At 61.1% G+C, this 57,671-nt stretch carries 50 protein-coding genes and 2 tRNA genes; 35 read left to right on the top strand and 17 right to left on the bottom strand.

What is annotated here, in order from left to right; genetic code table 11:
- Positions 1-102 precede the first annotated feature (102 nt).
- The 3 genes from nadC to V8Z78_RS16285 all read right to left on the bottom strand — a co-directional run bounded on the left by nadC (position 103) and on the right by V8Z78_RS16285 (position 3,496).
- Positions 103-972: a carboxylating nicotinate-nucleotide diphosphorylase gene (gene nadC, locus V8Z78_RS16295; protein ID WP_034378190.1), complete on the bottom strand. Its 870-nt coding sequence runs from the start codon at positions 970-972 to the stop codon at positions 103-105.
- Positions 973-1,122: 150 nt separating this feature from the next.
- The gene (locus V8Z78_RS16290) at positions 1,123-2,061 is read right to left on the bottom strand and encodes an NUDIX hydrolase (protein ID WP_349731727.1); all 939 of its coding nucleotides are present in this window, start codon (positions 2,059-2,061) and stop codon (positions 1,123-1,125) included.
- Between the two features lie 46 nt (positions 2,062-2,107).
- Positions 2,108-3,496, bottom strand: a complete 1,389-nt coding sequence (locus tag V8Z78_RS16285; protein WP_349731726.1) for a sensor domain-containing diguanylate cyclase — start codon at positions 3,494-3,496, stop codon at positions 2,108-2,110.
- Between the two features lie 654 nt (positions 3,497-4,150).
- Here V8Z78_RS16285 and V8Z78_RS16280 point away from each other — a divergent pair.
- The gene (locus V8Z78_RS16280; protein WP_034363595.1) at positions 4,151-4,744 is read left to right on the top strand and encodes an HD domain-containing protein; all 594 of its coding nucleotides are present in this window, start codon (positions 4,151-4,153) and stop codon (positions 4,742-4,744) included.
- Positions 4,745-5,246: 502 nt separating this feature from the next.
- On the opposite strand, the gene V8Z78_RS16275 is transcribed toward V8Z78_RS16280, so the two are convergent.
- The 3 genes from V8Z78_RS16275 to V8Z78_RS16265 form a co-directional block, all read right to left on the bottom strand.
- Positions 5,247-6,164, bottom strand: a complete 918-nt coding sequence (locus tag V8Z78_RS16275; protein ID WP_349731725.1) for a nitroreductase family protein — start codon at positions 6,162-6,164, stop codon at positions 5,247-5,249.
- A gap of 197 nt (positions 6,165-6,361) precedes the next feature.
- Positions 6,362-6,646, bottom strand: coding sequence for a hypothetical protein (locus V8Z78_RS16270; RefSeq protein ID WP_003071094.1), 285 nt, complete (start codon positions 6,644-6,646; stop codon positions 6,362-6,364).
- A 398-nt stretch (positions 6,647-7,044) separates the two neighbouring features.
- Positions 7,045-7,362 carry a winged helix-turn-helix domain-containing protein gene (locus V8Z78_RS16265; protein WP_280040505.1) on the bottom strand — a complete coding sequence of 106 codons (318 nt, stop codon included), beginning with the start codon at positions 7,360-7,362 and terminating at the stop codon, positions 7,045-7,047.
- 713 nt (positions 7,363-8,075) lie between these two features.
- Here V8Z78_RS16265 and V8Z78_RS16260 point away from each other — a divergent pair.
- Both V8Z78_RS16260 and V8Z78_RS16255 read left to right on the top strand, forming a co-directional pair.
- A complete protein-coding gene (locus tag V8Z78_RS16260; protein ID WP_039049792.1) occupies positions 8,076-8,537 on the top strand; it encodes a cupin domain-containing protein in 462 nt (153 codons plus the stop codon).
- Between the two features lie 186 nt (positions 8,538-8,723).
- A complete protein-coding gene (locus tag V8Z78_RS16255; RefSeq protein ID WP_349731724.1) occupies positions 8,724-8,966 on the top strand; it encodes a heavy-metal-associated domain-containing protein in 243 nt (80 codons plus the stop codon).
- Positions 8,967-9,309: 343 nt separating this feature from the next.
- Here the strand turns inward: V8Z78_RS16255 and V8Z78_RS16250 are convergent, their stop codons facing one another.
- Positions 9,310-10,542 (bottom strand): DUF4382 domain-containing protein, encoded by a 1,233-nt coding sequence (locus V8Z78_RS16250; RefSeq protein WP_349731723.1) that lies wholly within the window; start codon positions 10,540-10,542, stop codon positions 9,310-9,312.
- Positions 10,543-10,822: 280 nt separating this feature from the next.
- Between V8Z78_RS16250 and V8Z78_RS16245 the strand changes: the two genes are divergently transcribed.
- The gene (locus V8Z78_RS16245; RefSeq protein ID WP_349731722.1) at positions 10,823-10,996 is read left to right on the top strand and encodes a hypothetical protein; all 174 of its coding nucleotides are present in this window, start codon (positions 10,823-10,825) and stop codon (positions 10,994-10,996) included.
- Positions 10,997-11,678: 682 nt separating this feature from the next.
- On the opposite strand, the gene V8Z78_RS16240 is transcribed toward V8Z78_RS16245, so the two are convergent.
- The 3 genes from V8Z78_RS16240 to V8Z78_RS16230 form a co-directional block, all read right to left on the bottom strand.
- Entirely contained in the window at positions 11,679-12,188 is a 510-nt protein-coding gene (locus V8Z78_RS16240) for a universal stress protein (RefSeq protein ID WP_349731721.1), read from the bottom strand.
- Positions 12,185-13,159: a TerC family protein gene (locus tag V8Z78_RS16235; protein ID WP_349731720.1), complete on the bottom strand. Its 975-nt coding sequence runs from the start codon at positions 13,157-13,159 to the stop codon at positions 12,185-12,187. Before V8Z78_RS16235 ends, V8Z78_RS16240 begins: the two co-directional genes overlap by 4 nt.
- Before the next feature lie 147 nt (positions 13,160-13,306).
- Positions 13,307-13,819 carry a universal stress protein gene (locus V8Z78_RS16230; RefSeq protein WP_003071068.1) on the bottom strand — a complete coding sequence of 171 codons (513 nt, stop codon included), beginning with the start codon at positions 13,817-13,819 and terminating at the stop codon, positions 13,307-13,309.
- Between the two features lie 197 nt (positions 13,820-14,016).
- Here V8Z78_RS16230 and V8Z78_RS16225 point away from each other — a divergent pair, with 197 nt between their 5' ends.
- The 3 genes from V8Z78_RS16225 to V8Z78_RS16215 all read left to right on the top strand — a co-directional run bounded on the left by V8Z78_RS16225 (position 14,017) and on the right by V8Z78_RS16215 (position 17,482).
- A complete protein-coding gene (locus tag V8Z78_RS16225) occupies positions 14,017-14,901 on the top strand; it encodes a LysR family transcriptional regulator (protein ID WP_003071066.1) in 885 nt (294 codons plus the stop codon).
- A gap of 202 nt (positions 14,902-15,103) precedes the next feature.
- Positions 15,104-16,669 (top strand): sensor domain-containing diguanylate cyclase, encoded by a 1,566-nt coding sequence (locus tag V8Z78_RS16220; protein WP_349731719.1) that lies wholly within the window; start codon positions 15,104-15,106, stop codon positions 16,667-16,669.
- Positions 16,670-17,113: 444 nt separating this feature from the next.
- Entirely contained in the window at positions 17,114-17,482 is a 369-nt protein-coding gene (locus V8Z78_RS16215) for a DUF1428 domain-containing protein (RefSeq protein WP_003071059.1), read from the top strand.
- 629 nt (positions 17,483-18,111) lie between these two features.
- Here V8Z78_RS16215 and ychF read toward each other — a convergent pair.
- From ychF to V8Z78_RS16200, 3 genes are all read right to left on the bottom strand, one after another.
- The gene (ychF, locus tag V8Z78_RS16210; protein WP_003071057.1) at positions 18,112-19,209 is read right to left on the bottom strand and encodes a redox-regulated ATPase YchF; all 1,098 of its coding nucleotides are present in this window, start codon (positions 19,207-19,209) and stop codon (positions 18,112-18,114) included.
- Between the two features lie 274 nt (positions 19,210-19,483).
- Positions 19,484-19,807, bottom strand: a complete 324-nt coding sequence (locus V8Z78_RS16205) for a hypothetical protein (RefSeq protein ID WP_003071054.1) — start codon at positions 19,805-19,807, stop codon at positions 19,484-19,486.
- 106 nt (positions 19,808-19,913) lie between these two features.
- Positions 19,914-20,801, bottom strand: a complete 888-nt coding sequence (locus V8Z78_RS16200; RefSeq protein WP_349731718.1) for an MOSC domain-containing protein — start codon at positions 20,799-20,801, stop codon at positions 19,914-19,916.
- Between the two features lie 164 nt (positions 20,802-20,965).
- Between V8Z78_RS16200 and V8Z78_RS16195 the strand changes: the two genes are divergently transcribed.
- From V8Z78_RS16195 to V8Z78_RS16165, 7 genes are all read left to right on the top strand, one after another.
- The gene (locus tag V8Z78_RS16195) at positions 20,966-22,093 is read left to right on the top strand and encodes an FAD-dependent monooxygenase (protein ID WP_280007145.1); all 1,128 of its coding nucleotides are present in this window, start codon (positions 20,966-20,968) and stop codon (positions 22,091-22,093) included.
- 128 nt (positions 22,094-22,221) lie between these two features.
- The gene (locus V8Z78_RS16190; protein ID WP_003071046.1) at positions 22,222-22,929 is read left to right on the top strand and encodes a DsbC family protein; all 708 of its coding nucleotides are present in this window, start codon (positions 22,222-22,224) and stop codon (positions 22,927-22,929) included.
- 94 nt (positions 22,930-23,023) lie between these two features.
- Positions 23,024-24,841 carry a M61 family metallopeptidase gene (locus V8Z78_RS16185; RefSeq protein ID WP_349731717.1) on the top strand — a complete coding sequence of 606 codons (1,818 nt, stop codon included), beginning with the start codon at positions 23,024-23,026 and terminating at the stop codon, positions 24,839-24,841.
- 96 nt (positions 24,842-24,937) lie between these two features.
- Entirely contained in the window at positions 24,938-25,717 is a 780-nt protein-coding gene (locus tag V8Z78_RS16180; protein WP_179626843.1) for an enoyl-CoA hydratase, read from the top strand.
- Positions 25,718-25,790: 73 nt separating this feature from the next.
- Positions 25,791-25,867 (top strand) — tRNA-Met (locus tag V8Z78_RS16175).
- 129 nt (positions 25,868-25,996) lie between these two features.
- Positions 25,997-26,073, top strand: a tRNA-Met gene (locus tag V8Z78_RS16170).
- 374 nt (positions 26,074-26,447) lie between these two features.
- Positions 26,448-27,617: an MFS transporter gene (locus V8Z78_RS16165; protein ID WP_280030935.1), complete on the top strand. Its 1,170-nt coding sequence runs from the start codon at positions 26,448-26,450 to the stop codon at positions 27,615-27,617.
- Between the two features lie 156 nt (positions 27,618-27,773).
- Here the strand turns inward: V8Z78_RS16165 and V8Z78_RS16160 are convergent, their stop codons facing one another.
- A complete protein-coding gene (locus V8Z78_RS16160) occupies positions 27,774-28,679 on the bottom strand; it encodes a LysR family transcriptional regulator (protein ID WP_057093506.1) in 906 nt (301 codons plus the stop codon).
- A gap of 111 nt (positions 28,680-28,790) precedes the next feature.
- Here V8Z78_RS16160 and mdlC point away from each other — a divergent pair, with 111 nt between their 5' ends.
- The 4 genes from mdlC to V8Z78_RS16140 all read left to right on the top strand — a co-directional run bounded on the left by mdlC (position 28,791) and on the right by V8Z78_RS16140 (position 33,511).
- On the top strand, positions 28,791-30,407 hold the full coding sequence (mdlC, locus tag V8Z78_RS16155; RefSeq protein ID WP_349731716.1) for a benzoylformate decarboxylase: 1,617 nt from the start codon (positions 28,791-28,793) through the stop codon (positions 30,405-30,407).
- A 28-nt stretch (positions 30,408-30,435) separates the two neighbouring features.
- Positions 30,436-31,377 carry a ketopantoate reductase family protein gene (locus V8Z78_RS16150; protein ID WP_349731715.1) on the top strand — a complete coding sequence of 314 codons (942 nt, stop codon included), beginning with the start codon at positions 30,436-30,438 and terminating at the stop codon, positions 31,375-31,377.
- A gap of 103 nt (positions 31,378-31,480) precedes the next feature.
- Positions 31,481-32,452 (top strand): Bug family tripartite tricarboxylate transporter substrate binding protein, encoded by a 972-nt coding sequence (locus V8Z78_RS16145; protein ID WP_349731714.1) that lies wholly within the window; start codon positions 31,481-31,483, stop codon positions 32,450-32,452.
- 30 nt (positions 32,453-32,482) lie between these two features.
- Positions 32,483-33,511 carry a Bug family tripartite tricarboxylate transporter substrate binding protein gene (locus V8Z78_RS16140; RefSeq protein ID WP_349731713.1) on the top strand — a complete coding sequence of 343 codons (1,029 nt, stop codon included), beginning with the start codon at positions 32,483-32,485 and terminating at the stop codon, positions 33,509-33,511.
- Between the two features lie 164 nt (positions 33,512-33,675).
- Here the strand turns inward: V8Z78_RS16140 and V8Z78_RS16135 are convergent, their stop codons facing one another.
- Positions 33,676-34,548, bottom strand: coding sequence for a molybdenum-dependent transcriptional regulator (locus V8Z78_RS16135; RefSeq protein ID WP_223305699.1), 873 nt, complete (start codon positions 34,546-34,548; stop codon positions 33,676-33,678).
- A 97-nt stretch (positions 34,549-34,645) separates the two neighbouring features.
- Between V8Z78_RS16135 and modA the strand changes: the two genes are divergently transcribed.
- The 9 genes from modA (at position 34,646) to V8Z78_RS16090 (ending at position 44,681) form a co-directional block, all read left to right on the top strand.
- Entirely contained in the window at positions 34,646-35,440 is a 795-nt protein-coding gene (gene modA / locus V8Z78_RS16130; protein ID WP_003075262.1) for a molybdate ABC transporter substrate-binding protein, read from the top strand.
- 181 nt (positions 35,441-35,621) lie between these two features.
- A complete protein-coding gene (gene modB, locus V8Z78_RS16125; protein ID WP_349731712.1) occupies positions 35,622-36,302 on the top strand; it encodes a molybdate ABC transporter permease subunit in 681 nt (226 codons plus the stop codon).
- Positions 36,299-37,384 (top strand): molybdenum ABC transporter ATP-binding protein, encoded by a 1,086-nt coding sequence (gene modC / locus V8Z78_RS16120; RefSeq protein ID WP_349731711.1) that lies wholly within the window; start codon positions 36,299-36,301, stop codon positions 37,382-37,384. Before modB ends, modC begins: the two co-directional genes overlap by 4 nt.
- A gap of 57 nt (positions 37,385-37,441) precedes the next feature.
- Complete coding sequence (gene fdhD / locus V8Z78_RS16115; protein ID WP_349731710.1) at positions 37,442-38,305, top strand: formate dehydrogenase accessory sulfurtransferase FdhD; 864 nt, start codon at positions 37,442-37,444, stop codon at positions 38,303-38,305.
- 96 nt (positions 38,306-38,401) lie between these two features.
- Positions 38,402-38,806, top strand: coding sequence for a hypothetical protein (locus tag V8Z78_RS16110; protein WP_279088375.1), 405 nt, complete (start codon positions 38,402-38,404; stop codon positions 38,804-38,806).
- Positions 38,807-38,963: 157 nt separating this feature from the next.
- A complete protein-coding gene (miaB, locus tag V8Z78_RS16105) occupies positions 38,964-40,292 on the top strand; it encodes a tRNA (N6-isopentenyl adenosine(37)-C2)-methylthiotransferase MiaB (protein WP_003071003.1) in 1,329 nt (442 codons plus the stop codon).
- A gap of 188 nt (positions 40,293-40,480) precedes the next feature.
- Complete coding sequence (locus V8Z78_RS16100) at positions 40,481-42,793, top strand: hypothetical protein (RefSeq protein ID WP_349731709.1); 2,313 nt, start codon at positions 40,481-40,483, stop codon at positions 42,791-42,793.
- Positions 42,775-43,977 carry a hypothetical protein gene (locus V8Z78_RS16095; RefSeq protein WP_039049812.1) on the top strand — a complete coding sequence of 401 codons (1,203 nt, stop codon included), beginning with the start codon at positions 42,775-42,777 and terminating at the stop codon, positions 43,975-43,977. The genes V8Z78_RS16100 and V8Z78_RS16095 overlap by 19 nt, the downstream gene beginning before the upstream one ends.
- The gene (locus V8Z78_RS16090; RefSeq protein ID WP_003070995.1) at positions 43,974-44,681 is read left to right on the top strand and encodes a DUF1266 domain-containing protein; all 708 of its coding nucleotides are present in this window, start codon (positions 43,974-43,976) and stop codon (positions 44,679-44,681) included. Before V8Z78_RS16095 ends, V8Z78_RS16090 begins: the two co-directional genes overlap by 4 nt.
- A gap of 67 nt (positions 44,682-44,748) precedes the next feature.
- Here the strand turns inward: V8Z78_RS16090 and V8Z78_RS16085 are convergent, their stop codons facing one another.
- Together V8Z78_RS16085 and ffh are read right to left on the bottom strand one after the other, a co-directional pair.
- Complete coding sequence (locus tag V8Z78_RS16085; RefSeq protein WP_349731708.1) at positions 44,749-45,327, bottom strand: C40 family peptidase; 579 nt, start codon at positions 45,325-45,327, stop codon at positions 44,749-44,751.
- 296 nt (positions 45,328-45,623) lie between these two features.
- Positions 45,624-47,015 carry a signal recognition particle protein gene (ffh, locus tag V8Z78_RS16080; RefSeq protein ID WP_003070990.1) on the bottom strand — a complete coding sequence of 464 codons (1,392 nt, stop codon included), beginning with the start codon at positions 47,013-47,015 and terminating at the stop codon, positions 45,624-45,626.
- A gap of 488 nt (positions 47,016-47,503) precedes the next feature.
- Here ffh and V8Z78_RS16075 point away from each other — a divergent pair, with 488 nt between their 5' ends.
- From V8Z78_RS16075 to V8Z78_RS16040, 8 genes are all read left to right on the top strand, one after another.
- Complete coding sequence (locus V8Z78_RS16075; protein ID WP_034357803.1) at positions 47,504-48,310, top strand: cytochrome C assembly family protein; 807 nt, start codon at positions 47,504-47,506, stop codon at positions 48,308-48,310.
- Positions 48,307-48,552: a PP0621 family protein gene (locus V8Z78_RS16070; RefSeq protein WP_057093520.1), complete on the top strand. Its 246-nt coding sequence runs from the start codon at positions 48,307-48,309 to the stop codon at positions 48,550-48,552. Before V8Z78_RS16075 ends, V8Z78_RS16070 begins: the two co-directional genes overlap by 4 nt.
- Positions 48,553-48,556: 4 nt before the next feature.
- Positions 48,557-50,362, top strand: coding sequence for a sensor histidine kinase (locus tag V8Z78_RS16065; protein WP_003070978.1), 1,806 nt, complete (start codon positions 48,557-48,559; stop codon positions 50,360-50,362).
- Between the two features lie 47 nt (positions 50,363-50,409).
- The gene (locus V8Z78_RS16060) at positions 50,410-51,876 is read left to right on the top strand and encodes a sigma-54-dependent transcriptional regulator (RefSeq protein WP_280040508.1); all 1,467 of its coding nucleotides are present in this window, start codon (positions 50,410-50,412) and stop codon (positions 51,874-51,876) included.
- Positions 51,869-52,498 (top strand): 1,6-anhydro-N-acetylmuramyl-L-alanine amidase AmpD, encoded by a 630-nt coding sequence (gene ampD, locus V8Z78_RS16055; protein WP_003070972.1) that lies wholly within the window; start codon positions 51,869-51,871, stop codon positions 52,496-52,498. Before V8Z78_RS16060 ends, ampD begins: the two co-directional genes overlap by 8 nt.
- A gap of 504 nt (positions 52,499-53,002) precedes the next feature.
- On the top strand, positions 53,003-55,912 hold the full coding sequence (locus V8Z78_RS16050; RefSeq protein WP_034381329.1) for a ribonucleoside-diphosphate reductase subunit alpha: 2,910 nt from the start codon (positions 53,003-53,005) through the stop codon (positions 55,910-55,912).
- A 227-nt stretch (positions 55,913-56,139) separates the two neighbouring features.
- A complete protein-coding gene (locus V8Z78_RS16045) occupies positions 56,140-57,231 on the top strand; it encodes a ribonucleotide-diphosphate reductase subunit beta (RefSeq protein WP_003070968.1) in 1,092 nt (363 codons plus the stop codon).
- Between the two features lie 179 nt (positions 57,232-57,410).
- Positions 57,411-57,671 (top strand): hypothetical protein (locus V8Z78_RS16040; protein ID WP_349731707.1); only part of this gene is annotated, 261 nt, incomplete at its 3' end.

The raw sequence follows: 57,671 nt of genomic DNA, 5'->3' as shown, positions 1-57,671 counted from the left end.
CGCAACCCGGGCCAGGGGTTCCAAGCAAGGGCCGCCCCGCAGCAATGGCGCCGTCCCCCTTCCAGGGGGAAGCCGCGCAGCGGCTCAGGGGGGTATCTCATTTCAAGCGTCCAAGCCTATATCGAGCACGCGCGCGCTGTGCGTGAGCCAGCCCACGGCAATCTGGTCCACGCCCGTGGCAGCCACGGCAGCTGCGGTTTCGGGGGTAATACGCCCCGAGGCTTCGGTGATGGCCCGGCCCTTGCACATGCCGACCGCAGTGCGCAAATCATCCAGACCCATATTGTCCAGCAGCACTACATCCACGCCCAGTTGCAGCGCCACATCCAGCTGGGCCAGCGTATCCACTTCCAGCTCGATCTTGACCATATGTCCCACGCCGGCACGAGCACGCCCCACAGCCGTGGCGACATCGCCGGCCAGCGCAATGTGGTTGTCCTTGATGAGTACGGCGTCGTCCAGGCCAAAACGGTGGTTGCTGCCGCCACCGACACGCACGGCGTACTTCTGCAAGGCTCGCAGGCCCGGCATGGTCTTGCGCGTACAGGTCACTCGGGTGCCGAAGGGCTTGATGGCCTCTGCAATCGAATGCGTGGCGCTGGCCACGCCGCTGAGATGGCAAAGGTAGTTGAGCGCCGTACGCTCGGCCGTGAGAATGGCTCGGCTTTTGCCACGAATGCGGGCGATCTCCATGCCTGGCTGCAGCAGCGTGCCGTCTGCGCAGCGGACGTCAAACTCCATGCGAGCATCCATCAGCACAAAGGCCAGACGAGCCAGATCAAGTCCGGCCAAGATGCCATCCTGCCTGGCCACCAGACGCAACTCGCCCATCGCATCGGCAGGAACAATGGTGTCGGTGGTCAAGTCTGCGGCGCGTCCCAGATCTTCCAGCAAGGCCATGCGTACCAGCGGCTCCAGCATTACATCGGGCAGGGATGGGACGGGCAAGGCTGCAATTTTATTAATGCTCATTTTGAGTATTTTTAGTTCAATAAAAAACGCAAAGACTTCCAGATCGCTTTCAGGCCTTACGCAAACGGACTTATGCTAAGTCTGAGCATTATTTAAGTCAAGCCGCTTCCGCAGTTAAAACAGTCCTCCATCCCAAGAGTGGTTCAGGGGCTAATGACTTCTTGCCAGCGGCAGCTTGTTGCCAGCAATGGCGCGCTCCAGCATTACATTGCGTCGGAAGCGGAACAGCTTGGCCGGGCGGCCCGCACCTACGGCCGTCATCTGGCCTGTTTCCTCAACCAGCGCCTGCTGCTCGATCAGGCGCCGGAAGTTCTGCTTGTGCAAGCCGCGCCCCGCCAATGCCTCCACCGTCTGTTGCAACTGCAGCAGCGAGAATTCCTCGGGCATCAGCTCAAACACCACGGGCCGGTATTTGATCTTGGCGCGCAAACGGGCCATGCCGGTAGCCAGAATGCGGCGGTGATCATTACTCATGGCGGCACCGGGCAGCAATTCGGCCGCGCGTGCTTCATCGCCCTCGCCCCCGGCTTCGGGCACCACACCTGCCTCAAACAGCAGCTCGTAGCGCTGCAGAACCAGCTCCTCGTTCCATTCGTGCTCATCAAGGCCAAAAGTCATTGAAGCTCTTTGCCAGCGTGCGCTTCTAGCTACACTATCTGAAGCAGCTTCGCTCCAGGCATGCAGCGCTGGCGCAATGCGCTCGGCAATCACGCCGGGCATCCCGTCGCGCCAGTCCTCCCAGGGAAAGTAGCGGTACCAGTCCTGCCAGCCCGGCTGTGCGGCACCGACCTCATCCAGTTCCTGAGTCAGCGCCAGATAGCTGATGGAGATGACATGCATGCCCAGCTGCTGCGAGCGCTCCCGGTCTGCGAAGGTGTAGAGCTGCTCCACAAAGCCCAGAGGATGGTGGGTCTGTTTCTCCACCCAGGCACGCAAGCTGGCCTGCAGCGAGCGGTGGTTGCTGGTAAAAGGCCCGGCAGGCAAGGCTCGCCCGGACCCGGTGGTCAGGATACGGGGCTGGCCACCCGTGACGGCAACCAGCACTGCCACCAGATCGGCCTGCACGGAATGCAGTTCGGAATTGTTCAAACCACTCAAAAGCTATGAAGACGAGGACAGGGAGGAATAGCAAATTCTACGGTGAGGCAGCCCCTGTCCACGGCTTATCCAGACTCTTCCCCGAAAAGGTCAAGGAATCGCCCTGCGCCAGCAACTCGGGCGCTTGCACCAAAGGCATGTTCATCGACCCCGTGGCGATGGCCACCTGATTGCGCCCCCTATGCTTGGCCCTGTAGAGCGCCGCATCTGCGCGCTTGAGCAGATCGTCCTCGGTTTCGCCTGGCTCCCAGAGCCCAACCCCTAAAGAAATGGTGAAACGCCCCACCTCGGGATCTGCGCATTCCGCCACGGCACAGCGAATGCGCTCTGCCAGTCCTGCGGCCACACCGAGGCTGGCATCCGAGAGGACGATCAGGAACTCCTCCCCGCCCCAGCGCACGGCATGGTCATAGCGACGAACCTTGCCGGAAAGCACATGTGCCACCATCTTGAGCACGCGATCTCCGGCGACATGGCCAAAGCGGTCGTTGACCTGCTTGAAAAGATCGATATCGCCCAATATCACGCCATAAGGCCGCAGCTGATTCTGAGCCTGGAGCTGGTTGCGCTTGAGTTCGGTCTCGCCTGCATGGCGGTTGAGCAAGCCCGTCAGCTTGTCGCGGTTTGCGCGCTCGCGCAACTCCATCTCTCGCTGCACCATGCGGCTGATGTCCTTGGATGCCCCTACATAGTGGCTGATCTGCCCTGACTCGTCGCGCAGAGCTGCAATGCTTTGCTCGGCGTAGTACACGCCGCCGCTTTTGTGACGGTTGATGAAGGTGGCGCGAAAATTGTGGCCAAGACTCAATGCTTCCTGCAACTGGGCATAGAACTCCGGCTCATGCAGGCCCGAGCGCAGCATCTCGGTGGGCTGGCCCAGCAGTTCCGCCGCGCTATAGCCCGTGAGAGCTTCAAAAGCCTGGTTGACAAAGACGATGGTGGAGTCGCGATCCGTGATCAAGATGCCGTCATTGGTCGCATTCAATGCCCTGGCGAGCAGCGCGCGCTCCTGCTCGGCCTGCACACGCTCCGAAATATCGCGCTGCACCGCCACAAAGTGCCGAATGACGCCCTTCTCATCACGCACGGGGGAAATATTCCACTCCACGTGGTAGGTGCTGCCGTCCTTGCGGTAGTTCACCACACTGCCCTGAAATGGCAGGCCTTGCTCCAGAGACTCATGCAAACGCTGCAACACCAGTTGATCCGTCAGCGGCCCCTGCAACATGCGCGGCGAGCGGCCCAGAAGCTCTGCTTCGGTGTATCCGGTCATCTCGCACATGGCTGCATTGCAGTACTCGATGACAGCCCCCTCTCCATCCAACCTGGCATCGGTAATCATCACTGCGCAAAAGGACTGAGCCATGGCGATCTCCAGCAACTGGCCGGTGATCGTTCGCTTTGCGATGGCATTGGCACGAATCATGTTTGAACCTCGAGCGCGCTTGCAGTCGTGAAGGCTCATTATTCGTTACTTTGCGTCACTTGCGTATACCAAAAACATCAGCATCTCAGCTTGCCCACGCCAAGCTGCCCTCGGCTGTGCAGCCACTAGGCCATAAACCGGAAATTTCCGGGCTTTTCCCGTTGGCTGAGCTGCCCGCTTCCCTTCCCGCGCTCATTACCCATGGTCAGGGACATCGATAGCTCAAACCACGCATATCCGATACCTGCATGGCACGAATACTGAACACCGCCTCGGGATGCAATCGGATGGATGGCAGCTGCCAGCTTCTGGCCGACCGTAATGGGAACACAGGGCAGCCCCCTAACACCTGGTTTTGCATTGCCGAAGCCACCGAGCGGCAAACCGGGGGGAAGGCTGCAACTCCAGTGGCGTGCCACAGTCATTTCCATGATTCCTGGAAGCAATCATCAATGGAAAGAAAGCATGGTTGCCGGCTTCAAGGGCAAGACCGTTCTGGTGACCGGCAGTGGCTCCGGCATAGGCCGGGGCACGCATCGTGACTGCCGAAATCCAGCTCTAGCGCGAATGATCATCTCCCGGCCTCCCAGGCTTTTCAGCGGGAGTTTTCGACATGTGACGACCGAGAACATACGGGTCTTTATAGAATCGGGCATGGATATCGACAAGATCAAGGGCCGTCTGGCCTTTCTGCAAGAAGCGGAAAAGCTCAAGAGCGTGCTCCGAAGCGCACACACGTCGACAGGCAGGACGGAGAGTACCGCCGAACATACTTGGCGCCTGTGCCTGATGGCGATGACATTCGAGGACGAGCTGGCCGGCATGGACATGCTCAAGCTGCTGAAAATGTGCCTTGTGCATGATTTGGGCGAAGCGATTCACGGAGACATTCCTGCCATCGAAAAAGACCAGCACCCTGACAAAAGCGAGCAGGAAAAGGCCGACCTGCTGCATCTCACACGCTCTCTCGATAAGTCGCACCAAGCCGAGATCCTCTCGCTTTGGCAGGAGTATGAGGATGCCGCATCGCCCGAAGCCAAAGCCGTAAAGGCACTGGACAAGCTGGAGACCATTCTTCAGCACAACCAGGGAGCCAACCCGGCCGACTTCGACTACGGATTCAATCTGACCTACGGTCAGAAGCACACCAGCGCCGAACCTCTGTTTTCATTGATGCGCAGGATCCTCGACGAAGGCACACGCCAGAGAATGGCCGAAGCCTCCCGCAATCCTGGCCAGTCGCTCTAGGCCACCGTCAAGCGACTGCCGGCAAGGCATTTCTTGTCTGAGAGTGAGTGTTGCAAAGCAGCCCTTGGTCGTCGCAATCGAGCTGCTGCATCGTGCTCGGGTGAGCAGCAGCGTACGGGAATCGACAATCACAGCAGTTGGAATGGTTCGACTGCTCCCCAAAACCTGACTCTTCGATTTTTCATACGGCCTCAGTCGAGCACAGTCGCGGCTTTGGGCCAGAAGCTTGCGGCCGCAAACCTCAGCCTCTGGACAGATATGCAGCGGCAGCATCGAATCGAAACATCAAGCAGCACTCCTACCTGGCAAACGCATGATCTTTGGGGGCTTCGAGCCTTCAGTCGAAGTGAAGACCTGAGGCTAGCCTTCGGGCCGACCGCTGCCCGTGACCCGCTCAAGCATGCCGGTCATCTCCTTGCGCAAACTTGGCCAGTCAAGCGCAGCACTCGCAGCTTGCCTGCCGAAAGCATGCCGCCTGCGTCTGGCGAAGATGTCGCATAGCTTAGCGGGGAGCCTGTGATTCGGAGATTGCATTGCTGGCCGCCGAATCAAGGCAGACCTGGCTTTTCGCAGGTGTCTCAACACTCGGTTCACCGGAATGCCAGAAGGCTCTCACAGAATCGAGCATGGCGGGCTTTCGCTGCGGCGGCGCTGCCCTGATGCTGCCGAGGCTGATGAATCCGGCCAGATACTCGGTGGACTCGACCCCCAGCTCAGAGCAAAGCAAAACGTCGAAGCAGCGCTCTCCGCTGAGCATGATGGCACCAAAGCCGAGTTGATGCGCGGCATTCAGCAGGTTGCCCAGCGCTGAGCCGGCTGCCAGCCATTGTTCACGCTCCGGCACCCGCATGCGCAGCTTGGGCGAAATGATGAAAGCGAGCAAAGTCGGGCTGCGTGTAGCGTGCTCACGCGCACGCCTGAGGTCCTCACTGGAGGCGAGAGGGTCGCGGCGCAATTTCTCCTGTTCGAATAAATCTGCCAGGCGCGCTCGAGAATCCGCGGGAAACACCAGTACACGCCAAGGATGCAGACCACCATGATCTGGTGCTCTCAACGCCGCCTCGATCATCAGGTCAATCTCCTGGCTATCCGCTCCAGGTGCCTCAAGTCGCTTCGGTGAGACGGAGCGTCGATCCAGAAGAGGGGCAATTGCCTTTCTGCTGTTCGAAACCGCAAATACATGCTTGAGGGTGGAAATGGCCTCCGACAAGCCTTGAGCCCAGACAACGACCTTCTCGCCTTCAGTCGTGAACCCTTGAAAGACTGTCCCGGTTTTCACAAGGGAACAGCCGTACTCGCGTTCGGCTTCTGCCACAGCTTTCTTCAACTGCGCTTGAGAGATTTGGCATGCAATTGCTGCTGCCGCCCAGTCCTGCTCCCGATGGAGGGCCAGAAGGTAGGAAATGTGATCTTGCTTCACTAAAGCCCTCTACTAAACATGATCGTCGCGAAGTACGAACACGGCATTGGTTATTCGAACCAGCTTATGAACGGTGATCTGGGCAAGCCATGTTCGTCATGTCTTTGCACATAAAGCGCACATCTTCGTGAATCAATGTCTTCCCTTGCAAAGCTGCGCGCCTGCTTGCGCAAATCTTTGAGGGGAAGATGTAGCGTTCAGTCTGCAGCCCCTGAATATCGAACCAAAGGACGCAGCATGGGTTTGAGCGGATCAGGCGTGTTGTCCAGCTCGGACAGGGCATCCGCCTGTTCATACAAAGCCGCAGTCACGCCTGGCGAGTACGCCTGGTGCAGGTTGGCCACTTCAAGGCGGGTATACAGAGCAGACGCGATAGCCTTGCGGTGCTCTGGCCGCTCGAGATGGAGCCCCCAGATTGACTCCTCCAACAGTATCTCCAGCACTTGCAGCCGCTCTTCAACGCTGAGCTTTTCGCTTCCCATATAGGTCTCAATTCACATAGGCACAAGAGTTCGGGAGGCCGTGGCAGGTGCAAGCAGGAGGAGCCACTGCGCGCCAACTAGACGAAGCCTGCCTTCGTTATATTCAAGTATATATTACGCAGAAATGAGCCACACGCTGAATATGGTGGGCGAAGATCTGCAGCACTGCTTGCTCATGCTTTGCGAGGAGCAGGCCAGCGTTTCTAGCGGAATTGATGCGACGCACTCAGCGCCCTGCTCCCGTGGTGATGGGGAGTCAATGAGCGATGAGCGTTAAGCGATGAAATTCGTACTTGAGCCTCAGCACGCAGTTCAATGCCATGAGAGATTCTTTGCACTACGCCACTGCGGGCCAGGCAGGATGCCGCAGCGTGCAGGGGCTTGTGCCGCCAGCCTGCCTAGCTGCTGTGGACCAAGGCGACCAGCTTGTCCAGATCTGCTTGACATGCCCTAAGAGCATGTTGCTCGATACGCCTATACAGAGCAATCACCAGATGCCCCGTTTCAGTGAGCTCCGTACCACCTCCATGAGAGCCTCCCGTCGATGTGATCACCGCCGGCTTATTCAGCGCATGATTGATTCCATCGACCAGCAACCAGGCCCGGCGGTAGGACATGCCCAGGGCTTTGGCGGCCGCAGCAATGGATTTGGTTTCGTTAATGGTCTCCAGGAGTTCGATTTTCCCAGGGCCGATGGCAATGATGTCACCGGCCATAACACGCATGCGCAGCTTCACTTGCGGTGAAGCGAGATTAGAGCGTGAAGGTGTATTGGACATGTGGTTTGAAAGCGCAGGATGTGAAGTTACTGAAGGCTCAGCGTAACCACGTCGCCTGGGCGGAACTATTCGGGCACAGCACGAATTATGACGATGGCTGAGGCCTCAAGTCCGAAGCATCAGCGTAGTCAACAGGCTCGGTTCATATGGTCTCAGTGCCAAGAACCGCTGAACATCGAGGCCGATTGCGCGGCAATAGGCCCTCGGCTCTTTTGCGTGAGCCCCGACTGCGTGCTTTGCCGCAAATCATTTGCTGTATGCGGCGACCGCTCGTGACTGCGCAGCCCCCCGGAGTCGTGGCTCGGCTGAGCGCTGTGAAACGATGGCCGAGATGACCGACAGGCCGCAATGTGACCATGAGCAGTTGCAATCGCGGCAAAGCAGTCTCCTTGCACATGACTGCATGGTGTCGATGTGCGACAACCGCAAAACCTGCCGTTGTTGTCAATCGACTGCTGCGCACACAGACATTAGCTTTAGCATTGGCATGGCTTGTAAACCCAATCCGCCTGCAATAGGCTTTGATACCTCCTGTCAACATCTGTGAAGTGCGCATGGCGGATCATCACAGCCCAATTCAGGAGGCTCGTCCCTGATGACGCGTGCGATGTCAGCGGCGGTGTGTATGGGTCGCGCGCAAGGAGACTCTGATGTCTCATTTCTCGTTCGCTCGCTCGGCCAGCCTCGTCGCGCTGGCAGTGATTCCTATGGCATCCTGGGCCATTCACGGCACCGAAGGTGTCGAGTGGGGAGCACCGCCTCCGGTTCTCGCCAAAGGAGCCAAATTCGCGGTACTCCTCGGTGATCCCAATCAACCCGGCCCCTATGTGGTGCGTCTGTCCGTGCCCGCCGGCTATCGCGTCTTGCCGCATTGGCACAGCCAAGCCGAGAACGTGACCGTCATCTCGGGCACGGTCATGATCGGAATGGGCGACAAGTGGGACTCGAAGGCACTCAAAGTCCAAAAAGCAGGCAGCTTCGGTTCGATTCCGGCTAAGACCAATCACTTCGCCATGTTCAAGGTTCCAACAGTGATCCAGATCCACGGGGAAGGCCCATTCGACCTGAACTACGTCGATCCGGCAGATGATCCGCAGAAGGCGCACAAGTAAACCCAGGTTGCACTCCCAGCGTGCTCTCGGCGGGGCCGCTGGCGTGTTCCCTCGTGCAGACCAAGCACATCAACAACAGCCATGGCAAATGGCATCGTTCCCGGTCAGCACCGTTGATACAAGGCATTTGACATTCTCATGATGTCAGGGTTGAGACTTGACTCACAACCTTGAAAGGAACATGTAATGACTGCTTTTCGTGTGACCGATATGACATGCGGTGGCTGCGCGGGGCGCATCAAACGATCAATTGTGGCCATGGATGACAAGGCCTGTATCGAGTTTGAGCTTAAGGAGCGAACCGTGCTTATCTCGGGAACCGCATCTGACGCCGAGTTTGCGGAAGCCATCCAGGATGCGGGGTATACGCCTGAGCTGATTGAACCGACCTCCGCCCTGGCAGGCAATGCAGGCCCAAATACTGCTTGATGCAAATACCGGGCAGCACATCCTGTGCGTTCATGCTGCGGTGGCGATGATGCACCCTCATGGGCTTCGACGACGGCTCGGGTAATGAGGAGACCGATTGAGCCAGGGGTCTCGCCAGAGCGATCGGTTCACCCTCCTGAAGTGCTGGTGCATCCAGCGTGCTCGTCACTTGCCGGAACTCCCGGCACTTCATACTGCGATTGCAACCCCGGTGATCCTCCATGGATGAAATGAAAGCGGCCTGAAAGGCCAGGCTTTCATTTTGGGAAGCAGGCGACAGCATGATCTGGGCATGGATACGGAATGCCACGAGCAGTATTCCGACCCATTGCCCAGTTTTTTCTCAAGGTGCCAGAACCAGATCCTTGGTCGTCACACTGTTGACGGTTGTCAGCGTCACGGCTGGCGCAGTGGTCTGAGTGGTGTAGCCGGCAGCGCCACCCAAGATGTTGTACTTGCCAGCGGCAGCGGTGTCTGCAGTGAAAACCAAAGGCCCGCTTGCGACGTATGGCGCTTTATTGGGAGCCCCCAGTGGAAGAGTCAAGCTGTAGTTTGCATTGGCGGGGTCAACCAAAGTCCATGCAACATCAAGCCTCTGACCTGCACTCAGCACCTGTTGGGCATTGATCTCGGCATCTGTCAAAGGCGTATTGGATGTGTTTGCCACCTTGCCCGCAACAGTCGCCGAAGCAGATGTCGGCAGCGGAATGGGGGCTGTCGATGCGTTGAGCGTGGTGGTACCAGCAGCGATCGAGACAGGAACGCCAGTCACTGCGGCGGTAGTCAGGTTCTGGCCTGCAACGACGACGGTGTAGTTGGTGTTCTCCGGAAGATATGCCAGTACGAACTTGCCTGTGGTGGCATTGGGCACGGTGGCGCGCAAATTGTTGTCCGTGTCACGCGTGGACACCACGATGCTGGAGGCCTGAGCAGGATCCACATAGCCCACAATTGCTGTAGTCAACCGCTTGATGACGGCCACCACGGGTTTGAGGTTGTAGTTGCCTGAGTTACCTGCCTTGACAATGGACTTGCAGGCATCGAAGTCCAGAACCATATCGGCGACCTGGCCGCCGGTGACATTGAAGTTGGCCTTCAGCTTGAAGCCGCTTTGTTGGCCGCTGGGAGTGGTCAGCGCGATCTCGTTGGTCGAGCCCGACAGCACCAGTGCATTGGCCAACGGATTGGCGGATGTCGGGTTGGAAGGATTGTCAGCCAGCACCAAGCGGACTTGCTGGTAGTTGCCAGCCGGTAGCGGTAGCGAACCCAATTCCTGCAGCACGCCATTAGTCAAACCGAGCAGGTCAATGCGCTGGGCAGGAATCGCCAGCTCGCTCCAGCCGGCATCCGTGGCACCTGCAGTAGCGCTCTGATGCACGCGGATTTTAGTGACCGTGACATAGACATGGTCGTAGCCACATGCCGGAGCGTCGGTCATGGCCAGCTTGAGCGTGCCTTGCTGTGGGTTGCTATCGCCACCGCCACCGCCGCCACATGCTGCCAGGCCGGCAGCAATCAAACCCAGACCCGTCCAGCACAAGGCCTTGGCAGACCGGAATCCATGCAAGTTGCTCATACCTTACCTTTTTGAAAACAAAGACAGCTCAATGCTAGGAGTGCCCTTGGATACAGTGTTACGACTCGTAGACCCCGCATTCGAGCCGGTCTATGTGCGGATCCAATCATGCTCTACCTTCGGTAACAAAGCCATTGAAACCAGCCTCCATATGCCACGGTCATCGCCGAAAATAGGGCATGGTCGAGGTGATTCAGGTATGGGAGCTAAGAAGGCTCGGATGCCAAGCCTGCATTGCCGCCATTGAGCAATCATTGATAGAGAAGTACAGACAAAAGCCATGCTGCGCAGCAAATTGGGAACACTGCTGGTGGTCAGTGCGGCACTTTCTTGTGCAGCAGGATTTGCCCTGGATGCCCAGGGCAGCATCGCGAACTTTGAGCTCTGGATAGCTTTGGCAATCCTGCTGCTCCTCAGCGGTGCAATCCTGATCGTCTTGGGACAGAACGACTAGCCCTTTGAGGCCGAACGACGCTGTTGCCAGCATCAATCGCGACCGCCAGTTCCAGGCCCTGAGCAAAAGAAATAGTGACGTCACCGAGATCTCGCCGATCATTCTCAAGGCACCCTGCAGCTCTCTGTGACATGCGGCAGATCCAAAGGATTCATATGAAGAAAGTGCTAACGCTGGTCGCGACAGCTTTGCTGCTCAGCGGCTGTGTCGTGTATCCGAACGGCTACTACGACGACGGATACAGAAAGCCTCACCCTCATGGGTGCCCACCCGGGCAAGCCAAAAAAGGCAACTGCTAGCACTGAGCCTCGCTGTGTTCAGCCCATATATTGCATGGAACAGTCGAATCTGCCAGCACCTGCAGACATGAATCCATCTACTTGAGCAAGTGACTTTGACGCCTTGATGCAGGCTGCTCACCATGCAGTTGCTTGCGCAGTGACGACTCAGACGTCAACGTGAGCACCCGAACTGGTCTTTCCGCCCAAACCCATCAGATCCGGCCACGGAAAGACTGCACAGGCCAAGCACTCACTGCAGCAACCACTCCGCAAGAATTCGATTCCCGATGCCGGCTTGGTATCCACTCTCACCAGTCAAGCATCGCCGGTCCGCTGAATGCGTCAGCTCGGCGCGAATGCAGACAGTCTGTTGCGTCGGCCAACTCCATGTAGATATTGACTCAACGCACGATCAAAACCGGCATCCGTGCCAAGCGCAAGACTTTGCAAGTCACAGACCCGAGCAGCACGGCTTCTGTTGCCGTTAGCCCGTGGGAGCCGATGCAAATACCGAAGCAGCCAAGAGATTCAGCCAAACCCACGATCGCGATTGCATCATCACCCATGACGACGTGAAGATGCCAGGGGATAAGGGTAGCTGATTCTGCGAGCGCTCGGCGCGCCCTGGCCGTGGCTGCCCAGCCGTATCGACCCAACTCTGTCTCCGCCGCCTCTTTGCTCAACCAGGGTTGCACATTCACGAGCTCAAGCATGCTGCCTTGCCCCATTGCCACCAAACGCGCACCAACGGCAACAGCACGCGAAGAGCATGCAGAGCCGTCCACTGCCACCAGCCAACGTTCGCCGCTGGTGTTTGCACCACTGCATTCGCCTTTCCACGTCAATGAAATCAGCCTGCCAAGGCTATCGCGCCGCTCGAGATCAGGCGCAGGCATCGCTGCATCGCTCATAGAACACTCCTTGAAGATTTTCGGCCTGAGAGCTTCACGCTAAGCAGCACGGAAATCAGGACAATCGAGCCAACAATGAGTAGCGACCAATGCACGGGCATATGAAACCAGGGCATCATCAGCATCTTGCCTCCGATATAGATCAGTACCAGAGCAAGGCCGTACTTGAGCAGGTGAAAGCGTTCGGCCATGTCGGCCAGCAGGAAGTACAGCGCCCTCAAACCCAGTATCGCGAAGATATTGGATGTGAAGACGATAAATGGGTCGGTGGTGACAGCGAAGATGGCCGGAATACTATCCACGGCAAAGACCAGGTCACTCGCTTCAATCATCAGAAGCACCAAGAACATTGGTGTTGCATAAAGCAATCCATCGATGCGTACGAAAAACGACTGGCCGTGAAAGCCTGACGCTATACGCATGTGGCAGCGCAACCAGCGTAGCAGTGGATTCTTTTCCAGATCGGGCTTTTGCTCGGCCATGATCAACATCTTGCCGCCCGTGACCACGAGCAGCAGCCCAAAAACGTAGAGCACCCACTCAAACTCGGAAACGAGCCAGATTCCGCCGAGAATCATTGCTGCCCGCATCACGATCGCTCCAAGAACCCCATACAGCAGCACGCGTCGCTGCAACTCTGCCGGCACAGCGAAGTAGGTAAAGATCATCACGAAGACGAACATGTTGTCTACCGACAATGCCTGCTCGATGAGGTAGCCGGTAAAGAATTCAAGTGCCTTGCGATTGGCAATTTCACGACCTGCGGTAGCGTCCAAATACCACCATAACAACGCGCCGAATGTGATGGCAAGAGCCATCCAGGTGGCAGTCCAGCTTGCGGCCTCCTTGGCCGATACGCGGTGAGCCTTGTTTCCTCCGAGGACAAATAGATCCAGGCCCAGCATGATGAGCACAAAGACAATGAAGCCTATCCACATCGGGCCGGTTGCCAAAGTTTCGATGTTGTGCATGAAATGGCCCCAAGCGTTTGCTTCTTTTGCCTTGAGATACTGCTTGCACCATGGACCGCTGACATGCCCCGGCCAACCGCAGAGACAAGGCGAAGCAACGGTGTAGCAAGGGCAGTGCGAGCGGCTCTCAACGTCGCTGTCGAGCTCTTAACTGGAAGCCATCCATAGAGCCACAATGCCCGCTCCGGCACCGACTCCCGCTGGAATACCAATGCGCTCCAGTTTCGAGGCAGGCCCACCCGGGATCACCTCTACAGGCACGCTGGTTCGCTCCAGCACCTGATTCGTCACTGAATTCTCGATAAGACGCACCAAGGAGCTCTTGCGTGCCGTACTCATGACAATCAGGTCGCAATGGAGCCTGCGCGCGACATCCACAATGCAGTCGACCTTGTTCCCGACTTCCGAGTGGACAGCATATGGAATCCCGGCGGCATCCAGCATTCGTCGAGTGGTCAAGAGCGCCGACTCCGTCTGCTCGTGGTGAAACTCCATCCTGTCACTCCTGCTTGAGTAATCGGTGATGAGTTTCGAGAATGGCGGCTGCACGTTCAGGAGATGAATCTCCAGATCTTCGCTCTTCCTGAACTCGTCGATCACGTGACGTATTGCAAACAACGAATTGGCTGATCCGTCTGACGGGACAAGAACTCTCAGCATGGTGCTTCTCCTTTGAGGTGAGCTGCTTGGTGCAGTGACTCACCTGAGTGAATCCTCGTTCAAAGACCGCTTGCGCCTTCTGATTCGAAGGTTCTCTGCCGAGCACTTCTCCTGGCCCTGGACAACACCAACGATAGCGATGCAGCAATTTAATAAAAGCAGATAATTCGGAAGCAATAGCTCCGAAAAGCCGAACAATGAGCCCTGGCTTCAGTTACAGGCACCTTTATTATTTTTGGGTTGTCGCCAAAGAAGGAGGCATGGCCCGTGCTGCCGAGCGCCTGGGCATGGCTGTACAAACTGTTAGCACCCAGGTTCGTGAGCTGGAGCGGTCACTGGGCTATGCACTGCTCAAACCTGCAGGGCGAGGCGTTGTCCTGACAGACGCAGGACTTGCCGCCATGCGACAGGCAGAGCAAATCTTCCAGCTAGGGGAACAGCTGCCTGCGGTAGTGCGTGACGCAGTGGGCATGCCGACCATGCGTTTGATCGTCGGTATCGCCGACGAGTTGCCCGAACTGGCGGTGCGAAGCCTGATGCAACCTGTGATGCAGGAACCCCATCTTCGACTTTTGTGCTTGGTTGACGAATTCGAGGATTTGCTGGCCGACCTGGCCTTGCATCGACTTGATGTCGTTCTTGCCGACCGGGCAGCTCCTCCAAACCCCAACCTCAAGGTCTATAGCCACTCTCTGGGCTCATCCCCATTGGCCTGGTACGCACCTGCCTCCTTGTTTGCAGCAGCTCGGCAAGACTTTCCGCAGTCTCTGGCCAAAGTTCCCGTACTTCTGCCAACGGCCCATGCGGCAGTGCGCGCAAGGCTTGATCAATGGTTTGAACGAGAATCCATCAAACCGCATGTCATAGGCGAGTTCGAGGACAGTGCACTGCTCAAGACGTTTGGAGCAGCTGGCATGGGTGTCTTTCCAATGGCCAGCTTGGTTCACGAAGACTTGACGACCCGATATGAGGTGAAGCGTTTGGGCGATTGCGAGGGCGTGGAGGAGCACTTCTTCGCGATTGGTGCAAGCAGGAAGGTACTGCATCCGCTGGTGCAAAAGCTTTTTTCGACCAGAGGCTAGATTTCCTCGAAAAGCAAGCGCTCGGCACTATCGGCGAACGAGGTGTGATGAAACTCGCCCCTGCGATCACAAACCGTCTATGGCCGAAATCCCCAAGAGCCATCAAAGCAGACTGTTGTGAAATGTGAAAAAAGCGCTGTGCTGACTTATTCAAGCACAATCTTTACAAGCTCGATATCACCAGTGCAGGTGCTTAGACAATATGAAATCAACTCATTGGTTTGCTATTGATCGTAGTCACTTCTCCAGCATCTCCTATGCAATGCTCTTCGTGGCTGGAGCAATTGCGCTCTCGATGGCGGCGATCTGCGCGGCTGCTCTTTATCAAAGTCGACTGGACACCATGAAGCACGCGGTGGAAACATCGCGTAATGTGGCTCTTCTCGCCGAAAATGATGTGGTTAGAAATCTCGAGCTCTATTCGCTGTCATTGCAGGCCGTGATTGATGGATTGAACGATCCCGAAGTGATGGCGGCATCGCCACATCTGCGCGAAGTTGCCTTGTTCGACAAAGCTGCGACTGCATCCTATTTGGGATCAATTCTGATCTTGGATACCGAGGGAAACATTGCCATCGATGCACAAAAAGTCAACCCGGGCAATGTCAACTTATCTGGCCATGATTTCTTCACCGTACATCGAGAAAATTCAGCCAAGGGACTCTATGTGGGAGATCCATACGCATCGCCGCTACATGGCGGCGCCTTGAGCATTCCCCTGAGCCGTCGGATTTCTCATGCAGACGGCTCTTTCGCAGGCGTAGTGCTGATCGATGTCCAGCTTGAATATTTCAGAAAACTATTTTCCGGGCTATCGCTGGGTGAGAATGGATCGCTCGCATTGATAAGAAAAGATGGTGCGATGATGATGCGCCAACCCTTTGATGCCAAGGTCATAGGGCGCAATATACGAAACGCAAGCACATTCAAGCGGTTCATTGCTGAACCTGAGGGCAGCTTTTCAGATACCTCCTACCTCGATGGCACTCATCGCCTGTACTACTTCAAGAATCTTCCGAGCTTGCCGTTCATTATCATGGTCGCGAAAGCGCACTCCGATATTTTCACGGCTTGGCGAAAACGTGCACTGATCATTGCCTGTCTGATGGGGGTGCTCACAGCGGCCTTTATCGGCTTGTCCTTTGCTTTCGTGACACAGCTCAAGCGACGAATACATGCCGAGTCGGAGCTAGCTCTGCTAGCTCGTACCGATGGGCTGACGGGCTTGAACAACCGCCGCAGACTCGACGAAATGCTGGATCAGGAATGGCACAGGGCAAGACGAAACCATAGTATTTTTTCATTGCTATTCGTCGACATTGACAGGTTCAAGGCCTACAACGACACATACGGACACCAAGCTGGGGATGACGTCATCGCAACCATAGCCAAATGCATTGGTGACAATATTCGCAGGCCGGGAGATATCGCAGCTCGTTACGGAGGCGAGGAGTTCATCGTTGTTTTGCCGGATACGTCTCTAGAGGGCGCTTCATGCCTTGCAGAAAGCATCCGCGCCGCCGTTTCGCAACTCTCTGTCGAGCACTCCGGAAGCGAATTCGGCTACATCACCGTCAGCATTGGTTGTGCGGCATGGGAGCCAGAACACGATGCAGACGTAGCCTCGGTGATCCGTTCGGCCGATGAGGCGCTGTACAAGGCCAAGACGACAGGTCGCAACAAAGTTGTTGTATTCACCAAAAGTCCGACACAGCGAGCAGCAGACTTTCGGGACACAACGCAAAGCCATAGCCAGTCCCTGATCTGAATCCGTCCTGGAAGTAGGACCAGTGCTGGTGCTCGATGAACCTAAGAAAGAATGACGAAAGGTTGCAATGCCGCTCAACAATGTCTGCTTGTCTTGGCTGCAGCAAAGGCCGCAACGGCTCTTGCCGACGGCCAGAAGCTGTCTGTCACAAACTTCAGCTTCTGCGCTGGTGAGCTGCCTTACGATCAACGCGAAAACTGCCACTACGTTCCCAGCGAACCACTCGACCGACATCGAGTTGAGGAGCAGGCTGCATGTGCATTGGCTGCTCAGGTTCCCGGTCGCCACAGGCAATGTTGAAAGGCCATGCTCAGCCTGATTGCTGGAGCGTGATCTGCGAGCTCAAGGGGTCCAGGCTGAGAGCACTGCTGCCACCGGCCCTGCGGGCATTGTGAGTGCGGCGCCAGCTCCGCATCTAACGGTCAATTCAGCAGGAGTGAAGAGATGTCATATATCGATGGTTTCGTGATCGCTGTCCCCACTGCCAACAAGCAGAAGTTCATAGAGCACGCGCGCAAGCTCGACCCGATATTCATCGAGCTGGGCGCAATCAGGGTGATCGAGGCTTGGGGAGATGACGTCCCCGATGGCAAAGTTACCGACTTCCGCCGCTCGGTTCAGGCCACGGCCGAGGAGACGGTGGCTTTTTCATGGGTCGAATGGCCGGACAAGGCCACGCGCGACGCAGCCATGAAGAAGATGATGGAAGACCCACGCATGGACCCATCCGCCCCCGGCAACCCGCCCATGCCCTTCGACGGCAAGCGCATGATCTTTGGGGGTTTCGAGCAGGTCGTCGAAGTGAAGCCCTGAGGTCTGATATTCAGCTCATTGAGCTGTCAGGTTCAAGCCCAGGCGACATCACCCTCTCACCAGTTGCTTGATGCAATGCAGCTTGGTCTCCACCTAGCTGCGCCGGTGATCCCCGCGCCAGCCATGGCATGCCTTGCGTCCAAAGCGCCTGCATGCTGCAGTCGCTCTCATCGCGATGCACAAAGACATCGCCTTTGCGCATCCGGGCATTCTCTCTCGGGCGAGTGATGGGTGTGGTGGGGCGACATGCAGGGGGCTGTGCGTCATGAGCTCCACAAGCCGTGATGGGCAACCGCTACTTATCGCCGTGGGTTGTGCCTGCAATTGCGGCGGTACCGCCGCCCCGGGAATTTGAGTCCGGTGGACTCAGCAAGCAGAAGCAGCCCGCCCTCGCTGGATTGATGCACCGCCTGCCGATACCGGCTATCGCCGCCTCCGGCACAAAGCCGGAGCTGAGCGCTGCCTTGTACTGCGTTCGTTGGTGCTCGATAGCGGGGCTGGACTGCGGCCGCGACACTGATTGATTCAACAATGCCGCCGCAAGCATCTGCCGGTTACGCCCTTCGATGACGATGGCACCTGGGCACACATGGACACCCATATGTGGCCAGGGTGCATGTCAATCGTGCTTATTTGGGGGAGAACAGGAAGTTCATCACATCGCCGTCCCTGACGATGTACTCCTTGCCTTCGGCGCGCATCTTGCCGGCATCCTTGGCACCCTGTTCGCCCTTGAAAGCGACGAAGTCTTCAAAGGCAATGGTCTGGGCACGAATGAAACCGCGCTCGAAGTCACCGTGAATCACGCCCGCAGCCTGGGGAGCCGTAGCGCCGACACGCACAGTCCAGGCACGCACTTCCTTTTCACCGGCGGTGAAATAGGTCTGCAGGCCCAGCAGCTTGAAGCCAGCACGAATCAGGCGATTCAGGCCAGGCTCTTCCAGACCCAGCTCCTGCAGGAACATATCGCGGTCTTCGTCTTCCATCTCGGCCATCTCGGCCTCGATCTTGGCGCAGATGGCGACCACCGGTGCGCCCTGAGCTTCTGCATATTCCTTGAGACGATCCAGAAAAGGATTGTTTTCAAAGCCGTCTTCGGACACGTTGCCCACAAACATGGCGGGCTTGGCAGTGATCAGGCAGAAAGGCTTGAGCAGGGGTGCATCTTCCTTGGACACCGACACCACACGGGCGGGCTTGCCTTCATTCAGGGCTGCCTGAATGGGAGTCAGCAGTGCCACCAGCTTGGCGGCTTCCTTGTCGTTACCGGACTTGGCGGCCTTGCTGTAGCGATTCAAAGCCTTTTCCACCGTGGCCAGGTCGGCCAGGCACAACTCGGTCTGGATGACTTCGATGTCGGAAATCGGGTCCACCTTGCCCGCCACGTGAATCACGTTGGGATCTTCAAAGCAGCGCACCACGTTGACGATGGCATCGGTTTCACGGATATGGGCCAGGAACTGGTTGCCCAGTCCTTCGCCCTTGGAAGCACCAGCCACCAGGCCGGCGATGTCCACGAATTCCACGATAGCGGGAACGATGCGCTCGGGCTTGACGACCTCGGAGAGCTGATCCAGACGCGGATCGGGCACTTCCACCACGCCGGTGTTGGGCTCGATCGTGCAGAAGGGATAGTTCTCGGCGGCGATGCCGGCCTTGGTCAGCGCGTTGAAAAGAGTGGACTTGCCCACGTTGGGCAGGCCCACGATGCCGCATTTGAGGCTCATGGAAATTCCTTATGTATCAATGCACTACCCGGCACCACACCCATGTGGCGGAAGTGCCCGATCCGCATCGTCGCGAATCCGGTTCTTTTGAAGCGTGACCCATAGGCACTCTGTTCACCCAGAGTTTCGTCCCGGTTTGGCCACGGAAAGCCCCCGATTGTAATGACCCGGCAATCTCTGCTCATCTGCGGTAGATTGCGCCGCTGTTCCGGCCAGAAAGCAAAAAAGCCTGCGCAAAGACAGGCTTGGGAGAAAAAGTCCGGGAAATGTCGGATCAATCAGCGGTCAACGCCGGCGAACTCTGTCGCATGGGGCCAAACAGTTGCTCCAGCCCGGCGGTCTCCTCCAGCCGTCGGAACTGGGATTGCGGACTGCACAGATATTTGGTCATGCAGGGAGTCCGACAGCTGCGCATCAAGGCGGGCACCTTCTGGGCAAACTCCAGCACCCAGTCTCCGGCCTCACAGCCAATATGGCCATGACCGTCCGGCAGACAGAAATCTCTGTCAGGGGCACGAAAAGTCAGGCGAGCGATCTTTCCGGCAAAAGCACTGCTGCCGGTGAGAACCACGAAATCGCCAGATTTGAATTCAGCCATGCCACCCTCCCCTCGTTGCTGCTGCCAATGGCTTATTGGACACTGGTTCTGCTGCATCACTATTACAGGGATGCCCCAAGTCGTTGAGGGTCAAAGGCCTACACACTCAATCAAAGCGCAGATTGCCCGCCAGTTGCTGGCCCACAGCCAGCTCTGCTGCAGCATCCGCAACGTCCGGCAGACCCAGCACTATGGCATTCATACCAAAAGTAATAGCACCATCCACACGCGGATCTTGGCGATAGATGGAAATTGAATCTCCCACTGCCGTGCCGGGTACGGCGGTTTCGGGGTCTATATCGGGAATCGGGCAGCGCGTACAGGGCTTGCAGGGCAGCAGGCTCAGACCGGGCAACTGGGGCAGATCCAGCTGTTCCACACGATCTTCATCATGGGCCTCGATATCGGCAATCACGATATTCGGACGAAAGCGCCGCGCATCGACAGCTGCCTCACCAGTCTGCGTCAGTCGCTGATTGAGCTCGTCCACGGCCGACTGGCTGAGCAGCAGCAAAGGGTAGCCGTCGGCAAAATGCACCGGAGCATCGCCATCGCCCACCCAGCGTTCGCTGGCCCGGCGCGGTTGCGAACCATCAAAGCGCACCAGATGGCAGTCCTGCGCCAGAGCCCGATTCAGCCAGCTGCGTGCAGGCGCGGCCCATTCGCCGAGGTCCCAGGCATCGACCGTGTCCTTCCAGACCCGCGCACGGCATTTGTTGCCCTGTACCAGCAAAGGAATCTGCAAGCTGTCCATACCCGGAAAATGCAGCAGCAAGTATTCGTCCGTAATCTCGGGCCTGATCAGCGCCATACGCGGATGACTGCGCTGGGTCAAGAAATCGCCATTGGCATCGACCACCATCCAGTGCCTGTCCCATTGCAGGCCATGGCGCGAGAGCGCGGCCTTCGGCACGGCAATACCGGCGCAGGATTTGACAGGGTAGATCCACAGTTCGGCAATCCGGCCCTGCACGTCATAGGCGGTGTCGGTCATCACATCTCCTTCGATTACGGATTCATCTCTCATTTTGCCCTCTAGTCCCTGCCTGACCTGCACAGCCCGCTATCAACAACATAGTTGGCTGCGGTCGACGACCGCATGGCATGAGGTTTCCTCTATGGGCGCAGGCCCTGTCCGCGCCTCCTACAATGCCGGACATGGCGCAAACCTTTGATGTATGTATTCGTGGAGCCGGCATTGTGGGCCGGACCTTGGCTCTTTTGCTGGCGCGTGAGCGTCTGCGTGTGGCGCTGGTGGCGCCGCCACAGCCTCGATCCCCGCAACAAAAGGATGTGCGCGCCTATGCGCTCAATGCCAGTTCCAGGACTGTGCTGCAGTCGTTGCGCTGCTGGCCTGACGACGAGGATGCCACACCCGTGGTCGGCATGCAGGTGTTTGGCGATCTGGACGGCCAGGTCCAGTTCGATGCAGCTTCTCAGGAAGTGCCGGCACTGGCCTGGATCGTCGATGTCCCCGCCCTGGAGCAGCGCCTGGCCGAGGCCGTGCGCTATCAACCCCAGGTGGAAATCGTCAAGGAACCGGTGGAAGCCGCACTCACCGCTGTCTGCGAAGGCCGCTCGAGCAGCACGCGTACCGAATTCGGCGTAGAGTTCTCCGTCACGCCCTACTCCCAGCACGCCATTGCCACCCGGTTGAGCTGTGAGCTGCCGCATGGCGGCATTGCACGCCAGTGGTTCACGCCGGAAGGGATCCTGGCCTTTCTGCCCATGGGCGGTCCCGACGGTCACGAAGTGGCCGTTGTCTGGTCGCTGGAGCAATCGCTGGTGCCTGACTGGCTGGAAAGCGACGAAGAAAGTTTTACCACTCGCCTGCAGTCCATCAGCCAGGAGGCGCTGGGCCAGTTGGAGCTGGTGGCCGAGCGCGCCACCTGGCCTCTGCAGCAGGCCGTGGCCGACCGCTGGTGCGGACCGCTGGACAGGAACAGTCAACAAAGCTGGGTGCTGGCGGGTGACGCCGCCCACAACGTCCACCCGCTGGCCGGCCAGGGTCTGAACCTGGGCCTGGGCGATGTGCAGACTCTGGCACGCATCCTTCAGGAGCGCGACTACTGGCGCAGCCCCGCCGATCTGAAGCTGCTGCGCCAGTACGAGCGTGAGCGCAAGGCATCTCTGGCCCCCATGGGCCTGGCCATGGACGGTCTGCAGCAGCTGTTTGCCCGTCCCGAAGTGCCTGTGCAGATGCTGCGCAACTGGGGCATGAAAGGCTTTGAGCGCAGCGGCCTGCTCAAGTCCTGGATGGCCAAGCAGGCCATGGGTCTGCTCTGAGAAGACGGCTCAGGGAACCCTTGGCTCAGTCCGTACTCCAAGCAACAGCCCTGCCGTCCATGCATAGTGGATGGCAGCCGACCTCATTCTTTCCACGCTGCAGCGCGCTGCAGCCCACGACATCTTCCATGAAACTTGTTGCCTGCCTGCTGGCCACCGCCAGCCTGACCTTCGGCCTGAGCGTGCATGCCCAGGATGCCAACCTCAAGAAGACGCTGACCGAGCGCATTCCCCAGCTCGAGAAAATCGACGAGGTGCGCTCCACCCCCATGAGCGGCCTGTACGAAGTACGCGTGGGCACGGACATCTTCTACACCGATGCCAAGGGCAACTATCTGATTCAAGGCGAGCTGATCGACACCAAGGCGCGCCGCAATCTGACCGAAGACCGCATGACTCAGCTCACGGCCGTGGACTTCAAACAGTTGCCCATCAAGGACGCCATCACCATCGTGCATGGCAAGGGCGAGCGCAAGATGGCCGTGTTTGAGGACCCGAACTGCGGCTACTGCAAGCGCTTTGAAAAAGACCTGCAAAGCGTGGACAACGTCACCATCTACCTCTTCCTCTACCCCATCCTGAGCCCGGACTCGGCCGAGAAGTCGCGCAATATCTGGTGCGCCAAGGATCAGGCCAAGGCCTGGCATGAGCAGATGCTGAACAGCAAGAACGCACCAGCCGCCCAGTGCGACCCCGCCGCCATCCAGCGCAATCTGGCTTTCGGCCGCAAGTACAAGATCACCGGCACGCCCACCGTGATTTTCTCCAACAATGTGCGTGTGCCCGGCGCCATCTCGGCTGCCGAGGTCGAAAAGCACCTGGCCGCCGCCAAGTAATCCCTGTCTCATTGCCGGAGCAGCGTGCATCTGATGAAATTTCAGGCACGCTGCGATAGGTTCGCATGCTCCGGCCCGCATTTCTGGAGCTGCCATGACCTCTGCCCCCAATGCCTCCGGCATTCGCCCCGACATCCACTTTGCCGTGCAGGCCAGCGCGGTGGACGCCCATCTTTTCGATGTGGAGCTGCATATCGCCCAGCCTGCGGCACAGCAGTTGCTGTCGCTGCCGGTGTGGATTCCGGGCAGCTATCTGGTGCGCGAGTTTTCCAAGAATCTGCAGGGCTTGAAGGCCACGCAGAACGGTCAGCCCGTGGCCGTGCAACAGCTCAGCAAGAATCAATGGAAAATCGCCTGTAACGCTGATTCAGCATGCGTTATCAGCTATCAGGTTTGCGCCTATGACACCTCGGTGCGCACCGCCTGGCTGGATCGCCGGCGTGGCTTCTTCAACGGCACCAGCCTGTGCCTGCGCGTGCATGGTCAGGAAGACCGCCCCCATGCGCTGGAACTGCTCGGCAGCCCCGCCACCGAGGACTGGCAGGTGGCCACCGGCCTGACGCCTGCGCAAGTCGATGCCAGCGGCTTCGGCCTCTACACGGCGGCCCACTACGACGATCTGGTGGACTGCCCCGTGGAGATGGGCCGGTTCTGGCGTGGCAGCTTTGTAGCCGGAGGCGTGCCCCACGAGTTCGTGGTGGCCGGTGCCGCGCCCAGCTTTGATGGCGAGCGCCTGCTCGCTGATACGCAAAAGATCTGCGAGGCCGAGATCGCCTTCTGGCACGCCGACGGCAGCCAGCCGCCCATGGATCGCTATGTCTTCATGCTCAATGTGGTGGATGACAACTATGGTGGCCTCGAGCACCGCAACAGCACGGCACTGATCTGCGGCCGCCGCGATCTGCCGCGCAAGGGTGAGGCCAAGGCCGGCGAGGGCTATAACACCTTGCTGGGCCTGATCAGCCACGAGTACTTCCACACCTGGAACGTCAAGCGCCTGCGCCCGGCCGAACTGGCCCGCTACGACTACGAGCAGGAGAACTACACCGAGCTGCTGTGGTTCTTTGAAGGCTTCACCAGCTACTACGACGATCTGTTCCTGCGCCGTGCCGGACTGCTGGACAACAGCCAGTACCTCAAACTCGTCACGCGCACCATCAACCAGGTGCTGCAGACGCCGGGCCGCCTGGTGCAGTCCGTGGCCGAGGCCAGCTTCGACGCCTGGGTCAAGTACTACCGCCAGGATGAGAACACCGCCAATCACACGGTCAGCTACTACACCAAGGGCTCGCTGGTCGCTCTGTGCCTCGATCTGGCCCTGCGCGCCAACGGCAAGAGCAACCTGGACGATGTGATGCGCGGCCTGTGGCGCAGCAGTGAAGGTGGCCCCATCAGCGAAGCCGATGTACTGGCCGTGGTCAGCGAAGCGGGTAACCCTGAGATTGCCGGACAGCTGCAAGCCTGGGTTCATTCCACCGAGGACCTGCCGCTGCGCGAGCTGCTGGCCCGGCATGGCATCAAGAGCAAGGCCGAGCCCGCACAGCTGGCGCAGAAACTGGGTCTGCGCGTCCAGGAAAACCATAGCGTGCAGATCAAGACCGTGCTGCGCGGCGGCGCTGCCGAGCAGGCCGGCATGATGGCTGGAGACGAGTGGCTGGCCGTCGAGGCCGATGGTCAGCGCTGGCGCATCAGCAAACTGGACGATGTGCAGCTGTACGCGGCCGGCTCCAATCAGCTCACGGCCTGGGTAGCACGCGACCAGCAGATTCTGCAGCTGACGCTGAACCCGGGCAAGCTGCTCGCCAAAGCCGCCAGCGAGGATGCAGATAGCGCCAGCCCCATCAGCAATCTGGGGCTCGAAATCAGCGACAAGGCCGCCGCAGAGCGCTGGCTGACGGGCATTGCGGCCTGAGCCCGACCCCAAAGTGGCGCTGCTGTGCGACAGCCGGCAGCCAGACTCAGCGGTTATTCTTGGCAGCAGCCATTCATTCTTTAGCAGGAGACAAACTTGGCCTACGAAACCATCGAAGTCCGCGTGGAAGCGGAAAAAGTCGGCGTCATCACGCTGAACCGTCCCAAGCAGCTCAATGCCCTGAACGACCAGCTCATGGACGAACTGGGTGATGCGCTCAGGAAGTTCGATGCCGACAAAAGCATTGGCTGCATGATCATCACCGGCAGCGAACGCGCCTTTGCCGCCGGTGCCGACATCGGTGCCATGGCCAAGTACAGCTTTGCCGACGCCTATGGCGGCGACTACATCACGCGCAACTGGGAAACCATTCGCAGCATCCGCAAGCCCGTGATTGCCGCCGTCAGCGGCTTTGCCCTCGGCGGCGGCTGCGAGCTGGCGATGATGTGCGACTTCATCATCGCGGCCGATAACGCCAAATTCGGCCAGCCCGAGATCAAGCTGGGCGTGATTCCCGGTGCCGGCGGCACGCAGCGCCTGCCGCGCGCCGTGGGCAAATCCAAGGCCATGGACATGGCTCTGACAGCCCGCATGATGGATGCCAGCGAGGCCGAGCGCGCCGGTCTGGTCAGCCGCGTCGTGCCTTTTGACAAGCTGATGGAAGAAGCTCTGGGTGCGGCCATCATCATCAGCGGCTTCTCCCAGCTGGCCGTGATGGCTGCCAAGGAATCCGTGAACCGTGCATTCGAGAGCGGCCTGTCCGATGGCGTGATGTTCGAGCGCCGCCTGTTCCATGCCCTGTTTGCCACCCAGGACCAGAAGGAAGGCATGGACGCGTTTGTGAACAAGCGCCCCGCCAACTTCACCCATCAGTAAGCACCAGATTTTTCGCAAGAAATTTCAGCAAACCACTTGAAGCAGCCATTTTTTGCATATAATCGCTGTCTTCGGTCGTATAGCTCAGTTGGTTAGAGCGCAGCATTCATAATGCTGATGTCGTAGGTTCAAGTCCCACTACGACCACCAAACAGAAAACCGCAGTGCTTGCAAGAGCACTGCGGTTTTTTCTTTCTCCCTGCGACCGCTGCAGGCTGCACACAAAAAATCCCAACTTGGCTGCCAAGGCAATTTCTTCCTATACAATTGCGGGCTGTCGGTCGTATAGCTCAGTTGGTTAGAGCGCAGCATTCATAATGCTGATGTCGCAGGTTCGAGTCCCGCTACGACCACCAAATCCAGGCCCCAGTTGCTCACGCAGCTGGGGCTTTTCGCTTTTTACAGAGGCGACATTGCGCCGCACTGCTCTTTCTGCCCTGCAGAAATCAACGCAGTCCGCGCCGCCATGCTCCAGCCGCTCAAACCTCCCCTTCAAGGACTTTTTCGTGCCCGTTGCACCTCAAGGATGCTGCACGCACGCTGCGTGCCCGCGCGCTGGTCTTGCGCCCAGCGAGGGCCTGCTTTTTTCTGCAAAAGCCGGCCTGCAGGCACCCCAAGTCCGTCTTCGCTCAAGGACTCTCCCGTGACCACACAAACCACAGGCGCCGTGGCAGGCATAGCCGCGCCCGCCGCTCCAACAGAAGTCAACGGATACAGCTGGAAAGCACTCATGGGCTCGGCCGTCGGCTACGCCATGGACGGCTTTGACCTGCTGATTCTGGGCTTCATGCTCTCGGCCATCTCCAAGGACCTGAACCTCACGCCCGGCCAGGCAGGCTCTCTCGTGACCTGGACCTTGATCGGCGCCGTCTTCGGCGGCATCGTCTTCGGCATGCTCAGCGACAGATATGGCCGCATCCGCGTGCTGACCTGGACGATCGTGCTGTTTGCCGTCTTTACCGGCCTGTGTGCTTTTGCACAAGGCTACTGGGACTTGCTGATCTACCGCACCATTGCCGGCATCGGCCTGGGCGGAGAGTTCGGCATCGGCATGGCCCTGGCCGCCGAAGCCTGGCCCGCACGCCATCGCGCACGCGTCTCGTCCTATGTGGCTCTGGGCTGGCAGCTGGGCGTGCTGGGCGCAGCCATGCTGACCCCGCTGCTGCTGCCCTCGATAGGCTGGCGCGGCATGTTTCTGGTCGGAGTCATTCCCGCTGTCGTGGCCTGGGTCATCCGCAACAAGCTGCATGAGCCCGAAGTGTTCGTGGCGCGCAGCAAGAAGGAGCAGCCCTCGGCCATGCAATGCCTGAAGCTGCTGATGAAGGACAAGGCCACGCGCAAGATCAGCCTGGGCGTGATCGTGCTGACCTCGGTACAGAACTTCGGCTACTACGGCATCATGATCTGGATGCCCAGCTTTCTGTCCAAGCAGATGGGCTTCAGCCTGACCAAGTCGTCGGTGTGGACGGCCGTCACCATCATCGGCATGTCGCTGGGTATCTGGGTCTTCGGCCAGCTGGCCGACCGCATCGGCCGCAAGCCCACTTTCCTGATCTTCCAGCTCGGCTCCGTGATCTCGGTGCTGGCCTATTCCCAGCTCACCGATGCCACGGCCATGCTGTGGGTGGGAGCCATCATGGGTCTGTGCGTCAACGGCATGATGGGCGGCTATGGCGCCGTCATCAGCGAAGCCTACCCCACCGAGGCCCGCGCCACGGCTCAGAACGTGCTGTTCAACATCGGCCGCGCCGTCGGCGGCCTGGGCCCGGTCGTCATCGGTGCGCTGGCCATGGCCTACTCCTTCCAGGTGGCCATTGCGCTGCTGGCCGCCATCTATGTGCTGGACATGCTGGCAACGGTCTTTCTGATTCCCGAGCTCAAGGGCAAGGAACTTCATTAAAGATAGCTGCCATCGCAGACCCATCAAGCGCCAGAGCCTTATAGCCTGGCGCTTTTTTATTGCCGCTGAGTCAGCCCAAGGCAACAAGCCTCCGCTTGGGCGCCCGACGCAGGGGCAGCGGCCACACGAAGCGGGCATGTGTGGGGGCCGAGCACCTTATCTGCGCTGCCCGAACACTTCGCTGACCAATGCCCGCAGCCACTGGTTCGCGGGCTCCTGCGCAAAGCGCCAGCTCCAGTGCAAAGAGACATCGAAAGCACTCTCTGGCAGATCGGCCTGCAGCACCACATATCCGCCCTGTGCTTCAAAGGTCTCGGCAATCTCGGCGGGCATGATGACGGCCAGATCCGTCTGATGCACGATGGAAGGCACGGCCATGAAGTGGGCCGCCGACAGCCGCACCTGATCCTGCAACTCGAGCTTGCGCAGAATGCGCAGCGTCTCGGAATGCGAGCGCACGGCCACATAGTCGAGCCCGCGCAAATGTTCAGCGCTCAGCCTCTCGGCCTTCAAACCCTTGAGCGCAGGATGCCCCTGACGCAGCAACAGGGCGTAGTGGTCGGACAGCAGAACCTTCTGCTGCGTGCCCGTCACACCAGGCAGAAAGCCGATGGCGATATCCAGCGAGCCGCGATCCAGCGCATCGGCAATCTCGCCCATGGGCATGGGCAGGGTTTCGAGCTGCACATTCGGGGCCTTCTCACGCAAGGCCTGCATCAGCGGTGGCAGGAAGCGCGCCTCGCCGATATCGCTGAGGTGAATGCGAAAGCACTGATTCGCCTGCAAGGGATCAAAACTGTGTGCCTCTGCCAAGGCCACCTCCAGCGTTGCCAGCGCAGTTCTTACCGCCTGAGCCAACCGCTCGGCACGGGGCGTGGGGCGTACGCCCCCATGCATGCGCTCGAACAGCGGATCGCCCAGCAAATGGCGCAGCCGCGTCACCGCCTGACTGGCTGCGGGCTGGGAAAGACCCAGCTCCTGCGAAGCGCGGCTGACGCTGCCGTGGCGGAACACCGCATCGAAAACACGCAAGAGATTGAGATCCAGACCTGATATATCCATTAAACGAATATCTCTTAGATGATTTATTCAATTGCTGGAAATTATCTCCAAAGGCAGGATTGATGCCAACAGTGCCAAGGCCCAGTGCCAGCCCCATCCAAGGAGAATTTTTTGCCTGCCAACACCGCCCCCAATGCCCAGGCCGCCGAGGTCTTCACCGTACGCCACGCCGTCATCAACATGCTGCGCGAGCTGGGCATGACGCGCATCTTCGGCAACCCGGGCTCCACCGAGCTGCCTCTGTTTCGCGACTATCCCGAGGACTTCTCATACATCCTCGGTCTGCAGGAAACCGTGGTCGTGGGCATGGCAGACGGCTATGCCCAGGCCACGCGCAATGCCAGCTTCGTGAACCTGCACTCGGCCGCCGGCGTGGGCCACGCCATGGCCAATATCTTCACGGCCTTCAAGAACCGCACGCCCATGGTCATCACGGCCGGCCAGCAGACGCGCTCGCTGCTGCAGTTCGACCCCTTCCTGCATTCCAACCAGGCCGCAGAGCTGCCCAAGCCCTATGTGAAGTGGAGCTGCGAACCCGCGCGTGCTGAGGACGTGCCCCAGGCCCTGGCCCGGGCCTACTACATTGCCATGCAGGAGCCGCGCGGCCCGGTCTTCGTCTCCATTCCCGCCGATGACTGGGATGTGCCCTGCGAGCCCATCACGCTGCGCAAAGTCGGCTTCGAGACCCGACCCGACCCACGCCTGCTGGACAGCATAGGCCAGGCGCTGGAGAGTGCGCGCACACCGGCCTTCGTGGTCGGAGCGGCCGTGGACCGCAGCCAGGCCTTCGAGGCCGTCCAGGCCCTGGCCGAACGCCACCAGGCGCGCGTCTATGTGGCCCCCATGAGCGGACGCTGTGGCTTTCCCGAGGACCATGCGCTGTTCGGTGGCTTCCTGCCGGCCATGCGCGAGCGCATCGTGGACAGGCTCTCGGGCCATGACGTGGTCTTCGTCATCGGCGCACCGGCCTTCACCTACCACGTCGAAGGCCATGGCCCCTTCATCGCCGAAGGCACGCAGCTGTTCCAGCTCATCGAGGACCCCGCCATCGCCGCCTGGGCCCCCGTGGGCGACGCTGCCGTGGGCAATATCCGCATGGGCGTGCAGGAGCTGCTGGCCCGCCCCCTGGCGCGTCCGCGCCCTGCGCTCCAGCCCCGACCCGCCATACCCGCCCCGGCGGCACCCGAGCCGGGCGAGCTGATGAGCGATGCCTTCCTCATGCACACACTGGCCCAGGTGCGATCGCGCGACAGCATCATCGTCGAGGAGGCACCTGGCTCGCGCTCCATCATCCAGGCCCATCTGCCCATCTACGCTGCCGAGACCTTCTTCACCATGTGCAGCGGCGGGCTGGGCCACAGTCTGCCTGCTTCCGTAGGCATCGCGCTGGCCAAGCCCGACAAGAAAGTCATAGGCGTCATCGGCGACGGCTCGGCCATGTACGCCATCCAGGCCCTGTGGAGCGCAGCCCATCTGAAGCTGCCGGTCACCTACATCATTGTCAAGAACCGCCGCTACGCTGCCCTGCAGGACTTCTCCAGGGTGTTCGGCTACCGTGAGGGCGAGAAGGTCGAAGGAACGGACCTTCCCGATATCGACTTCGTGGCCCTGGCCAAGGGCCAGGGCTGCGACGGCGTGCGCGTCACCGAAGCCGCCCAACTGCCCCAGGTTCTGCGGGACGCCCTGCGCAGCCCGCGCGCCACTCTGGTCGAGGTCGAGGTCGCCTGACCCGGCCCCGAGCTCTCGGAGACAAGACATGCACAACACACAAGAGCCGCAAGCGGCCACTGTCGGCATCCTGGGAGCGGGGGCCATGGGCACCCTGTTCGGCACCCGGCTGGCCCGGGCCGGCATCCCCGTCACGCTGGTGGATGTCAACGCGCAGCTGCTCCAGGCCATACGCGAGCACGGCGTGCACTGCGAGACCGACCAGGGCCCGCTGCACGCCGACGTTCAGGCCCAGCAGGCCCACGAGCTGACGCAGCCGCCCGCGCGCTGGCTGATCTTCACCAAGGCCGCCCACACCCAGGCCGCGCTGCAAAGCATTGCCCACCTGATAGGGCCCGGGACCCTGCTGCTCAGCCTGCAAAACGGCATAGGACATATCGAGACCCTGCACGGATTTGCCGATTCCCAGCAGATCGCCGTGGGTGTGACGACATGGCCGGCCCGGTTGCTGGCTCCCGGAAAAGTGAGTTCGCTGGGCAGCGGCAAGATCCGCTTCATGCCGCGCACCGGGCAGGTGGACGCCTGCTTCCAGGACTTCTGCGACGACCTCAACCGCGCCGGACTGCATTGCGAAATCGATCCCGAGGTCGAGACCGCCATCTGGGAGAAGCTGGCCTTCAATGCAGCCTTCAACGGTCTGTGCGGCATCACGCGCCAGACCGTGGACGGACTGGCCAGCCCCCTGGGCCGCAGCCTGATCCGCGAAGTCCTGGACGAGGTCGTTGCCGTGGCTGCGGCCAATGGCATCGCCGTGGACGCCCTTCGTATCCAGGCCACGGTGGAGGACGCCCTGAATCACCATGTGGGACACCAGCCATCGCTGCTGCAGGACCTGCTGGCGGGGCGCCCCACCGAGACCGACTCCATCCACGGCGCGGTGGTGCGCGCGGGCGAGCGGCATGGCATTGCCACGCCCATGACACGCACCCTGCACCAGCTCATCAGCATGACACAGCAGCGCACGCCATAGACCCCGGACTCGGCGAAAACGCATCGAAGGCTCGGGAAAGACAGCAAAACAAAGAGAAAGACAACAGGGACCGGGCCCACGGATTCAACAACAAGGAGACAACATGCGCAGAACCTTTCTCAAAGCCGGCGCTGCTTGCGGTGTGCAGCTCGTGCTGGGTGCGGCTCACGCCCAGCAGGCATCCGCCAGGCCCATGGAATGGGTGGTCGGCTTTGCCGCAGGCGGCGGCTCGGATGCCGTGGCTCGCGGCGTAGCCGAGGCCTGGGCCAAGCCCATCCATCGCAACATCGTGGTGATCAACAAGCCGGGCGCCGGCACCAACATCGCCGCAGAATATGCGGCGCGCTCGCGCGACTATGGCAACCTGGTCTTCACCGCCGACTTCGCCACCCTGGCCGCCAACCCGCATCTGTTCCCCAAGCTGGCCTACAACGCCGAACAGGACTTCATCCCCATCAGCCTGCTGGCGCGCTTTCCGCTGCTGCTGGTCGTCAACAACGAATTGCCGGTGCGCAGCTTCCAGGAATTTGCGGCCTGGGCCAGGGCCAACCCCGACAAGCTCAGCTATGGATCTCCCGGGCTGGGCACCCCGCATCACCTGGCCACCGAACTGCTGGCCCAGAAGATGGGCGTGAAGATGACCCACGCTCCCTACCGCGGCGCCGGCCCGGCCATGCTGGATGTGATCGGAGGCCAGATTCCCTTCATGCTGGTGGACAGTGCCGCAGGCCTGCCCCACATCAACGCCGGCAAGGTCCGTGCTATCGGCGTGGCCAGTGCTCAGCGACTCAAGAGCCTGCCCCAGACGCCCACGCTCATCGAGCAGGGCGTGGCCGGCTTCGAGGCCTTCGCCTGGCAGGGCCTGGTCGCCCCCAGGGGCACGGATGACGCCACCATACAGATGTGGTCCAGGACGCTGCAGGAAACCCTGAAGACGCCGGCCGTGCAGGCCCGTTTCGAGGCCCTGGCCCTGGAACCCCTGCCCAGCACCCCAGAGCAGATGCGCGAGTTCTGGCTCTCCGAGAAGAAGCGCTGGGGAGAGGTCATCAAGACCGCAGGCATCAAGCTGGACTGATCGATATCAATGACAAACAGGAAAACACCTATGGAGACTCCCATCACTCAACGCCCCTCTTCGCGCAAGCCTGCGCACAGGCCGCTGCGCGCCCTGATCGCCAAAGGCTGGGCCAGCCTGGGCATGGCGCTTTGCCTGCTGCCGGCTGCCCAGGCGCAGACATGGCCGGATCGCCCCATCCGCCTGATCGTGAACTTCGCCCCTGGCGGCGCCGCCGATGTGATGGGGCGCGCTATCTCGCCCACCATGAGCCAGGTGCTGGGCCAGTCCGTGGTGGTGGACAACAAGCCCGGAGCCAACGGCAATATCGGTATCAGCGAAACCGTGCGCTCTGCCAAGGACGGCTATACGCTGCTGCTGAGCAGCGGCGGCGGCATCAGCATCAATCCGCTGATCTACAGCAAGCTGCCGTTCAACCCTGAAAAGGACTTGATCCCCGTGGCGGCCGTGGCGCGCGTGCATGTGTTTCTGGAAACCAACCCCAGCCTTCCCGTGAGCAATGTGCAGGACTTCATCAAGCACCTGCAGGCCAATCCTGGCAAGCTGTCCTACGGCTCTCCAGGCCCGGGCAGCTCGCCTCATCTGGCCGGTGAGATGTTCAAGCGCGCGGCCAAGGTCGATGCCAGCCATATTCCCTACAAGGGTGCCGGTCCGGCCTTGACCGATGTGCTCAGCGGTCAGTTGCAATACTGGTTCGATCCGGGCCCGGGCCTCAAGCAGGTCGAGGCCGGCAAGCTCAAGCTGCTGGCCATAGGCAGCCCGCACCGCTCGCCTCTGTACCCTAAGGTACCCACGCTGGCCGAAAGCGGCCTGCCGGGCTTCGACGCCGACACACTGTTCGGCGTCTACGCGCCAGCCGGCACGCCCGCCCCCGTGGTGGATGCCGTGCGCGCCAGCGTGATCAAGGCACTGGAGCAAAAGAGCGTGGTCGATGTGATCCAGGGCCTGGGTGCCACGCCCGAGCCGCGCATGAGCCGCCAGGACTTCGTGGACCACCATGCCAAGGAACGCGCCCGCTTTGCACCGCTGATCAAGGAAATCGGCTTGAAAGTGGACTAAGAAATTTCAGTTCAACGTGGGAGTCCGGTTGCCCGAAAACTCCCTTTTGACCGCCCGTCTGAAAGGACCGGCGGTCATTTTTTGGTTTGTGCAAACAAGAATGCTCAACAGGCGTGCCTGCCGACAAAACACCGAGTCAGATCCGAATTTGCGCAAGTCGTGCTTCAGTGGGAGGCCACCGCCACCACTACCGCAGACTCGGCCACCTCCAGCCAGACATTGTCATTGGCCACCAGCCCGCTCATGGCCGGCGCAAAGCCCACGATCTGAGCACCCCAGCCCAAACGACAGATGGCTTCGTCGGAAGCCAGGCTCTCTTCCGTCACCGTGGCTGCGCCATAGGTCGCGCGCTGCACCACGGCAGGCCAGATATTGATGGGCTGCGTGGACCCCGCAGGCCGCTCCTGCCCCAGCCAGACCTTGACGGCCGTGGCCTTGCACAACGCCAGCACCTGCACACCGGGTGCCAGACCCAGCAGCTCATAGCTTTCGGGCGTGATGCGCGCAGCAATCGTCCAGTCCGAGCCTGCATCGCTTGCGGCACGCAGCCAGACCCGAATCTGCCCGCCTATGGACTCGACCTTGAGCACGCTGCAAGGCCACTGATTGCGCATGCTGGTCATCAGGCCCAGATTGGGCTGCCCGCCACCTGGCGTGCCGGCCTGCATGCGCTGCAGCAACTCGCTGCGCAAGCGCATCATGGCCTCGGCAGCATGCAGCAATTCTTCGCCCGCCGGCGTGATCTGTGCGCCGCCGCCCCCGGCGCCGCCCACGCTGCGCTCGACCAGCGGCACGCCAGCCAGATTGGTCAGGGTATCGATGGCCTGCCAGGCCGCCTTGTAGCTCACGCCCACGTCACGTGCTGCCTGGGAGATGGAGCCGCTTTGCGCAATCCCGCGCAGGATGGCAATGCGACGGTCGGCCATGTCATAGCCCAGCGCCTGGGAAACCGAGTCGGACGATAGTGCGCCACCCGACACAGCCTCGTCGCCGGCCATATCCAATTGTTCTTGTTCGAAATTTTCTGTGTCTGACATAGACCGCCATCATGCCCTGACAGCCAATTTCCTCGCTCGACCTCAGTTGTTCATTCACGTTACACTCGCTATTCCATTAATGAATAGCGAAATTTCAATGACTCAGATCACTGCCCGCTCCACCGGTTTTTCCTTTCAACTGGCTCGCTCTGCAGCCGTGATCGGCACAGTCGTGCTGGGCCTGTGGTCTGCGCAGGCGCAGGCCGCTGAAGTGGCGGTCGCCGTGGCAGCCAACTTCACCGCTCCCATGAAGAAGATTGCGGCCGAGTTCGAGAAGGATACAGGCCACAAGGCCGAGCTGTCGTTTGGCGCCACCGGCAAGTTCTATGCCCAGATCAACAACGGCGCGCCCTTCGGCATTCTGCTGGCCGCCGACGACACCACACCCGAAAAATTGGCCAAGGAAGGCAAGGGCGTGACCGATTCGCGCTTTACATACGCCATCGGCACGCTGGTGCTGTGGAGCCCCAAGGCCGGCTATGTGGACGACAAGGGCGATGTGCTCAAGAGCGGCGACTACAAGCATATCGCGATCGCCAACCCCAAGCTGGCCCCTTACGGAACAGCTGCCATGGAAGTGCTGAACAAGCTCGGCCTGAGCGCACAGGTGCAGCCCAAGGTGGTGATGGGCGAGAACATCGCCCAGACCTACCAGTTCGCTGCCACCGGCAATGCGCAGCTGGGTTTTGTGGCGCTGTCCCAGGTCATGGAGAACGGCAAGATCCGCGAGGGTTCGGCCTGGCAGGTGCCCGGCAACATGCACGAACCCATCCGCCAGGACGCCATTGTGCTCAATAGCGCCAAGGACAACGAAGCTGCCGCGGCTTTGATGAAGTACCTGCGCAGCCCCAAGGCGCACGACATCATCCGCTCCTATGGTTATAGCTTCTGACGCTTGACCGGCAATTCCTGGAGCTCAAACCAATCCGCTCTACCCTTGGCGCTGCTCGGCTAAGCTGGGCACTCCAAGGGTCTTTTTTTACGACTTGCGCAAATTCGGATCGGACATGGTGCTTTGCCGATAGAAATGTCCGTTGTGCATGCTTGTTTGCGCAAGTCCTGTTTTTGATTCCATGCAACTGAATGCCGAAGACTACGCAGCCATCTGGCTCACGCTCAAGCTCGCGGGCGTGACTACCGTGCTGCTCATGCTGCTGTGCACGCCGCTGGCCTGGTGGCTGGCCCATACCCGTTCGCGCTGGCGCGGCCCGATCGGTGCCGTGGTGGCACTGCCGCTGGTGCTGCCACCCACCGTCATCGGCTTTTATCTGCTGGTCACCATGGGCCCCAATGGCCCCATAGGCAAGCTCACGCAGGCCATGGGCCTGGGAAATCTGCCGTTCACCTTTGCCGGTCTGGTGGTGGGCTCGCTGATCTACTCGATGCCGTTTACCGTGCAGCCGCTGCAACGCGCCTTCGAGGCGCTGGGCTCGCGCCCCATGGAGGCTGCGGCCAGCCTGGGCGCCAGTCCGCTGGACCGCTTTCTGACCGTGGCCCTGCCGCTGGCGCGCCCCGGCTTCATCACCGCCGCCGTGCTGACCTTTGCCCACACCGTGGGCGAATTCGGCGTGGTGCTGATGCTGGGCGGCAACATCCCCAGCGTCACGCGCGTGGTCTCGGTACAGATTTACGATCATGTGGAAGCCATGGAGTACGGCCACGCCCATATGCTGGCGGCCGGCATGGTGGTGTTCTCCTTCATCGTTCTGCTGGCTTTGAACTGGCTGCAACCCAAAGCGGAGCGCCGCGCATGACAGCCAACAATTTCATCACCGCACAGCTCAAGCTGAGCCGGCCGGACTTTGAACTCGATGTGGATCTGCAACTGCCCGGCCAGGGGGTCACGGCCCTGTTCGGGCCTTCGGGCTGCGGCAAGACCAGCTGTCTGCGCAGCCTCGCCGGGCTGGAGCGGGCGCAAGGTCGCGTCACCGTCAACCAGACCGTATGGCAGGACGACGCCAGCCGGCAATGGCTGCCAACGCACCAGCGCGCACTCGGTTATGTGTTCCAGGAGGCCAGCCTGTTTCCGCATCTGTCGGTGCAGCGCAATATCGATTACGGTCTCAAGCGCACGCCGCAGGAGCGCCGCAAGGTCTCCAAGGAGCGGGCCGTGGAGCTGCTGGGGATTGCCCATCTGATGGATCGCATGCCCGCCACGCTTTCGGGCGGCGAACGCCAGCGTGTGGCGATTGCAAGAGCGCTGGCCACCAGCCCCGAAGTGCTGCTCATGGACGAGCCTCTGGCCGCGCTCGACGCCCAGCGCAAGGCCGAGGTTCTGCCCTATCTGGAGCAGTTGCAGCGGCATCTGCGAATTCCAGTGATCTATGTCAGCCACTCCATGGACGAGGTTGCGCGCCTGGCCCAGCATATGGTGTTGCTCGGCGCGGGCAAGGTGCTGGCGCAGGGCTCGGTCACCGAGCTGCTCTCCAGCCTCGATCTGCCGCTGGCCCATGGCGACGTGGCCTCCAGCGTGGTCCACGCCGCGGTGCAGGCCCATGACGCGGCCGACCATCTGAGCACGCTGATCTTCGACGGAGGCCGGCTCCAACTCGTCATGGCCCGTCCGCGCGAATTGGGCAGCCCGGTGCCGCTGCGCGTGCAGGCGCGCGATGTCAGCCTGAGTCTGCTCAGACCCGAGGGCAGCAGCATTCTCAACATCCTGCCGGTGCAGGTGCTGGGCCTGCGCGAGGATGGGCCGGGGCAGGTCATGGTTTCGCTGCAGGCGGGCGGCACCCGGCTGCTGGCCAGAATCACCCAGCACTCGGCCAAGGCCTTGCAGTTGCAGGCCGGCATGCCGGTGTATGCACAGATCAAGGGAATGGCGCTGCTGGACTGAGCGCAGCGCATCCGCCCCTTGCCGGCAAGGGATGCGCCTGCTGACTATCATCAGCCCATGACCGAGTCCGCCTGCCCCATCCCTGCCCAGCCGATAGCACCGCTGCACACCCATGCCGTGAGCTTCTTCCACGCCGGGCAGCAGGAGCGGCAGGAGCGCGTGCTGGCGGCCGAGGTGCCGATCGCACTGGTCTTCAACGGCATCTCGCATGCGGTGATGATGGGCTCGCCCACCGATGTGGAGGACTTTGCGCTGGGCTTTGCGCTGACCGAGGGCATCATCGACAGTGCCGCTGACTGCTACGGCATCGAAGCCCGCCCCGTGTCTGCCGCTGCGGCCGGCCTGCCCGAAGGCATGGACGGCATGGAAGTGCAGCTCGACATCGCCTCGCGCTGCTTTGCCCGGCTCAAGGACAAACGCCGCAGCATGACGGGCCGCACGGGTTGCGGCGTCTGCGGAGTCGAGAGCTTTGCGGCGCTGGATCTGTCGTTTGATGCCCTGCCGCCCCAGGACTGGCTGGAGCAGGTCGACGCAGCCACCGTGCTCAAGGCGATTGACGCCCTGCCGCCACACCAGATTCTCAATGCCGAGGCCGGCGCCATCCATGCCGCAGGCTGGGCCACGCTGGCCGGCGACATCACGGATGTGCTCGAAGACGTGGGCCGCCACAATGCGCTGGACAAGCTGGTCGGCCGGCTGGCCCGCACAGGCCGCCTCGACGAACCCGGCTTTGTGCTGCTGTCCAGCCGCGGCAGCCATGAACTGGTGCGCAAATGCGCCAAGGTCGGCATCGCGGCGCTGGCCACGATTTCCGCGCCCACCGTCATGGGCGTGCGCATGGCCGAGCTGACGGGCCTGCGCTTCTGGGGGCTGTGCCGCCCGCCCAAGGCCGTGCTCTATGCTGCGGGCGGCAAAGCCTGAGCAAGCCCTGCTGCCAAGCGCCAGCCTCTAGAATCACGGCATTGCGGCCATGACTCCAGCTCTGACCGCCCCACGATCAGCCCCTGGATATACACCATGAACCGCTGCACCACCACCCGCTTCAGCCGCCGCCTTTGGGGCTGCGCCTTGCTGGCTGCTGCCGCCAGCGCCAGCCTGCCGGCCCTGGCCCAGGGCCTGCCCTCGGACGACACGCGCAACTTTCCGCCCACGGCGCAGTTCGGCGAACTGACGGTCACCAACTTCCCCGAAGTGGCCATCAACGGCACGACCATTCGCACCACGCCAGGCTTTCGCCTGTTCAGCCGCGAACGCAGCCTGGTCTTTGCCAGCAACTATGCAGGCCAGAAGCTGCTGGTGGGCTATGTGATCGAGCCGCAGACCCAGGGTCTGCACACGGCCTGGATTCTGACCCCGGCCGAAATCGAGAAATACAAGCCGATCCAGCCGCGCACCCTGCTGCAGCGCGTGTTCGGCAGCTGAGTCCGGCCCGCGCCGGCCGCTATTGATTGACGAGCTGCTTGCGCTTTTTCAGCAAGCTTTTCGAACTGTTTCCATATCCAAATCGAGTGATGGCAAGCGCCAGCCGCTATCACTTTGTGCTTGCAGACTCTGCAAGCCCACCTGACAAGAGCGCCCCATGAGCAAGAAAGTCTTTATCAAAACCTTTGGCTGCCAGATGAACGAGTACGACTCGGACAAGATGGCCGATGTGCTGGGCGCGGCCCAGGGTTACGAGCCCACACAGAACGTCGACGAGGCCGACCTGATCCTGTTCAACACCTGCTCGGTGCGCGAGAAGGCCCAGGAAAAAGTATTCAGCGATCTGGGCCGCATCCGCCATCTCAAGGAAAAAGGCGTGCTGATCGGCGTGGGCGGCTGCGTGGCCAGCCAGGAAGGTGCAGAGATCATCAAGCGCGCTCCGTTTGTCGATGTGGTCTTCGGCCCCCAGACCCTGCACCGCCTGCCCGAGCTGCTCAATCAGCGTGCGGCCAAGGCCAAGCCCCAGGTCGATATCTCCTTCCCCGAAATCGAGAAGTTCGACCACCTGCCGCCGGCGCGCGTGGAAGGCGCTTCGGCCTTTGTCTCCATCATGGAAGGCTGCTCCAAATATTGCAGCTACTGCGTCGTGCCCTATACGCGCGGCGAAGAAGTCAGCCGCCCCTTCGAGGACGTGCTGGTGGAAGTCGCGGGCCTGGCCGAGCAGGGCGTGAAGGAAATCACGCTGCTGGGCCAGAACGTCAACGCCTACCTGGGCAAGATGGGCGACAGCAGCGAGATGGCCGACTTCGCGCTGCTGCTGGAATATGTGGCCGAGATTCCCGGCATCGAACGCATCCGCTACACCACCAGCCATCCCAACGAGTTCACGCCGCGCCTGATCGAGGCCTACGCCAAGATTCCGCAACTGGTCAGCCATCTGCATCTGCCCGTGCAACATGGCAGCGACAAGATCCTCATGGCCATGAAGCGCGGCTACACGGCCATGGAATACAAGAGCACCATCCGCAAGCTGCGTGCCATCCGCCCCGATCTGGCCATGAGCAGCGACTTCATCGTGGGCTTCCCCGGCGAGACCGAGGAGGACTTCCAGAAGATGATGAAGCTCATCCACGATGTGCGCTTCGACAACTCGTTCAGCTTCATCTTCAGCCCCCGCCCCGGCACGCCTGCTGCCAATCTGCACGACGACACGCCGCACGAAGTCAAGCTGCGCCGCCTGCAGGAGCTGCAAGCCGTGATCAACACCAACATCAAGGAGATCAGCGAAGAGCGTGTCGGCACGGTGCAACGCCTGCTGGTCGAAGGCGTGAGCAAGCGCGACGGCAGCGAGCTGATGGGCCGCACCTATTGCAACCGCGTGGTCAACTTCCCCGGCAACGAGCGTTTGATCGGACAGATGGTGGATGTGAAGATTACCGAAGCCAAGGCTTACACCTTGCGCGGCGAAGTCCTGGTCAAGGATTGACAACCCGACAGTCCCCGGCCTCATCCACACAAAGCCTGCCGGCAATGCCAAGGCAGGCTTTTTTCATGACTGGTTATAAATTCTGTAACAAATGGTGATGCCTTGCCGGATGGCACACACCTCTTCAATCCGCCGCTAGGATGGTGGCCTATTGGGGCCAAGCTGCCTCGGATTGAACTCTGGACACCATGAACCAAACTGCCGCACTGCAGGGCGATGCCATCTACGCCCTGCTGGATCAAGCCCATGAGCTACTGAACGACTACAACGACGACAAGCCCGGCAACATCAGCCGTCAGGACCGCATCGCCGCTGCGGTGGAATTGATGGGGCAGCAGAACTTTGCCCCTGCCACCGTGCAGGAGCTCGAGCGCGTTCACGACTTCTGGCTCTACCTCGATCAGCCCGAAGCGGCCAACAAGCTGCTGCAGCAGCATCGCGGCACTGCCCTGGCCGCTGCCGACGAACTGAGCCCCGCAGAAGCCGCGCTGCGCCTGAGCCTCAGCGACATCCAGAGCCGCATGGGCTTTGACCAGCCCTCCGCGCAAGCCTTGCTGGGTTCGACGGCACAGGCCATTGCCGGGCTGCCCGAGGATGTGGACAGCGACAACTACTGGCATGGCTGGCACTGGATGGCCTCTCAGCTCCAGGCATGGGAAGCTGCGGCCACGGGCCTTGAGCTGCAACGCGCCCAGGAGCGTCGCAACCCCGACCTGGCCGAAGATGCGGCCTATCTTGATGCCATCCTCTGCGTTCGCAAGGCGGAAATGGCCCACAAAGGCGGCCACACCAGCGAGTCAGCCAGCCTCGTGCAGAACGCCATCAATATATTGCGCGATGCCGCGCCCGATCAGCAGGTGGACTTTGACCGCTGGATGACGCTGGCCGACCATGTGCTGCCGCTGGCCCCGCAAAGCCTGCCAGCCCTGCTCATGGCCTGTGAGCAACAGCTCGCCCGTCTGGAGAACCCGCCACCATCGCAAGCCGTCAAGGCGCATCGCCAGGTCAAGATCGTGCGGCTGCAGGCCCAGGCCTGCGCTCAGGCCGGTCAGCTGGAGGCAGCTCTGCAGCTGGCCCCTCAGGGACACTTCGGACTGACGGATGACTCGGGCGATCCCTTCACCGCCTCCTGGCTGGGCTGGCTGGAGCAGACCGGGCGCCTGAAGCAAGCCGCCGATCTGGCGCTTCAGAGCGTGCTCCACGCTCGTCCCGTCTCGGCCGTGGCCGCCTTCGAGCTCGCCAAGAAGCAGTTCAGCAACGACCCGGAAAACGCCATCACCTGGGCCCTGGTTCTGGCCATTGGCCAGACCGACGAGGACATGCGCCAGCTGCTCGCGCAAGAAGAGAGGCCGCTGCATCCGGCTGATTTCTATCTGAACATGGTGCGCGCAGCCCAGCCGGCGCATCCTGTGCTGGCTCTGCTCGACGGCCTGCGTCTGGCACGCAAGCGCCAGATGGAGCAGGCTCTGCCGCTGCTGGAAATTGGCGTGGGCCAGCACCCCGAGATGGCCGACAGCGACAAGCTGCCCGCGCTCTGGGCTGCCCGCTTTGCCGCGCTGCCGCTGGAAGAAGCGCTGGCTCGGCCTTTTCCCCAGGGCCATGGCGCGCACTGGTGCTACGCCGCCGGCGTGGTCCTTGACGATGCAGACGATCTGGCACCGCTGATGGGTGGCAAGAAGAAAGTGCCTGCGCAGGAGGTGCGCGAGCCTCTGGTCGTGCGCTACTACGAGGAGGGTCTCGCCCGCTTCGAGCATTTCTGGGCGACTGGCCAGGGCCGCTTCAAGGATGGCGACCTGCATGTGTACTCCATGCTCTGCAACAACCTGGCCATCAAGTACCGCTTCATGGACCGCTACGACGAGGCCGCCGAGCTGCACCACAAGGGACTGGGCAGCAGCCCGTTTGCCGAGCATCACAACGGCCTGCTGTGGTGTGCCGTGGGCAAGGATGACGACGCGCAGACCGTGGTCGAGGCCGAGCGCCTGTGGCATTTCGCCCAGGAGCATGGCTACAGCCGCCACGAACCCACGCGTTACTTCTCCACCGTCGCCCTGTCGCTCTACAAGCTCAACCGCGATGACGAGATCAGCATCTGGATGGAGCGTCTGGACCAATGGTTCCACGACCTGGATGAAGACGAGCAGCGCGACGTGCGCCGCAACTACCTGGCGTCCCTGATGTCCATGCTGGACTTTTTCTCCAGCACACGCCCCGAGCTGGTGCTACCGCGTCTGCGCGCGCATCAGCAAGAAGTCATCGCGCTGCAGGACTGCTATCCGCTGCGCCGCCTGGCCTGTGCGCTGGAAGCCTACCCCGAGCTGCTGGAGGAATCCGTGGCACTGCACAAGCAGGCCAACAGCTATCTGGACAAGGACGACGACGAGGACGAGCGGCGCATGTCGCAGTCCGGCATAGAGCGTGCCGAGCGCAAGCTGGCCGAGCGCGACGCCCAGGCCGGCGCTGCGGCATCGGGTCGCAAACCATGGTGGAAATTCTGGTGAATCAGGTCGTCGAAAAAGCCGCTGCCGCCAGTGCCTACAAGGCGCGCGATGTCGTCAACGCGCCGGCCATCAAGCAGCGCATCAAGGAGCGCAGCGCAGAGCGCGGCGACGCAGCCGATGTCGCTGTCTGGCTGGGCAACCACTTCTACCGCCATGTGGTGGGCAATCTGCAGGCCGACGAGCCTGCCGTGCTGCGCATTGCCGACGTCCGGCAGTTGCAGGAGCTGGCCGGCCGCCAGCAGCCGCCTGCCTGGGCGCTGGAGCGGCTGGAGCGCAGGCAGGCCGGCTTCGAGCTGCCCGAGCTCTGGTGGGTGCAGCCCGACAGCGCCGCCCTGCTGGCGCTGGAGACACGGCTGGTGGAATTTCTCTCCACCCGCAAGGGCACCTCTCTCGAAGGCAAGCTGCAGCGCGTGAACTGCCCACAGGCGCTGGCGCGCTGGACGCTGGAGCATCTGGCTTTCGAGAAAAAACAGAACAGCGGCCGGGTTGAACACAGCCAGAGCGCCGTGCACGGGCTGCTGCGTGGCCAGCACGGTACCTTTGTGGAGTTTGACGGCACAAGTGCGCAGATGCGCCAGGAAATGGCCTATGAAAGCCAGATGATGGGCCACTGCGTGGGCCAGTTTGCCAACCGCAAGTCCTTCAGCGGCGGCTATGGAGAACATTACGCCGAGGGTCTCGAGTCGGGGCGCATGCGGCTGTTCAGCTACCGCACGGGCACTGCACAGCCCCGCATCACCGTCAATGCCTATGTGCAAAAGGACGGCAAGCTTCAGATCGAGCAGATCAAGGGCAAGCAGAACCGACCGCCGATTGCGCGCTATATGCCCGATGTGGTGACTCTGCTCAACCATCTGCCGCTCAACGACGAGGTACCCGAGGACGCTCTGTCCATGGGCATTGTGCGCCGCCCGCCCGAGCTGCTGAAGTCCCATCCGGGGCTGGCGCCCTGGTGCTCGGTGCAGGAGCTGCAGACCGACGACGAACAACTGTGGCTGATGCAGCAGCACCCCGCCCTGCTGCCCCGGCTCAATCTGCAGTCACCACTGATGCAGTGGATGGTGGCGGCACGCAAGGACTCGCTGGACAGCGAAGTCATTGAACGCATGCCTAAATCCGCGGCACTGAAACAGAGCTTGCTGATGGCCAGAAAGCGTCCCGGTCGCCCAGGAGTTCGCACATGAGCGGATGGACGATCTTTCTGCTCATCGTGGCCCTGATCTACTGGGTGCTGCGCGGCGGCTTCAAGCGCCTCAAGGAGGCCAAGCAACGCGGCGACATCATCAGCTACCAGGCGGGCAGCCAGGAGCGCAACTGGGCCCTGGCCCTGGCCCACCCCATGGCCTACCACGCCATGCAAGGCGGCTTTGCCAGCGATCTGCATGGCGCTGACGATGCGCTGGCCAGACAGCTGCGCCCCATGATCCTGCACCATCTTGGCCTGCGCACCGACCTCAGCGACGAACAGGTGCGCCAGCAGCTGCCCGACGCACTGCGCCAGCGCTGGTTCATGCTGGATCTGCAGCGCCTGCAGCGCAGCGACGACGTGCGCGCCGCAATGGCGTTTGCCTGCGCGCGCGTGACCTTTTTTGTGCGCAGCGCCAGGCTGCTGGAATGGACGGACGAAGCCCTGCATTGGGATATCCTTCAGCTCAACGCCCAGCGCGCCCAGCAATGCTTCGACAGCTGGCTTGCTTTCGGCCAGGCCTATGCCCAGGGCCGCGCTCAATGGCTGGCACAAGGCCGCAGCGATGTGCTGGGCAAGGCTTTCACGACCGAGGAAGTGGCGCAATGGGTGACGCAGGAGCAGCACCCCTGGCATGCGATGAGCTGGAATCTGCCGCTGACCGGCGATGAGGCAAAGCCCGCCTCCGAGCCTGCGGCATAAGTGCGGGACCCCCGCAAAAACCGAGGGACTGCCAGGCAGTCCCTTTTTACATCCGCGGCGCAGGCGTTCAGGCAAAGATGCTTCGGGCTTCCGTGAATCGCTTGGCGAAGTACACATTGTCCATGCGTACCCGCTGCACCGTTCCGCCGCTGGACGGCGCGTGCACAAACTGTCCGTTGCCCACAAAAATTCCCATATGGGAATAGCGCCCGCCCAGAGTGTTGAAGAACACAAAGTCGCCGCGCATCAGATCGCGTCCGTCCACCGGGTTGCTGGCCTGCGCCCATTGCGATGTGGTGCGGGGCAGGCGCATTTCCGTGATGCCCCCCACGGCCCACTGAATCAGGCCGCTGCAGTCAAAACCGCCTTCAGGCGAGTTGCCGCCATAGGTGTATGGCGTGTTGACCACCAGCATGGTGCGCGCCAGCAGCGACTCGCGCAGCTCTGCATCCAGACTCAGGGCATTGGCCGGGCGCACGGAAGATCCACCTTGCGCAGCAGGCCGGGGCTTGTCTTTGGTGGTTGAACACCCTGCCAGCACCGCAAGCAGCGAACCCGCCAGCATCAGCGCGCTGCGGCGCTCCAGACATTGAGGCAGAGGTTGCCGCTGACCCGCCTCCACGAAAGTCCTGTCTTGTAGCTTCATGGAAAGGCATGTTCTCAGAAAGCCACCCATACAGCCACCTTCTACCCACAATTACTGCGCTTCTTTACAAAAAAGTGAGCTGCTCCCGCTTGCCATTCCTTTGATTCAGATGCATTTCTCATCCAAACCCATGAACAACAAGCGCAAGCAGCTCACTTTATATAGATCGCTGATCTCAAACCAAGCACACCCCAACTCAGGGACAGCGAGCAAGAGCCGCCGCGCAGCGAGGCTGTCGTCCCCCTTGGGGGCGCCCGGCCAGGGGAAGCCGCGCAGCGGCTCAGGGGGATCAAATATCAGAACGGCAGCTTGGGCATGCCGCCGCCGCCCATCATGCCCTTCATGGCCTTCATGCCGCCCATCTTCTTCATCATCTTCATCAGACCGCCGCCCTTGAACTTCTTCATCATGGTCTGCATCTGCTCGAACTCCTTGAGCAGGCGGTTGACTTCCTGCACCTGCACGCCGGCGCCGTCGGCAATACGCTTTTTGCGCGTGGCCTTGATCAGGGCGGGGTTCTTGCGCTCCTTGAAGGTCATGGAGCAGATGATGCCTTCCTTGCGCTTGATCTCGCGCTCGGCCTTATCCATGTCGACCTGACCGGCCTTGCCGGCCAGCTCGGCGGGCAGCTTGTCCATCAGGGTCGAGAGACCGCCCATCTGCTTCATCTGCTGCAGCTGGGCCAGAAAGTCGTTGAGGTCGAAGCCGTCGCCGCTCTTGAGCTTCTCGGCCATCTTCTGCGCGGCTTCCATGTCCACGCCCTTGGTGACCTGCTCGACCAGGGCCACGATGTCGCCCATGCCCAGCACGCGCTGTGCGTGGCGGTCGGCATCGAAGACTTCCAGGCCGTCGATCTTTTCCGAGACACCGGCGAACTTGATGGGCGCGCCCGTGATCTGGCGCACCGACAGCGCAGCACCGCCGCGCGAATCGCCATCGAGCTTGGTCAGCACGATACCGGTCAGCGGCAGCGCTTCCTTGAAGGCCTTGGCCGTGTTGACCGCATCCTGGCCCTGCATGGCATCGACCACGAACAGGGTTTCGACGGGCTTGAGCGTGGCGTGCAAATCCTTGATTTCGGCCATCAGCAGCTCGTCGATGGCCAGACGGCCGGCCGTATCCACCAGCAGCACATCGAAGAAATGCTTTTTGGCGTAGTCGATCGCGGCCACGGCGATATCGTGAGGCTTCTGGTCGGGCGTGGAGGGAAACCACTCGGCGCCAGCCTGGGCCGTCACGGTCTTGAGCTGCTCGATGGCTGCGGGGCGATACACGTCTCCCGAAACCGTGAGCACCTTTTTCTTGCGCTTTTCGATCAGATGCTTGGCCAGCTTGGCCGTGGTGGTGGTCTTGCCGGCGCCTTGCAGACCCGCCATCAGAATGACGGCGGGAGGCTGGGCATTGAGGTTGATGTCGGCCACGCCTTCGCCCATGGTCGCCGCCAACTCCTTGTTGACGATGGACACCAGCACCTGGCCGGGCTGCAGCGAGCTGATGACTTCCTGGCCCAGCGCCTTTTCCTTGACGCGGGCAATGAAGTCGCGCACCACGGGCAGGGCCACGTCGGCCTCCAGCAAGGCCATGCGCACTTCGCGCAGCATGTCCTGCACATTGGACTCGGTGATGCGGGCCTGGCCGCGCATCTCTTTGACAAGGCGCGAGAGTTTATCGGTGAGTGCGGAGGCCATAAGCAAAAAGCATTCGAAAGTTATGGATGGACGGAAGTCGTGCGCGAGTGCGCAGCACGACTCTCCGGGCAGCTTGCGGACCCAGCTCAGGCGAGGCGAAGCTGCATGAACAGGCATTTTACCCGCTGCCCTTGATTGACGATGCCCCGCAGACTTGTCCGTGATCTGCCTCAGGCGTGCAAGGTCGCTGCGCTCTGCCCCACAGCTCCCTCGAAAAAGAGAGCAGGCCGGTCCTGAATGGACCTGAATCGAGCTCTCCTGCAAGTCCTGGCTCGTGGCGCAGGACTGGCCGGCTGGGCGGGAAGACTGGAGACATCGCCCGGCAGGAGAAAATCCTTGAAGAACGGGCTCGAAAGTCGACGATCTGCCCTGCAAACGCTCAAACCCGCGCTCATGACCGGGTTCAGACAGCGCTTTATGCGCAAAATTGACGGACGGCAGCGGCCTGCAAAAGATGAGTGCGGGCCAGCGGCACTATCATAGAAAGCATGCTCTCCCAACCGCTCACCGCAGCTGGCCCCATTGGCTGGATCCTGGCCATGGCCGCAGCCATTGCCTACGCCATTCCTGCACTTGCCACCCAGCACCTGCAAGAAGCCGGTGCCCGTCGCTGCCTGCGCCTGGCCTGGGCACTGCATGCCCTGCTGCTGGGCTGGGGTCTGCTTGGCGAGCTGCCGCACTTCGGCTTTGCTCCTGCACTCTCGATCACTGCCTGGCTAGTGCTGACCGTCTATGTGGTGGAGCAGCAGCTCTATCCGCAGTTGCGCTCGCGCTGGCCGCTGTCCATGCTGGGCAGCGTGGCCGTGCTTCTGGCCGTGGTATTCCCCGGCACACCGCTGCATGTCAACGCCTCGCCCTGGCTGCCGCTGCATCTGGCTCTGGGTATTGCTTCCTACGGCCTGTTTGCCGCAGCCGTCGTTCATGGCGCGCTGATGAGCCATGCCGAGCGGCAGATGCGCCAGGGCGGCGACCATGACAGCGGACTGCCGCTGCTGACGCTGGAGCGGCTGACCTTCCGCTTTGTCGGAGCAGGCTTTGTGCTGCTGACCGCCACACTGGCCGCAGGCTGGCTGTTTGGCGAGCAGCTCTACGGCAAGGCATGGGTGTGGAATCACAAATCCATTTTCTCCCTGCTGTCCTGGCTGGCATTTGCCGTGCTGCTGTTCGGCCGCAAGCGATTCGGCTGGCGCGGCCAGAGCGCCGTACGTGTTCTTTATATCGGCGCCATCTTTTTGCTGCTGGCCTATGCCGGCTCGCGGTTTGTGATTGAAGTCCTGCTGGAGCGCGCAGCATGAAGTATTTGCTGGTCCTGCTGGTCGTGGTGGTGGCTGTCGGAATCTGGCGCAGCAAACGCCGCGCTGAAGTGGCCGAGCAGACCAGGCCTGCCAGCACCCCCAAGCAGGCACAGACCATGGTAGCTTGCGCTCACTGCGGCCTTCACCTGCCGCAAGCAGATGCCGTGAGCGACGCCTCGGGCAAGATCTTCTGCAGCGCAGAACACCGCCGCCTGGCCCAGCAAGACACTGCCCGCCACTGACCGCATGGTGAACTCCGCCTCGCCCTGGCAGCACACCGCCATCCCGCTCGATGAAGCCATCAGCCGGCGCGCGGACGCCAGTCTCAATGCCCCGTTCGTACGCCTGTGGCAGGCCTTCCTCAGCGGCCGCGTGCTTCTGGCGCTGGCCCTGGTGCTGCTGCAGACGCTGAATCTGCAGCTGCAGAACATCAGCTCTCCCCTGGCCTGGCTGATCTGCTTCACCTATCTGACGCTGACCGTCGTGCTGCGCCTGGCTGCCGGACGTCATTTGCCGGCGCCTCGCGCAGCCCTGCAGTGGCTGCCCGTGATCGGCGTCGACATTGCGGCGATCTTTCTGCTGCAGATCTTTCAGGTCGGCTCGCTCAACTACACCGCGCTGCTGGCCATTCCCGTCCTGATCTCCTCGGCGCTGGGCGGACTGATGCTGGCCTTTGGCACCACGGCCAGCATCACACTGCTGACGCTGGCCTACACCTTCTGGCAATACCATGGCGGGCTCAACGACGGCGCCCAGTCTTACTACCAGACGGCGTTTTCCTGCGCCGGCTATTTCTGCGTGGCCTATCTCACGCACGAGCTGGCCAAGCGTGTCCGGCGCGAGCGTTCCCAGGCCCTGTTCAACCGCTTGCGCACCCAGACCCAGGAGCAGGTCAACAGTCTGGTGATCAACCACTTCTCCGACGGCGTGCTGGTGGTCGACTCGAGCTTGCTGGTTCTGCAGGCCAACCCAGCTGCCTTGCAGCTGCTGGGCCTGCCCATAGATCACCCCCAGCCTTTTTCCCTGCAGGCCCACAGCTGGTGGGAGCCGCTGGCGCATTCAACACAAGCCAGCTTTGCCCATGCCCGCCCGCTGTCCGCCACGATTCACCTGCAGGCTCATGAACGACACGGCGCCACGGGCATGCATGTGCGCACACGCATCACCGAAGTTTCGGCGCCCTATCTGGACGAGGGTCCGCAGGCGCAAGCCAGCCATTCGCTTTGCGTCATGTTTCTTCACGACCTGCGCGAAATGGAAGCGCAGCTGCGCACCGAAAAGCTGGCTTCCATGGGCCGTATGTCGGCTGCCGTGGCCCACGAAATACGCAACCCGCTGGCCGCCATCACCCAGGCCAATGCGCTGCTGGCTGAAGACCTGGCGAGCCAGCCCGGCCCTCAACAGCTATGCCGGATCGTGGGGCAGAACGCCGACCGACTGGCCCGCATCGCCGAAGAAATCCTCAACCTGGCGCGCGTGCAGCAGGGCGCAGAAACCCATCAGGGCCAGTCGCTGCCGCTGGACACCCTGCTGGCCCAGATCAGCCATGAATGGCGCACACAGGCCGCTCCGCCGCGCCAGCTTCTGCTGCGGCTCAATGCAACGGCCCGCCATATCCTGTTCGATGAAGAGCATCTGCGCCGCGTGCTGATCAACTTGCTGGACAATGCCCAGCGCCACCGCAGCCATGCCGGCAATGAGGCGGGCCTGCAGTTGATCAGCGGCCACGGGCCCTTGAACGGTCAGATCCAGGGTCTCGCACCGCAGGACGACACCTGCTGGTTCATGGTCTGGAGTGATGGAGCGCCGCTGGAGTCCAGCGTCGAGCGCCATCTGTTCGAGCCGTTCTTCTCCTCTCAAAGCCGCTCCAGCGGCCTCGGACTCTATATATGCCGCGAGCTGTGCCAGCGCTACGATGCCTCCATCAGCTATCAACGCCTGGCTCGCAGCACACCGCAAGGCGAGGTGAACGGCAATGCCTTTATCGTGACTCTGCGCAGCGGCCCTTCATCCCTCGCGAGCCACTCCCTGTTTGACTCGATCATGGTGTAAGCCCAGTGACATCATCGCCTCACTCATCCGCAGCGGCCAGCATTCTCGTGGTCGATGATGAACCGGATCTGCGCACGCTCTACGAGCTGACCTTGTTGCGGGAAGGCTACCGCGTGGAAACCGCGGGCTCGGTCCAGGAAGGCATGACTCAGTTGCAAGGCCGCAATTTCGATGTCTTGATTACCGATATGCGCCTGCCCGACGGGATCGGCATGGAGCTGCTGCTGCAGCTGCGCGATCAGTCGCGCAGCGAGCGCTGCATCGTCATGACGGCCTACGGCTCTGCCGAAAACGCCGTCGAGGCCCTGCGCGCGGGCGCGTTCGACTATCTGACCAAGCCCGTGGACCTGCGCCAGTTCCGTCAGGTCGTGGCTTCGGCCGTGCAAGGCATTGGCGCAGTGCCCAAGCCCGGCAACCCGCAGGCCAGCGACAGCTCGGCCGCCAGTGGCACTGGTGCGGGAACGCCAGCTGGCGCCCTGGAGGCTCTGGTTGGCAAATCTCAGGCCATGCAACTGGTCAAGCAGCGCATTGCCAAGGTCGCCAAAGGCATGGCTCCCGTGCTGATCCACGGTGAATCCGGCACGGGCAAGGAACTGGTGGCACGCGCCCTGCACGGCTGCAGCCAGCGGGCCGGCGGGCCCATGGTCGCAGTCAACTGCGGCGCCATTCCGGAAAGCCTGCTCGAAGCCGAGTTCTTCGGTGCCCGCAAGGGCTCCTACACCGGTGCCACGCAGGACAGGCCCGGCTACTTCCAGGCCGCGCAGGGCGGCACCTTGTTTCTCGATGAAATCGGCGACCTGCCCCTGGCCATGCAGGCCAAGCTGCTGCGCGCCATTCAGGAGCGCAAGATTCGTCCGCTGGGCAGCACCCAGGAAGAAGCCGTCGATGTGCGCATCGTCAGCGCCACCCACCGCGACCTGGTAGCGGAAGTGCAGGCAGGCAATTTCCGCCAGGACCTGTTCTACCGCCTCAATGTCATCGAAATCGAGCTACCCGCGCTGCGCGAGCGCCGTGAAGACCTGGGCCAGCTATGCCAGGCTTTGCTGCAAAAGCTGGCCCGCGAGTCCGGACTGGCTACGCCGGAGCTGGACGACATCAGCCTGAGCCAGATAGCCCGGCTCCCGCTGCCTGGCAATGTGCGCGAGCTGGAGAACGTGCTGCACCGCGCCATTGCACTGGGCGAGGAAGGCCCGCTGCGTCTGCCCGAATCCGGCGTGCCGACCGAGTGCGCTGGTGTGGCGGCAGCGGCTCCCTCGGGCGCTTGGGCATCGAGCGCACCGCCGCCGCAAGCTCAGCACGCAGGCAGTCCGGCCACGCTGCCGGAGGATCTGCAAGGCTGGCTTGATGAGCAGGAGCGCAGCATCCTGGTCAGAGCCCTGCAGGACAACGGCTTCAACCGCACAGCCACGGCGGCCAGACTGGGCATCAGCCTGCGCCAGATTCGCTACCGCATCGACCGTCTGGGCATAGACCTGCCGGCCGAAGGCAGCAAACACCAGAGCGATAATGTCTGATTCCACGCCTCTTTCCTCCTCCCTGGCCCAGCCCTGGCAGGCCGGCTGGTATGGTGCGGCGCGTCAGCTGAGATCTCCCAATTTCGGCCCTCGCCCCGCGGATGCGCAGATCGATCTCGTCGTCATCCACTCCATCAGCCTGCCTCCGGGCCAGTACGGTACAGGCGCGGTGCAGCAACTGTTCACCAATCAGCTGGACTGGGACGCCCACCCCTATTACCAAGGCATTCGCGGCCTCGAAGTCTCGTCGCATTTCTTTATCACGCGCCAGGGCGAGATCTGGCAGTTCGTCAGTTGCGACGACCGCGCATGGCATGCCGGCGTGAGCCAGTGGCGCGGGCGCGAGCGCTGCAACGACGACTCCATCGGCATCGAACTCGAAGGCCTGGAAGGACTGAGCTTTGAAGCTCCGCAGTACCAGGCCCTGCAGCAGCTTTGCATGGCCATCGCGGCGCACTATCCGGTGCGCTACATTGCCGGGCACGAGCACATCGCACCCGGACGCAAGCAGGACCCCGGACCCGGTTTCGACTGGCAGCGGCTGCAGCAGCAGCTGGCCAGCGCAGACAGCACCCGAAGCTGGGAATTCCCTCCCAGTGCTGCAGCCTCAGGCGCGGCCTGAAATCTTCATAGCACCTACCGCCTTTCAGTACTCGATTTCATACATATTCGCAGCTGAAATCCTGTACCAGCAAGCGCCATGCGCTCCTCATTTTGAGAATCCCAAGCATCCATCGTTGCGGGGCTCGAAACGGCATGTCAATGGCGCGCGTGCAACAACTGTCGCCTGCATCAAACACGCAAATTTTTTACATATTTCCGGCCCGATCTGCCGCCGCGCGCAACCGCGCCGCAGGCCTTTATTCATGCGGGATGAAGTCATTTTTGCGGCTGTCAAGCGGCGCTCGAAATGCCAGATTCAGTAGTTTCATCAGGTCGCTCGGATTTAAGCGCGATACACTACCGGTAGTGTTTTGAAGAGCCTCAGACCCCATATCTAGTGTTTACAAGTTGTGCACACCCTGTGCAAACCATGTGTAAACCGAGGCGCCGAATCGTGTTTTTGATGGCCTGCCCACAGTGCAGGCCTTTGTCTGCCTATCCACATACTGACTCAGAGGAACTTATGCAAGAAGCGTTGAACTCACTGCCTTCTGCCGCACCTGCCGGTGCAGCCAATTCTTCCTCCCCCAATGACAGCTATCAGATCATCCGCCGCAGCGGCGATGTGGTGGCTTTCGCGCCCCAGAAGATTGCCGTGGCCCTGACCAAGGCTTTCCTGGCTGTGCGCGGCGCACAGGGCGCGGCATCTGCCAGCGTGCGCGACACCGTCAACGAACTGACCGAAGGCGTGGTGCGCGCACTGGTGCGCTCGCGCCCCGATGGCGGCACCTTCCATATCGAAGATGTGCAGGACCAGGTCGAGCTGGGCCTGATGCGCGCCGGTCACCAGGACGTGGCCCGTGCCTATGTGCTGTACCGCGAGCGCCGCAACCAGGAACGTGCCGAGCAGAAGAAGGCCGCCGAAGTGGCCGCCGCTGCCGCCGCCAAGCCCGTGCTGCATGTGACCGACAACGGCCAGCGCGTGCCCCTGGACCAGGAGCGCCTGGAGGCTCTGATCGTCGCTTCCTGCCGCAATCTGAATGCCGACATCCAGTCCGCGCCCATCGTGGCCGAGACCCTGCGCAATCTGTACGACGGCGTGCCTCTGGCCGAGGTCTACAAGGCGTCCATCCTGGCCGCCCGTACGCTGATCGAAAAAGACCCCGACTACACCTACGTCACCGCCCGCCTGCTGCTGCACACCATCGTGCGCGAAGTCATGGGCCGCGACGTGCAGCCCGCAGAAATGCAGGCTGCCTATGCAGACTACTTCCCTGGCTTTGTGCAAAAGGGCGTGGACAACGAGCTGCTCAACCCCGAGCTGCTGAACTACGACCTGCCCCGTCTGGCCAAGGCTCTGAAGGCCGAGCGCGACGAGCAGTTCGACTACCTGGGTCTGCAGACCCTGTACGACCGCTACTTCCTGCACGTGCGCAAGACCCGCATCGAGCTGCCCCAGTCCTTCTTCATGCGCGTGGCCATGGGCCTGGCGCTGAATGAGCCCGACCGCAACGCCCGTGCCATCGAGTTCTACGAGCTGCTGTCGTCCTTCGACTTCATGTCGTCCACCCCGACGCTGTTCAACAGCGGCACGCTGCGCTCGCAGCTGTCGTCCTGCTACCTGACCACCGTGCCCGACGACCTGGACGGCATCTACGAATCCATCAAGGAAAACGCCCTGCTGTCCAAGTTTGCCGGCGGCCTGGGCAATGACTGGACCCGTGTGCGTGCCCTGGGCTCGCGCATCAAGGGCACCAACGGCGAATCGCAAGGCGTGGTTCCCTTCCTCAAGGTGGTCAACGACACGGCCGTGGCCGTGAACCAGGGCGGCAAGCGCAAGGGCGCGGTCTGCACCTATCTGGAATCCTGGCACCTGGACATCGAAGAGTTCCTGGAGCTGCGCAAGAACACCGGCGACGACCGCCGCCGCACCCACGACATGAACACGGCGAACTGGATTCCCGACCTGTTCATGAAGCGCGTGATGGAAAAAGGCCAGTGGACCCTGTTCTCGCCCGCCGACGCTCCCGATCTGCACGATCTGTACGGCGAAGCCTTCGAGAAGGCCTACACCGCCTATGAAGCCAAGACCGACAGCGGCGAGCTCAAGCTGTTCAAGCGCGTGCCTGCCGTGGATCTGTGGCGCAAGATGCTCTCGATGCTGTTCGAGACCGGCCATCCCTGGATCACCTTCAAGGACCCCTGCAACATCCGCTCGCCCCAGCAGCACGTGGGTGTGGTGCACTCGTCCAATCTGTGCACCGAGATCACGCTCAACACCAGCGACACCGAAACTGCGGTCTGCAACCTGGGTTCCGTGAACCTGGTCCAGCACATCAAGGACGGCAAGATCGACCACGACAAGCTGCGCAAGACCGTGAACACGGCCATGCGCATGCTGGACAACGTGATCGACATCAACTACTACGCCGTGCAAAAGGCCAAGGACTCCAATCTGCGCCACCGCCCCGTGGGCATGGGCCTGATGGGTTTCCAGGACGCGCTGTATGAAATGCGCACCGCCTACGCCAGCCAGGGCGCCGTCGAGTTCGCCGACGAGGCCATGGAAGCCATCTGCTACTACGCTTACTGGGCGTCGACCGAGCTGTCCAAGGAACGCGGCACCTACTCCACCTTCAAGGGCTCGCTGTGGGATCAGGGCATCCTGCCCCCCGACACCCTGAAGCTGCTGGAAAAGGCCCGCGGCGGCTATGTGGAAGTGGATCGCTCCGCCAAGCTGGACTGGGATGCACTGCGCGCCAAGATCGCCCAGGACGGCATGCGCAACTCCAACTGCGTGGCCATTGCGCCCACAGCCACCATCTCCAACATCGTGGGTGTGGATGCCTCGATCGAGCCTTCGTTCGGCAACCTGTCCGTGAAGTCCAATCTGTCTGGCGAATTCACCGTCATCAACCAGTACCTGGTGCGCGACCTCAAGCGCCTGGGCCTGTGGGACGACGTGATGGTCATGGACCTCAAGCATTTCGACGGCTCGCTGCGCGCCATCGACCGCGTGCCGCAAGAGATCAAGAACCTCTACGCCACCGCGTTCGAAGTCTCGCCCGAATGGCTAGTGGAAGCCGCCTCGCGCCGCCAGAAGTGGATCGACCAGGCCCAGAGCCTGAACATCTACATGGCCGGTGCATCGGGCAAGAAGCTGCACGACACCTACATGCTGGCCTGGCTGCGCGGTCTGAAGACCACCTACTACCTGCGCACCACCAGCGCGACCAATATCGAGAAGTCCACCGTGCAAAGCCGTGTGCTAAACGCCGTGTCCTCCGGTGCTCCTGCTGCTTCGGCGGCCCCTGCGGCCAAGCCTGCGGTGAGCGCACTGGAAGCCGCTGCCGCCGCTGCCCGTGCCCAGGCACCCGCCACGGACATCAAGTTCTGCGCGATCGACGACCCAGGCTGCGAGGCCTGCCAGTAATTGACTGGCTCCCCCTGAGGCGCTTGGCCTAGGCGGCCCCGCGCCTTCCCCCTCTCTGGCGCTGAGCGCCGGAGGGGGACGACACCCTCGGTGCGCGGCGGCGCTTCCTCGGTGTCTCTCGCTTTAGAGTGCGCCAGTATTTGAGTGGCGCCACTCCATCAATAAATGACTGAAAAGCTGGATGTCGATTGCATTGCACCCAGCCTTTTCCCCCTCAAGGAATAAATATGCTGAGCTTTGACGACGACACCTTTGCCTCTTCCGCCACCAGCGCAGAAGCCGGCGCGTCCACCAGCACCCACAAGCGTGTGAATGCCGCCGACAAGCGCATCATCAACGCCAAGACCGACGTGAACCAGCTGGTCCCCTTCAAATACAAGTGGGCCTGGGAAAAGTATCTGGCCACCTGCGCCAACCACTGGATGCCGCAGGAAGTGAACATGACGCGCGACATCGCTCTGTGGAAGGACCCCAACGGCCTGACCGAAGACGAGCGCCGCATCGTCAAGCGCAATCTGGGCTTCTTTGTGACGGCCGACTCGCTGGCTGCCAACAACATCGTGCTGGGCACCTACCGCCACATCACTGCGCCCGAGTGCCGCCAGTTCCTGCTGCGCCAGGCTTTCGAGGAAGCCATCCACACCCATGCCTACCAGTACATCGTGGAATCGCTGGGCCTGGATGAATCGGAAATCTTCAACGCCTACAACGAAGTCCAATCCATCCGCGACAAGGACGAGTTCCTGATCCCCTTCATCGAAGCGATCATGGACCCCAACTTCCACACCGGCACGCCCGAGACCGACCAGACTCTGCTGAAGTCGCTGATCGTTTTTGCCTGCCTGATGGAAGGTCTGTTCTTCTACGTGGGCTTCACGCAGATCCTGGCCCTGGGCCGCCAGAACAAGATGACGGGCGCCGCCGAGCAGTACCAGTACATCCTGCGCGACGAGTCCATGCACTGCAACTTCGGCATCGATCTGATCAACCAGCTCAAGCTCGAGAATCCCCATCTGTGGACGGCCGAGTTCAAGCAGGAAATCACGGAGCTGTTCCAGAAGGCCGTGGAGCTCGAATATCGCTACGCCGAAGACACCATGCCACGCGGCGTGCTGGGCATGAATGCATCCATGTTCAAGGGCTATCTGCGCTACATCGCCAACCGTCGCGCCACGCAGATCGGTCTGGAGGAACTGTTCCCCGGTGAAGAAAATCCCTTCCCCTGGATGAGCGAAATGATCGATTTGAAGAAAGAACGTAACTTCTTTGAGACACGAGTGATCGAGTATCAGACCGGAGGCGCACTTTCTTGGGATTAATTGCTTCTAAGCAGGCACAATGCGAGTCATGACTTGCTTCACTTCATTGCTACAAAAAACTGAGATTTTTGGCGTGAAGCAAATTTGTGTTCCTAGCGATGCGTAACTCCACATCGCTTTGAATCGTCCGGCACCGCAAGGAACCGGACGTCTTATGCAAATCAACGAAGGAGAAAATGATGGCAACTGCGAAGAAGACGGCCGCCAAGGCCACAACCGAGAAAAAGACACCTGCCAAGAAGGCGGCCGCGCCCAAGGCTGAAGCTGTGAAGAAGGCAGCTGCAACCAAGACCGCAGCCCCCAAGGCCGCTGCTCCTGCAAAGGCTGCACCCAAGAAGGCTGCTACCGCTGCCAAGGCTGCTGCTCCTGCAAAGGCTGCCCCCAAGAAGGCTGCTACCGCTGCCAAGGCCGCTGCTCCTGCAAAGGCTGCACCCAAGAAG

Origin of the sequence: Comamonas sp. wu1-DMT (assembly GCF_040187805.1) — a bacterium.
Classification (GTDB): Bacteria; Pseudomonadota; Gammaproteobacteria; order Burkholderiales; family Burkholderiaceae_C; genus Comamonas; species Comamonas thiooxydans.
Note: the sequence above shows the minus strand (reverse complement) of the source record. Positions and strands in the feature narration are given on the sequence as shown.

Bases quoted from the DNA above. Each gene is read 5' to 3' on its own strand.
- ychF (WP_003071057.1), bottom strand. From the start codon at position 19,209: ATGAGCCTCAAATGCGGCATCGTGGGCCTGCCCAACGTGGGCAAGTCC.
- V8Z78_RS16255 (WP_349731724.1), top strand. From the start codon at position 8,724: ATGACTGCTTTTCGTGTGACCGATATGACATGCGGTGGCTGCGCGGGG.
- V8Z78_RS16090 (WP_003070995.1), top strand. From the start codon at position 43,974: ATGAGCGGATGGACGATCTTTCTGCTCATCGTGGCCCTGATCTACTGG.
- V8Z78_RS16110 (WP_279088375.1), top strand. From the start codon at position 38,402: ATGAACCGCTGCACCACCACCCGCTTCAGCCGCCGCCTTTGGGGCTGC.
- V8Z78_RS16075 (WP_034357803.1), top strand. From the start codon at position 47,504: ATGCTCTCCCAACCGCTCACCGCAGCTGGCCCCATTGGCTGGATCCTG.
- V8Z78_RS16050 (WP_034381329.1), top strand. From the start codon at position 53,003: ATGCAAGAAGCGTTGAACTCACTGCCTTCTGCCGCACCTGCCGGTGCA.
- V8Z78_RS16280 (WP_034363595.1), top strand. From the start codon at position 4,151: ATGGATATCGACAAGATCAAGGGCCGTCTGGCCTTTCTGCAAGAAGCG.
- V8Z78_RS16285 (WP_349731726.1), bottom strand. From the start codon at position 3,496: ATGATTCGTGCCAATGCCATCGCAAAGCGAACGATCACCGGCCAGTTG.
- V8Z78_RS16225 (WP_003071066.1), top strand. From the start codon at position 14,017: ATGAGCCCTGGCTTCAGTTACAGGCACCTTTATTATTTTTGGGTTGTC.
- V8Z78_RS16140 (WP_349731713.1), top strand. From the start codon at position 32,483: ATGGAGACTCCCATCACTCAACGCCCCTCTTCGCGCAAGCCTGCGCAC.
- V8Z78_RS16250 (WP_349731723.1), bottom strand. From the start codon at position 10,542: ATGAGCAACTTGCATGGATTCCGGTCTGCCAAGGCCTTGTGCTGGACG.
- V8Z78_RS16160 (WP_057093506.1), bottom strand. From the start codon at position 28,679: ATGGATATATCAGGTCTGGATCTCAATCTCTTGCGTGTTTTCGATGCG.
- V8Z78_RS16235 (WP_349731720.1), bottom strand. From the start codon at position 13,159: ATGCACAACATCGAAACTTTGGCAACCGGCCCGATGTGGATAGGCTTC.
- V8Z78_RS16045 (WP_003070968.1), top strand. From the start codon at position 56,140: ATGCTGAGCTTTGACGACGACACCTTTGCCTCTTCCGCCACCAGCGCA.
- V8Z78_RS16265 (WP_280040505.1), bottom strand. From the start codon at position 7,362: ATGGCCGGTGACATCATTGCCATCGGCCCTGGGAAAATCGAACTCCTG.
- modC (WP_349731711.1), top strand. From the start codon at position 36,299: ATGACAGCCAACAATTTCATCACCGCACAGCTCAAGCTGAGCCGGCCG.
- ampD (WP_003070972.1), top strand. From the start codon at position 51,869: ATGTCTGATTCCACGCCTCTTTCCTCCTCCCTGGCCCAGCCCTGGCAG.
- V8Z78_RS16145 (WP_349731714.1), top strand. From the start codon at position 31,481: ATGCGCAGAACCTTTCTCAAAGCCGGCGCTGCTTGCGGTGTGCAGCTC.
- V8Z78_RS16135 (WP_223305699.1), bottom strand. From the start codon at position 34,548: ATGTCAGACACAGAAAATTTCGAACAAGAACAATTGGATATGGCCGGC.
- V8Z78_RS16205 (WP_003071054.1), bottom strand. From the start codon at position 19,807: ATGGCTGAATTCAAATCTGGCGATTTCGTGGTTCTCACCGGCAGCAGT.
- V8Z78_RS16100 (WP_349731709.1), top strand. From the start codon at position 40,481: ATGAACCAAACTGCCGCACTGCAGGGCGATGCCATCTACGCCCTGCTG.
- V8Z78_RS16150 (WP_349731715.1), top strand. From the start codon at position 30,436: ATGCACAACACACAAGAGCCGCAAGCGGCCACTGTCGGCATCCTGGGA.
- miaB (WP_003071003.1), top strand. From the start codon at position 38,964: ATGAGCAAGAAAGTCTTTATCAAAACCTTTGGCTGCCAGATGAACGAG.
- V8Z78_RS16200 (WP_349731718.1), bottom strand. From the start codon at position 20,801: ATGACCGACACCGCCTATGACGTGCAGGGCCGGATTGCCGAACTGTGG.
- modB (WP_349731712.1), top strand. From the start codon at position 35,622: ATGCAACTGAATGCCGAAGACTACGCAGCCATCTGGCTCACGCTCAAG.
- fdhD (WP_349731710.1), top strand. From the start codon at position 37,442: ATGACCGAGTCCGCCTGCCCCATCCCTGCCCAGCCGATAGCACCGCTG.
- nadC (WP_034378190.1), bottom strand. From the start codon at position 972: ATGAGCATTAATAAAATTGCAGCCTTGCCCGTCCCATCCCTGCCCGAT.
- V8Z78_RS16165 (WP_280030935.1), top strand. From the start codon at position 26,448: ATGGGCTCGGCCGTCGGCTACGCCATGGACGGCTTTGACCTGCTGATT.
- V8Z78_RS16065 (WP_003070978.1), top strand. From the start codon at position 48,557: ATGGTGAACTCCGCCTCGCCCTGGCAGCACACCGCCATCCCGCTCGAT.
- V8Z78_RS16240 (WP_349731721.1), bottom strand. From the start codon at position 12,188: ATGAGCGATGCAGCGATGCCTGCGCCTGATCTCGAGCGGCGCGATAGC.
- modA (WP_003075262.1), top strand. From the start codon at position 34,646: ATGACTCAGATCACTGCCCGCTCCACCGGTTTTTCCTTTCAACTGGCT.
- V8Z78_RS16230 (WP_003071068.1), bottom strand. From the start codon at position 13,819: ATGCTGAGAGTTCTTGTCCCGTCAGACGGATCAGCCAATTCGTTGTTT.
- V8Z78_RS16245 (WP_349731722.1), top strand. From the start codon at position 10,823: ATGCTGCGCAGCAAATTGGGAACACTGCTGGTGGTCAGTGCGGCACTT.
- V8Z78_RS16270 (WP_003071094.1), bottom strand. From the start codon at position 6,646: ATGGGAAGCGAAAAGCTCAGCGTTGAAGAGCGGCTGCAAGTGCTGGAG.
- V8Z78_RS16260 (WP_039049792.1), top strand. From the start codon at position 8,076: ATGTCTCATTTCTCGTTCGCTCGCTCGGCCAGCCTCGTCGCGCTGGCA.
- V8Z78_RS16190 (WP_003071046.1), top strand. From the start codon at position 22,222: ATGAAACTTGTTGCCTGCCTGCTGGCCACCGCCAGCCTGACCTTCGGC.
- V8Z78_RS16185 (WP_349731717.1), top strand. From the start codon at position 23,024: ATGACCTCTGCCCCCAATGCCTCCGGCATTCGCCCCGACATCCACTTT.
- ffh (WP_003070990.1), bottom strand. From the start codon at position 47,015: ATGGCCTCCGCACTCACCGATAAACTCTCGCGCCTTGTCAAAGAGATG.
- V8Z78_RS16215 (WP_003071059.1), top strand. From the start codon at position 17,114: ATGTCATATATCGATGGTTTCGTGATCGCTGTCCCCACTGCCAACAAG.
- V8Z78_RS16095 (WP_039049812.1), top strand. From the start codon at position 42,775: ATGGTGGAAATTCTGGTGAATCAGGTCGTCGAAAAAGCCGCTGCCGCC.
- V8Z78_RS16085 (WP_349731708.1), bottom strand. From the start codon at position 45,327: ATGAAGCTACAAGACAGGACTTTCGTGGAGGCGGGTCAGCGGCAACCT.
- V8Z78_RS16220 (WP_349731719.1), top strand. From the start codon at position 15,104: ATGAAATCAACTCATTGGTTTGCTATTGATCGTAGTCACTTCTCCAGC.
- V8Z78_RS16195 (WP_280007145.1), top strand. From the start codon at position 20,966: ATGGCGCAAACCTTTGATGTATGTATTCGTGGAGCCGGCATTGTGGGC.
- V8Z78_RS16070 (WP_057093520.1), top strand. From the start codon at position 48,307: ATGAAGTATTTGCTGGTCCTGCTGGTCGTGGTGGTGGCTGTCGGAATC.